General features: G+C 56.2%; 56 protein-coding genes and 2 pseudogenes (1 of these 58 cut by a window edge). 37 read left to right on the top strand and 21 right to left on the bottom strand.

Annotated features, from left to right (window positions below; translation table 11 throughout):
- Positions 1 to 179 precede the first annotated feature (179 nt).
- Entirely contained in the window at positions 180 to 1073 is an 894-nt protein-coding gene (locus G7064_RS18505) for a glycosyltransferase (protein WP_166074748.1), read from the bottom strand.
- Entirely contained in the window at positions 1070 to 2113 is a 1044-nt protein-coding gene (locus G7064_RS18500; RefSeq protein ID WP_240935580.1) for a YbhN family protein, read from the bottom strand. Before G7064_RS18500 ends, G7064_RS18505 begins: the two co-directional genes overlap by 4 nt.
- Before the next feature lie 94 nt (positions 2114 to 2207).
- Here G7064_RS18500 and ruvC point away from each other — a divergent pair, with 94 nt between their 5' ends.
- Positions 2208 to 2828, top strand: coding sequence for a crossover junction endodeoxyribonuclease RuvC (gene ruvC, locus G7064_RS18495; protein WP_133273466.1), 621 nt, complete (start codon positions 2208 to 2210; stop codon positions 2826 to 2828).
- A gap of 17 nt (positions 2829 to 2845) precedes the next feature.
- On the top strand, positions 2846 to 3061 hold the full coding sequence (locus G7064_RS18490; RefSeq protein ID WP_166074746.1) for a KTSC domain-containing protein: 216 nt from the start codon (positions 2846 to 2848) through the stop codon (positions 3059 to 3061).
- Positions 3062 to 3069: 8 nt separating this feature from the next.
- Here the strand turns inward: G7064_RS18490 and G7064_RS18485 are convergent, their stop codons facing one another.
- A complete protein-coding gene (locus tag G7064_RS18485; RefSeq protein ID WP_166074745.1) occupies positions 3070 to 3870 on the bottom strand; it encodes a PhzF family phenazine biosynthesis protein in 801 nt (266 codons plus the stop codon).
- 259 nt (positions 3871 to 4129) lie between these two features.
- Here G7064_RS18485 and G7064_RS18480 point away from each other — a divergent pair, with 259 nt between their 5' ends.
- Positions 4130 to 5656: a T9SS type A sorting domain-containing protein gene (locus G7064_RS18480; RefSeq protein WP_166074744.1), complete on the top strand. Its 1527-nt coding sequence runs from the start codon at positions 4130 to 4132 to the stop codon at positions 5654 to 5656.
- Positions 5657 to 5699: 43 nt separating this feature from the next.
- On the opposite strand, the gene G7064_RS18475 is transcribed toward G7064_RS18480, so the two are convergent.
- A complete protein-coding gene (locus G7064_RS18475) occupies positions 5700 to 6482 on the bottom strand; it encodes a spore photoproduct lyase family protein (protein WP_240935579.1) in 783 nt (260 codons plus the stop codon).
- Entirely contained in the window at positions 6479 to 6826 is a 348-nt protein-coding gene (locus tag G7064_RS22530) for a spore photoproduct lyase family protein (protein ID WP_240935578.1), read from the bottom strand. The genes G7064_RS18475 and G7064_RS22530 overlap by 4 nt, the downstream gene beginning before the upstream one ends.
- Before the next feature lie 162 nt (positions 6827 to 6988).
- Between G7064_RS22530 and G7064_RS18470 the strand changes: the two genes are divergently transcribed.
- Positions 6989 to 7960, top strand: a complete 972-nt coding sequence (locus tag G7064_RS18470) for a hypothetical protein (RefSeq protein WP_166074743.1) — start codon at positions 6989 to 6991, stop codon at positions 7958 to 7960.
- On the opposite strand, the gene G7064_RS18465 is transcribed toward G7064_RS18470, so the two are convergent.
- Positions 7957 to 8772, bottom strand: coding sequence for a class I SAM-dependent methyltransferase (locus tag G7064_RS18465; RefSeq protein WP_166074742.1), 816 nt, complete (start codon positions 8770 to 8772; stop codon positions 7957 to 7959). The genes G7064_RS18470 and G7064_RS18465 overlap by 4 nt on opposite strands.
- A 194-nt stretch (positions 8773 to 8966) precedes the next feature.
- Here G7064_RS18465 and pncA point away from each other — a divergent pair, with 194 nt between their 5' ends.
- The 5 genes from pncA (at position 8967) to G7064_RS18440 (ending at position 13793) form a co-directional block, all read left to right on the top strand.
- On the top strand, positions 8967 to 9608 hold the full coding sequence (gene pncA / locus G7064_RS18460) for a bifunctional nicotinamidase/pyrazinamidase (RefSeq protein ID WP_166074741.1): 642 nt from the start codon (positions 8967 to 8969) through the stop codon (positions 9606 to 9608).
- Complete coding sequence (locus G7064_RS18455; protein ID WP_166074740.1) at positions 9605 to 10123, top strand: 2'-5' RNA ligase family protein; 519 nt, start codon at positions 9605 to 9607, stop codon at positions 10121 to 10123. Before pncA ends, G7064_RS18455 begins: the two co-directional genes overlap by 4 nt.
- Positions 10124 to 10167: 44 nt before the next feature.
- A complete protein-coding gene (locus G7064_RS18450) occupies positions 10168 to 11280 on the top strand; it encodes a mechanosensitive ion channel family protein (protein ID WP_166074739.1) in 1113 nt (370 codons plus the stop codon).
- Positions 11281 to 11409: 129 nt separating this feature from the next.
- Positions 11410 to 12933 carry a malate:quinone oxidoreductase gene (locus G7064_RS18445; protein ID WP_166074738.1) on the top strand — a complete coding sequence of 508 codons (1524 nt, stop codon included), beginning with the start codon at positions 11410 to 11412 and terminating at the stop codon, positions 12931 to 12933.
- Between the two features lie 269 nt (positions 12934 to 13202).
- Entirely contained in the window at positions 13203 to 13793 is a 591-nt protein-coding gene (locus tag G7064_RS18440; RefSeq protein WP_166074737.1) for a GNAT family N-acetyltransferase, read from the top strand.
- Here G7064_RS18440 and G7064_RS18435 read toward each other — a convergent pair.
- From G7064_RS18435 to G7064_RS18410, 6 genes are all read right to left on the bottom strand, one after another.
- Complete coding sequence (locus G7064_RS18435; protein ID WP_166074736.1) at positions 13753 to 14946, bottom strand: DUF1624 domain-containing protein; 1194 nt, start codon at positions 14944 to 14946, stop codon at positions 13753 to 13755. The genes G7064_RS18440 and G7064_RS18435 overlap by 41 nt on opposite strands.
- Positions 14947 to 14971: 25 nt before the next feature.
- Positions 14972 to 15793 (bottom strand): serine aminopeptidase domain-containing protein, encoded by an 822-nt coding sequence (locus G7064_RS18430; protein ID WP_240935577.1) that lies wholly within the window; start codon positions 15791 to 15793, stop codon positions 14972 to 14974.
- 40 nt (positions 15794 to 15833) lie between these two features.
- Positions 15834 to 16757 carry a citrulline utilization hydrolase CtlX gene (gene ctlX / locus G7064_RS18425; RefSeq protein WP_166074735.1) on the bottom strand — a complete coding sequence of 308 codons (924 nt, stop codon included), beginning with the start codon at positions 16755 to 16757 and terminating at the stop codon, positions 15834 to 15836.
- A 67-nt stretch (positions 16758 to 16824) separates the two neighbouring features.
- On the bottom strand, positions 16825 to 17331 hold the full coding sequence (locus G7064_RS18420; RefSeq protein WP_240935576.1) for a class I SAM-dependent methyltransferase: 507 nt from the start codon (positions 17329 to 17331) through the stop codon (positions 16825 to 16827).
- A 371-nt stretch (positions 17332 to 17702) separates the two neighbouring features.
- Complete coding sequence (locus tag G7064_RS18415; RefSeq protein ID WP_166074734.1) at positions 17703 to 18371, bottom strand: hypothetical protein; 669 nt, start codon at positions 18369 to 18371, stop codon at positions 17703 to 17705.
- A 283-nt stretch (positions 18372 to 18654) separates the two neighbouring features.
- The gene (locus tag G7064_RS18410) at positions 18655 to 19593 is read right to left on the bottom strand and encodes an NmrA family NAD(P)-binding protein (protein WP_166074732.1); all 939 of its coding nucleotides are present in this window, start codon (positions 19591 to 19593) and stop codon (positions 18655 to 18657) included.
- 234 nt (positions 19594 to 19827) lie between these two features.
- Between G7064_RS18410 and G7064_RS18405 the strand changes: the two genes are divergently transcribed.
- Positions 19828 to 20844: an MBL fold metallo-hydrolase gene (locus G7064_RS18405; RefSeq protein ID WP_166074731.1), complete on the top strand. Its 1017-nt coding sequence runs from the start codon at positions 19828 to 19830 to the stop codon at positions 20842 to 20844.
- A gap of 58 nt (positions 20845 to 20902) precedes the next feature.
- Here G7064_RS18405 and G7064_RS18400 read toward each other — a convergent pair whose 3' ends face one another.
- The 4 genes from G7064_RS18400 to G7064_RS18385 all read right to left on the bottom strand — a co-directional run bounded on the left by G7064_RS18400 (position 20903) and on the right by G7064_RS18385 (position 24959).
- Positions 20903 to 21709 (bottom strand): DUF4097 family beta strand repeat-containing protein, encoded by an 807-nt coding sequence (locus tag G7064_RS18400; protein WP_166074730.1) that lies wholly within the window; start codon positions 21707 to 21709, stop codon positions 20903 to 20905.
- Positions 21710 to 21799: 90 nt separating this feature from the next.
- A complete protein-coding gene (locus G7064_RS18395) occupies positions 21800 to 22561 on the bottom strand; it encodes a LytR/AlgR family response regulator transcription factor (RefSeq protein ID WP_166074729.1) in 762 nt (253 codons plus the stop codon).
- A 21-nt stretch (positions 22562 to 22582) separates the two neighbouring features.
- Complete coding sequence (locus G7064_RS18390; RefSeq protein ID WP_166074728.1) at positions 22583 to 23752, bottom strand: sensor histidine kinase; 1170 nt, start codon at positions 23750 to 23752, stop codon at positions 22583 to 22585.
- Positions 23753 to 23822: 70 nt separating this feature from the next.
- Complete coding sequence (locus G7064_RS18385) at positions 23823 to 24959, bottom strand: TlpA disulfide reductase family protein (RefSeq protein ID WP_166074727.1); 1137 nt, start codon at positions 24957 to 24959, stop codon at positions 23823 to 23825.
- A gap of 241 nt (positions 24960 to 25200) precedes the next feature.
- On the opposite strand from G7064_RS18385, the gene G7064_RS18380 reads away from it, so the two are divergent.
- The 18 genes and pseudogenes from G7064_RS18380 to G7064_RS18300 all read left to right on the top strand — a co-directional run bounded on the left by G7064_RS18380 (position 25201) and on the right by G7064_RS18300 (position 40479).
- Complete coding sequence (locus G7064_RS18380; protein WP_133273487.1) at positions 25201 to 25935, top strand: YebC/PmpR family DNA-binding transcriptional regulator; 735 nt, start codon at positions 25201 to 25203, stop codon at positions 25933 to 25935.
- A 120-nt stretch (positions 25936 to 26055) separates the two neighbouring features.
- The gene (locus G7064_RS18375; protein WP_166074726.1) at positions 26056 to 26643 is read left to right on the top strand and encodes a hypothetical protein; all 588 of its coding nucleotides are present in this window, start codon (positions 26056 to 26058) and stop codon (positions 26641 to 26643) included.
- 226 nt (positions 26644 to 26869) lie between these two features.
- The gene (locus G7064_RS18370) at positions 26870 to 27937 is read left to right on the top strand and encodes a proline iminopeptidase-family hydrolase (protein WP_166074725.1); all 1068 of its coding nucleotides are present in this window, start codon (positions 26870 to 26872) and stop codon (positions 27935 to 27937) included.
- A gap of 144 nt (positions 27938 to 28081) precedes the next feature.
- Entirely contained in the window at positions 28082 to 28477 is a 396-nt protein-coding gene (yiaA, locus tag G7064_RS18365; protein ID WP_133273488.1) for an inner membrane protein YiaA, read from the top strand.
- 108 nt (positions 28478 to 28585) lie between these two features.
- Positions 28586 to 29644: a 23S rRNA pseudouridine(2604) synthase RluF gene (rluF, locus tag G7064_RS18360; RefSeq protein WP_166074724.1), complete on the top strand. Its 1059-nt coding sequence runs from the start codon at positions 28586 to 28588 to the stop codon at positions 29642 to 29644.
- Positions 29645 to 29832: 188 nt separating this feature from the next.
- Entirely contained in the window at positions 29833 to 30384 is a 552-nt protein-coding gene (locus tag G7064_RS18355; RefSeq protein ID WP_166074723.1) for a sugar O-acetyltransferase, read from the top strand.
- Positions 30385 to 30495: 111 nt separating this feature from the next.
- On the top strand, positions 30496 to 30996 hold the full coding sequence (locus G7064_RS18350; RefSeq protein WP_166074722.1) for an RDD family protein: 501 nt from the start codon (positions 30496 to 30498) through the stop codon (positions 30994 to 30996).
- A gap of 36 nt (positions 30997 to 31032) precedes the next feature.
- Entirely contained in the window at positions 31033 to 31488 is a 456-nt protein-coding gene (locus G7064_RS18345) for a DUF1569 domain-containing protein (protein ID WP_166074721.1), read from the top strand.
- Positions 31489 to 31695: 207 nt separating this feature from the next.
- Positions 31696 to 32690: pseudogene (gene bioB / locus G7064_RS18340) on the top strand (biotin synthase BioB).
- Between the two features lie 170 nt (positions 32691 to 32860).
- Complete coding sequence (locus tag G7064_RS22525; RefSeq protein WP_240935574.1) at positions 32861 to 33112, top strand: hypothetical protein; 252 nt, start codon at positions 32861 to 32863, stop codon at positions 33110 to 33112.
- 2 nt (positions 33113 to 33114) lie between these two features.
- Positions 33115 to 34017 (top strand): annotated as a pseudogene (locus G7064_RS18335) (aminotransferase class I/II-fold pyridoxal phosphate-dependent enzyme); the annotation flags it as partial.
- A 4-nt stretch (positions 34018 to 34021) separates the two neighbouring features.
- Positions 34022 to 34648 (top strand): dethiobiotin synthase, encoded by a 627-nt coding sequence (gene bioD, locus G7064_RS18330; RefSeq protein WP_166074720.1) that lies wholly within the window; start codon positions 34022 to 34024, stop codon positions 34646 to 34648.
- Between the two features lie 52 nt (positions 34649 to 34700).
- A complete protein-coding gene (bioA, locus tag G7064_RS18325) occupies positions 34701 to 35990 on the top strand; it encodes an adenosylmethionine--8-amino-7-oxononanoate transaminase (protein ID WP_166074719.1) in 1290 nt (429 codons plus the stop codon).
- A gap of 75 nt (positions 35991 to 36065) precedes the next feature.
- Complete coding sequence (locus G7064_RS18320; RefSeq protein ID WP_166074718.1) at positions 36066 to 36524, top strand: hypothetical protein; 459 nt, start codon at positions 36066 to 36068, stop codon at positions 36522 to 36524.
- A gap of 47 nt (positions 36525 to 36571) precedes the next feature.
- Entirely contained in the window at positions 36572 to 37273 is a 702-nt protein-coding gene (locus G7064_RS18315; protein WP_240935572.1) for a beta-ketoacyl synthase N-terminal-like domain-containing protein, read from the top strand.
- A 333-nt stretch (positions 37274 to 37606) separates the two neighbouring features.
- Positions 37607 to 38866: a M20/M25/M40 family metallo-hydrolase gene (locus G7064_RS18310; RefSeq protein WP_166074716.1), complete on the top strand. Its 1260-nt coding sequence runs from the start codon at positions 37607 to 37609 to the stop codon at positions 38864 to 38866.
- A 140-nt stretch (positions 38867 to 39006) separates the two neighbouring features.
- Positions 39007 to 39456 (top strand): GNAT family N-acetyltransferase, encoded by a 450-nt coding sequence (locus tag G7064_RS18305; protein ID WP_166074715.1) that lies wholly within the window; start codon positions 39007 to 39009, stop codon positions 39454 to 39456.
- Between the two features lie 48 nt (positions 39457 to 39504).
- Positions 39505 to 40479: an MBL fold metallo-hydrolase gene (locus G7064_RS18300; RefSeq protein ID WP_166074714.1), complete on the top strand. Its 975-nt coding sequence runs from the start codon at positions 39505 to 39507 to the stop codon at positions 40477 to 40479.
- Between the two features lie 111 nt (positions 40480 to 40590).
- Here G7064_RS18300 and G7064_RS18295 read toward each other — a convergent pair whose 3' ends face one another.
- Entirely contained in the window at positions 40591 to 41001 is a 411-nt protein-coding gene (locus G7064_RS18295) for a hypothetical protein (RefSeq protein WP_166074712.1), read from the bottom strand.
- 126 nt (positions 41002 to 41127) lie between these two features.
- Here G7064_RS18295 and G7064_RS18290 point away from each other — a divergent pair, with 126 nt between their 5' ends.
- From G7064_RS18290 to G7064_RS18265, 6 genes are all read left to right on the top strand, one after another.
- On the top strand, positions 41128 to 41448 hold the full coding sequence (locus G7064_RS18290; protein ID WP_166074711.1) for an antibiotic biosynthesis monooxygenase family protein: 321 nt from the start codon (positions 41128 to 41130) through the stop codon (positions 41446 to 41448).
- Between the two features lie 108 nt (positions 41449 to 41556).
- Positions 41557 to 42951, top strand: a complete 1395-nt coding sequence (locus G7064_RS18285) for an alpha-amylase family glycosyl hydrolase (RefSeq protein WP_166074710.1) — start codon at positions 41557 to 41559, stop codon at positions 42949 to 42951.
- A gap of 72 nt (positions 42952 to 43023) precedes the next feature.
- Complete coding sequence (locus G7064_RS18280) at positions 43024 to 45162, top strand: glycoside hydrolase family 97 protein (RefSeq protein WP_166074709.1); 2139 nt, start codon at positions 43024 to 43026, stop codon at positions 45160 to 45162.
- Positions 45163 to 45194: 32 nt separating this feature from the next.
- A complete protein-coding gene (locus tag G7064_RS18275) occupies positions 45195 to 45806 on the top strand; it encodes a hypothetical protein (RefSeq protein WP_166074708.1) in 612 nt (203 codons plus the stop codon).
- Between the two features lie 235 nt (positions 45807 to 46041).
- Complete coding sequence (locus tag G7064_RS18270) at positions 46042 to 46629, top strand: NAD(P)H-dependent oxidoreductase (RefSeq protein WP_166074707.1); 588 nt, start codon at positions 46042 to 46044, stop codon at positions 46627 to 46629.
- Between the two features lie 11 nt (positions 46630 to 46640).
- On the top strand, positions 46641 to 48557 hold the full coding sequence (locus G7064_RS18265) for a monovalent cation:proton antiporter-2 (CPA2) family protein (protein ID WP_166074706.1): 1917 nt from the start codon (positions 46641 to 46643) through the stop codon (positions 48555 to 48557).
- 105 nt (positions 48558 to 48662) lie between these two features.
- On the opposite strand, the gene G7064_RS18260 is transcribed toward G7064_RS18265, so the two are convergent.
- Entirely contained in the window at positions 48663 to 49538 is an 876-nt protein-coding gene (locus G7064_RS18260; protein WP_166074705.1) for a DUF2911 domain-containing protein, read from the bottom strand.
- A gap of 225 nt (positions 49539 to 49763) precedes the next feature.
- Here G7064_RS18260 and G7064_RS18255 point away from each other — a divergent pair, with 225 nt between their 5' ends.
- Together G7064_RS18255 and lysA are read left to right on the top strand one after the other, a co-directional pair.
- Entirely contained in the window at positions 49764 to 51083 is a 1320-nt protein-coding gene (locus tag G7064_RS18255; RefSeq protein ID WP_166074704.1) for an aspartate kinase, read from the top strand.
- A gap of 226 nt (positions 51084 to 51309) precedes the next feature.
- The gene (gene lysA / locus G7064_RS18250; protein WP_166074703.1) at positions 51310 to 52452 is read left to right on the top strand and encodes a diaminopimelate decarboxylase; all 1143 of its coding nucleotides are present in this window, start codon (positions 51310 to 51312) and stop codon (positions 52450 to 52452) included.
- A 135-nt stretch (positions 52453 to 52587) separates the two neighbouring features.
- Here the strand turns inward: lysA and G7064_RS18245 are convergent, their stop codons facing one another.
- The gene (locus tag G7064_RS18245) at positions 52588 to 54213 is read right to left on the bottom strand and encodes an ArnT family glycosyltransferase (protein ID WP_166074702.1); all 1626 of its coding nucleotides are present in this window, start codon (positions 54211 to 54213) and stop codon (positions 52588 to 52590) included.
- Between the two features lie 153 nt (positions 54214 to 54366).
- On the opposite strand from G7064_RS18245, the gene G7064_RS18240 reads away from it, so the two are divergent.
- On the top strand, positions 54367 to 55860 hold the full coding sequence (locus tag G7064_RS18240) for an SDR family oxidoreductase (RefSeq protein ID WP_166074701.1): 1494 nt from the start codon (positions 54367 to 54369) through the stop codon (positions 55858 to 55860).
- Positions 55861 to 55932: 72 nt separating this feature from the next.
- On the opposite strand, the gene G7064_RS18235 is transcribed toward G7064_RS18240, so the two are convergent.
- Both G7064_RS18235 and G7064_RS18230 read right to left on the bottom strand, forming a co-directional pair.
- A complete protein-coding gene (locus G7064_RS18235) occupies positions 55933 to 56157 on the bottom strand; it encodes a DUF2905 domain-containing protein (RefSeq protein WP_166074700.1) in 225 nt (74 codons plus the stop codon).
- Positions 56158 to 56206: 49 nt separating this feature from the next.
- Positions 56207 to 56347, bottom strand: partial view of a DNA topoisomerase gene (locus G7064_RS18230; RefSeq protein WP_317172861.1) — the 3' portion only. Its footprint extends 1518 nt past the window's final position; the window shows 141 of its 1659 coding nt (coding positions 1519–1659); its start codon lies beyond the right edge, outside the window; its stop codon occupies positions 56207 to 56209.

Here is a 56347-nt window from a genome sequence, read left to right as displayed (position 1 = left end):
CTGGAGCAGCCCAATGTAGCTCAGCCATCGCTGCTGGCCGAAAAAACCTAGCACTGGAGCTAAGAACCAAGCATCGGCGCCGAGCTTTAATGCCCAGGCAGCTAAGGTCCAGGGCCACACTTGCGGATACATAACAACCAACAACAAGCTTACGAATAAGCTCACGTTGGCCCCAAGTACTAGCAAAGCCAGGCGCTGGGGGCTTTTTGCTGATAGTGCCGCCACTTGCTGGCCCACCGTACCCGCTGCGCCAGCAGGGTGCGGAGTGTGGGCGGTGCGGCGGTGCGTACAATGGCGCGCGGGGTTTTCAAAAACCGGATGCTGCCGGGAAAAGCAGCGTGCAGCTTATGCAGTAGAAATTCGTCGTCGCCGCTGGCTACGTGCTCGTTGCCGCTGAAGCCCTGCACAGCAGCAAAGGCCTCGCGACGGTAAGCCAAATTGGCCCCGTTGCACATGGTAGGCTGGCCCTGACCGATGGTGGCCGCTCCTACCCCTACCAGGCCCGCGAATTCAAGCCCCATTAGGTTGCTAAGCAAGGAGTTATCACCTGTAAGAAGCACCGGCCCACTGACGAACTTTACAGATGCATCCGTCTGAATAAGGGCAGCATAGCTACCAAGCCAGTCAGGACCCACGCGGCAGTCGGCATCGGTGCAGACTACCCACGGGGCGCGGGCAACGTTCAGGGCAGCTTGCAAGGCAGCTTTTTTGCCAGTTGGTGCGCCGGGCTGGTCTTGCAGCCTTATAAGACGGAGCACAAATGAACTGTGTTGAGCTGCGCCCTCCACGACGGCCGCCGTGTTGTCGGTAGAGTTATCATCTACCACAATGACCTCGAATTGGGTACCGGGCAGGCTTTGTTGGGTTATGTCGTGCAGCAGCAATGGTAACATCAGCCCTTCGTTGCGAGCAGCCACTAAGACGGAAAACAAGGGCACATCGGCGGTGTGGATTGGCAGTTGGCTCTCCTGCTTCGGGAGTATCGGCAGTTGCTGCCAGCTTCGGCGCAGCCGCACCATCAGGACGGCATAAAGCGCCGGCAGAACCAAGAAAAAAGCCCCCCAGCCGTTCATAGAGCAGGCGCGGACCGCTGGGGGGCTTTTTTCTTGCGAAAGACTTTCAGCCGGAGTACAAACAACAATCCGGCGGCACTAGGCAGGGCAATATTGAGCACCCATAAGCTCAGGCTGGCGCTCAATACCGGCAGCGCTTCCTGCCCCAGCAAGCCAAATAAATGGGTAGCCGACAGCTCCCGCACGCCTACGTCGGCCAGGGCATTCAGGGAAGGCACCAGAGATTTCAGCAAAAAAGTGCTGCTAATAGCCGCCAGTGCGGGGCCCACGTTGGGCCGGGCCCCGTACGCAACCAGCAGCAACCCGAATTGCAGGCAGAAAACCGCGTAGCGCAGCCCCGAGATGGCCAGCACCGCGTGCAGCGCCCGCGCCCGATAGGTGAGCATCACGGCCAGAAAAGGCTGCAAACGCCGCAGAGGACGCACCAACCCCAAAGCCGTCAGCAGAAGCCGCGAGTGGTAAAGGGGCAGCAGCACAGCGGCGTTAATTAGTAATGCAGCCACCACTAAGCCCAGGCCAGTAGCTGGATAATCAGCGACATAAAACGTCAGCAAAAAGTACAGCAAGCCCAGCGTACCGGCCAAGATTGTAACCACCAACTGGCAGTAGCGCCCCAAAAAAACGGCCCCCAGCGCATCTAGTCGCCGACTTTTCAGTTCCATAATCCGGCCGGCATAGTCGCCTACACGATTCGGTGTTACGAAGCCCAATGTCAGTCCCACCAGCACCGCCCGGAAGCTGCGCCGATAAGAAACCGGCTCCAGATGTCGGGCCAAACGCCACCATTTCCAGGCCTCCAACCCCCAATTGACGGGCACCAACGCAAGGGCCAGCAGCACCGGCCCGCGCCCTGCGCCGCTCAGCGCCGACGTCAGTAGTCCCCGCCAGGCCGCGGCCGTATCGGGGGTGGTGAACACGGAATGGTAGAGCAAGCCCAGAGTCAGGGCCGTGATGAGTAGCTTGCCTAGCACCACCAGCACCCGGCGGCGAGTGGCGCGTTCCAGCTTTTGGGCGTAGTTTTGTAGAAGGTGGTTGGGCAAAGCGAGTAGCACGCATTCAGTTGAAGGCGGCAAGTTACCGATGGAAATCCAAGGATAGGCTTGTGCCCCGCTACCGCCTACCTTCAGCCGCCAAATGATTCTGCCTGTCTCTCCCACCGATCTGCTGCCCAAAATTATCATGGGCGTCGACCCTGGTACCAATATTATGGGCTACGCCCTGATTGAGGTGCAGGGCCAGCGCGTGAAGGTGCTGCAATACGACGTAATTGATATGCAGAAGATGGGCTCGAATCATGCCTTGAAGCTGAAGAAAATATTCGAGCGAATGCTGGAGCTGATCGATGAGTTTCTGCCCGATGAGCTGGCCATCGAAGCCCCATTCTACGGCGTAAATGTGCAGAGTATGCTCAAGCTGGGTCGGGCGCAGGGCATGGCCATTGCCGCCTGCCTCTCCCGCCAGATTCCGTATGTGGAGTACGCGCCCACCAAAGTAAAACAGTCGGTAACGGGTACGGGCACAGCCACAAAAGAGCAGGTGGCCCACATGCTGCGCCAAACGCTGACGCTGCCTCCCATTGCGGAAGCCTCCAAGTTTCTGGACGCCACCGACGCGCTGGCCGTAGCGCTTTGCCACCACTATCAGAAAGGCAATAATCTGAAAGCGGGGGGCAAAAGCTGGGGCAAGTTCTTGGCCGACAACCCCGACAAGTTGGCCACGGTAGCCCGCAAGAAGCCGGCAGCCAAAACCAAGTAGCTCAGCTTATTACATCTATGAAGCGTCAGCCTGTTCGTTCCACCTCCCTCAAAGCCATTGGCTACGACCCAGCTACTCTGACACTGGAAATTGAGTATCGCAACGGTCGACTGGTGCGCTACACGGGCGCCAGCGCAGCGGTATATCAGGCGCTACTGACGGTGCCGGGCAAAGCGCTTTTTGTGGAACAGGTGGTGGAGAAAAGCGGCTACACCCGCGAGCAAGTGAAGTAAGCTCAGGCTTAGCCTATCTCAATCTCGCCCTTCAAATACGTCACGGCATAGCCGCTGATGAGCACCCGGTCGCCGCGCAGCTCGCACCATAAGTCGCCACCGCGGGGCGACACCTGCCGGGCGCGCAGCTCCGTTTTGCCCAGCTTTTCGGCCCAGTACGGGATAAGCGTCGTGTGGGCCGAGCCTGTTACCGGATCTTCGGGGACGCCCACGCGGGGACCAAAAAAGCGCGAGACAAAGTCAATGTCGCCACTGCCGGGCGCCGTCACGATGACGGCCCGGTACGGCACCTCGGCCAAATGCGCTTGGTTGGGATGGATAGCGCGTATTTCCGCTTCGGAATTAAACAAAGCCACCAGATCAGGGCCAGCCAGCAGTTTTAGAGGCGTAGCTCCCAGCCCGTCAATCAGGCCATCGGGCGCGGTGGCTAACGGCTGAGGCGGACGGCTGGGAAAGTCCAGCGTGAGGCGGCCGTTGTCCTGTAGACTCACGTGCAAGGGTCCACTTTTGGAGTGAAACGTGATTTCCTGGCCCTTAAAGTTCAGGTGGCGCAGCAGCACGTGGGCCGACGCCAGCGTGGCGTGTCCGCACAGTTCGACCTCCACCGCCGGCGTAAACCAGCGGATTTCGAAGTGGCCTTCCGCACCTGCCCGGGGGACAAAAAAAGCCGTTTCGGCGAGGTTATTTTCCGCCGCAATGGCCTGCATAGTGTCGGCGGGCAGCCACTCTGTAAGCGGACACACGGCGGCTGGATTGCCAGCGAAAATGCGGTCAGTGAAAGCGTCTATTTGGTAGAGAGGCAGCAACATAGCAGATAGTGGGGGGCAAAAGTGGGGAACGCGTACGCCGCTGAGCGAATAGCACAAATCAAAAGTAGAAGGAATGGCCAGCTTAGAAAAAAATTCGTAAAATTAGGTACGTGGGCCTGCGCCTACCATAAAGTGCTTCTTCACGAAGCTGAACAGTACTTACGCACTACTATTCAGTTCCCGTTGGGCTCCAGCGCCGCCCTTATCCTACTCTGCTCATCCCCCGGCATGCTACACGAACAACTACTCTGTTTTCGCCATGAAAAACGTGCTACTAGCCCTGAGCTTGTTGGCGCTTACGCCACCACTATCAGCTCAGATATCCCCTAACAGCTTCGCAGTCACCTCCCTCGGTCCGGCTGCCCAGCGCAATCCATCGGTGCTCCGGCGCATTCTCCCCGATGGGCAAACGCAGATAGTAGGTACGCTAGGGGCGTCCGATGGTACAACTATCTTCGACGCGCTCGGCCACAACTCGACTGACCCGAGCAGCGCTTTTGCCATGAACGCGATTCTGGCAACACCGCTTTCCGCCCCCAGCTTGTACCGCATTGACCTTGAAAGCGGCCTTACAACTACCCTGGGGGGCATTTCCGGTCCCCAGACTTCTTCTTTCCTAGATCAAGCAGCGACGCTAAACTTCATTGGGGCCGGGGGCGACAATGCCAATTATTTCGTGGCTGGCTTAGTAGTCACCATCCGGCCCGTGATAACTATTTTCCCCCCTTCCATTCGCTTAGTGGTTGATAATCCACGCTTGTATGTCGGCGAGATAAATCTCAACGGCCCCGATCCGACGGAGCCTGTTTGGCGCTTGGCCGATATAAGCGACCCCGCCACGGCCGCCATCATAGAGAACTACGTGGAGGCCATCAACGATAATATTACGAACCCAGACCTCAGTGGAGGCCCTCGGGACTGGGTATTTGTGCGGGAAAATGGGCAGCCAACACTGAAAAGCTACCTCGGGGTGGAGGGTCAGTTTCTGACGGTAAGCAACATACGTAGCTCGCCGGTGGTACGCGTAACTACGCCTACTGTACCGCTTCCCGTTCGGGCGGAGCTTGGTGCCATGTTCTCGGGCGAAAACAACACGCTTTTCGCTATCAACACGGATGGCGGGCCGAATGCCGGGGAGATGTATCAGGTTGATGCAACCACCGGGAACTACCTGAATGTGACGCTCAATTCCGGCTTAGGCTTGTTCCGCGGCGACGCCAGCACGTTGTTGGCTAATCGCCCTTTGCCCGTCACGCTTACCAACTTTGATGCTCGCCCCGAACGCGCCAGCGTAGCATTGCGCTGGGCCACGGCCACCGAAATCGGCACCGATAATTTCCGCGTGGAGCGCAGCACCGATAACGGCCAAGCCTGGGCAGCCATCGGCTCGGTAAAAGCCGCAAACGCCCCCCAGGGCCGCACCTACTCTTTCGTGGACGAAGCCCCGCAAACGGGCCCCAATTATTACCGGCTCGCCATTGTAGACCTCGATGGCAGCATCGCATTCTCGCCCATCAAGGCAGTCGATTTTCAGCCGGCGCAGCAGGCTATCAGCGTTTATCCTAATCCGGCCCAAGATCAATTTTCTGTAGAGCTACCGCAATTAGCCGCGCCCGGTAGCACCCTGAAAGTACAGAACAGCCTGGGTCAGCAAGTCTGGACGCAATCCTTGGAAGGGCAACGTACCGTGCGCGTAAACACCCACAACTGGGCCGCGGGCGTCTACCACGTCAAGGTTTCAACCACCGGACGATCCGAAATGCAGAAGCTGGTCATTCAACCATAAAAAAAGCCCCCCCAAAACGCCTGGGGGGCTTTTTTTATAGAAATCAGGTCCAGTACAGCACGGGGGCGTGCGGAAAGCGCTGCTGCCATTCCTGGTAAAAGAACTGCTTGAGCGTGCGCATGTCCTCGGGTTGATACACATATTTCACGCCCCCAAATTTGTTGCGCTTCTGGGCGCGCGTGCTCTCATCCAAGTCCAGCGACATATTCGGGTACCATTGCTGGAGCACATCCTTGGAGCCGGGCGTGAAGCGGTGACTGATAAACTCAGCGGTAAGGTCGCAGTCGAAATCGAGCGTGGCGGCCAGGCGGTCGAGCAGATGGCGGTAATGGTCGCGCCAGTCGGGAATAGGCATAATGGGCGCCACTACGGCCCCTACGCGGTAGCCGCCGCCACCCTGCTCGGGTGGCAAGGCCAGCTGACGCAATGCCCGTAAACGCGCTTCCAAAGAAGCCGTGCCGCCCTCTAAGCGGCGCGTTACGGGCTCCGCATTCAAGCTAACGCGGGCGCGTACTTGCCCGTTGTGAGGCAAATCCAGCAACGATTCAACCTGGTCATACTTGGTCACGAAGCGAAGCTGCGCTCCCTCACGGGTACCGAAGTAGCGAATACACTCGGCTAAGCTGCCGGTTAGATGCTCAATGCCCAGCACATCGGTGTAGCAGCTCACCTCGAAGGTTGTGAGCTTGCCGGCCTGCTCATACTGAGCCGTATTTTGCAGCATCTGCGGCAGATTGGCGTAGGCCCGCACCACCGGCGGACCTTGCAGACTACCAGCCAGATAGCAGTACTGGCAGTGCGCCGGGCAGCCTTCGGCCAGGTTCATCTGCCAGTCGGCGGAAGGCGGAATGGGTTGCAGACGGAAGGCGCTCGGGGGGCTTTTACCACAGCCAAGGTATTCTTGGCGTTGCGGTAGGTTTCGCGCTCATCGGCACCGCGCAGGCCGGTCAAGCGGTTGCTTTTCAGAATTTCGATGGGCAGACCAGCGGCGCTGATACGCTCGTACATCTGCTGGCCAAACTCTTCTTCTAGCGCATCAGGGGTAAAGAGCACACGCTTGGGCAGCCACACCCGCGCCGAACGCGTGAGAATAGCAGGCTGCGAAGCAGGTGTTTCCGTGAGTACAGGTAAGGAGTCGAACAAGGTAAGCTGGGGGGCATTTTCGAGCATCAGGAGCTGGTTTTGGCTTGCTCTTGACAACGTTTCCTGGGCCGTTTTAGGTCCTTCAAGGGTGAATTAAGCAACTAGCCAACATACTTGTTCGCGGTTGTTTATCAGTCACTTACAACATTATCTTTTGGCAGCGGTTGAATATTTTTTACATTACCTGTGATGGTCACGATATTCCGCAGCGTATGCTTCTTACTGCTGAGCTGCTGGGCTCTGAGCGCCTGCGAGAAAAGCACAGACCCGGCCGCCGTCATTCCATCCACTCAGAATCCGTTGGTTGCATTTCAGATGCGCAACGGGGTAACCCCCGAATTTTTCACTTACAACCCGCGCCGTATTCCGCGCTACGTGTCCAAGCGCGGCAGCGCTATTGAGCTTGGGGCCGAAGCGTTTGTAACGCTGGGCGGACTACAGCTTTCCGACGCGCCGGTTCGCCTGGAGTTTCGGGAGGTGCTGGACAAAAAGGATATGCTGCTCAGTGGCATTCCCAGCGGCACCGATGAGCTTATTCTGGAGTCTGGGGGGCAATTTTACCTGCAAGCCACCCAGGATAACCGCCCACTGGAGCTGGTTCCGCGGGTTCGTATCGGGCTGGCCAGTCGTAGTCCGGCCCGGCTGAGCCGGCTGACGGATATGCGGTTGTTTTCCGTCAAAGGGCCGCTCCTCCCCGATCCATTTACCTGGCAGCTATCCACCGACCAGCAATCGACTGTGCAATTAGGTATACGATTGACGCCCGATTCGCCTGATTATCTGCTGGCCGTGCTCAACCATGAGCTGTTTAATCAAAGCATGGGCTGGGTGAGCTACCAGCGCCAACTCTACACCGGCACGGCCACTACTACGCTTCAGGTGACCGTGGACGCCGCCGCTCAAGAGCCGCAACAGACGCTGGTCTACCTGGTTTTCGCCGATTATAACGCTGTAGCCCAGTTTCATGCTACCGGCCCAAACAGCTTCAGCCTAGCCAACGTCCCGACGGGTACCGAAGCTACGGTGGTGGTATTGCGGGGGGCGGGGGGCAAATTCTATCTGGGTCAGCAAACCGCTATTATTCAGGCAGGGCAGCGCTTCAGTCCAGCTCTCACGGAGATGAGCGAAACATCGGTCGTAGCCGAACTGAGCAAGTTTTAGGGCTGATTTTCTGCTGCCTTAGTGGCTACCACCGAGTACATCATGGGCAGCTTATCGGCTAAGTGCTGGATACGATACTTGCGCTCGGCTATCTCTTCCATGTGCGCAAAGCATTTGTAAGGCGAATAATCGTACTCGGCGAAATGCTTAATAGCGAGACCATTGTGCAATAGGCTACCCAATACTTCGCCCAAATCGTGATTCCAGGAAACAGAGGTTTGCTCCAGCGGAGCATCGCGGTCAGCGTAAGTGCCGGTTTCGACTTCTGTGATGGTTTCCCGGTTGAAATACGAGTATTGCACGCGGGTGAAATCATTGTCGAACATCCAGACCACCGGATGAAACTCGACCAGTACCAATTTGCCCCCCGGCTTCAGGAAATGGCTAACCACGCCGGCCCAGCGCTCCAGATCGGGTAGCCAGCCCAGCACGCCGTACGTAGTAAAAACGATATCAAACTGCCCGTCCAGGTTATTTGGCAGCTCGTACACGTCGCTGCACACAAACTCAGCCGGCAACGCCAGCTGCGCCGCCAGCTCGCGGGCTTTGGCAATGGCTTGGTCGGCCAAATCAACGCCGGTTACGTGGGCACCCAAGCGGCTCAGCGACAGCGAATCTTGCCCGAAATGACATTGCAGGTGCAGAATTGATTTACCCCGCACATCACCCAACAAACCTAATTCTACGTCATTCAACGACGATTTGCCCCCCAGAAAACTCTCCACGTCATAAAACTCGGACTGCACGTGGTAGTCGGTTTTTGCGTTCCAGAGCTGGCGGTTCAGCTCGGTATAGTTTGCGGGCGTTTCCATGATTTCGCTGTTGTTTGATCAGTTTTATCGTAATGGTAAAAATTCGACCGTCATGCTGAGGCGGAGCCGAAGCATCTCGCTCGCGGTAGTGAGAGTACTACTCCCGTGTCAGCACGCGAGATGCTTCGCTTTCGCTCGGCATGACGACCATGTAAATAGTCGCCTAATTCTTACTTCTAAGGTCTAAATATTACATGAAAGCCTTATTACTCATTGATGTTCAGAACGATTTTGTGCCCGGCGGCGCGCTGGCAGTGCCTGAAGGCGACGAAATCGTAGCGCTCTTGAATTGGCTCCAGCCCCATTTCGAGCTAGTAGTAGCCACGCAGGACTGGCACCCCGCCAACCATAAAAGTTTTGCCGCGAACCATGCAGGCCGCCAGTCTTTTGAGGAAATCGAGCTGCATGGGCTGGCGCAAGTGCTGTGGCCTGCGCACTGCGTGCAGAGTACGCCCGGTGCCGAGTTGCACCCCGAGCTTCACACGAATCAGGTTGAGGCTATTTTCCGCAAAGGCACCGACCCAGAAATTGACAGCTACAGCGGATTTTACGACAACGGCCACCGCAAAGCTACCGGCCTAGCCGCGTACCTGTTTGGGCGCGGTATCACCTCGGTATATGTGGCCGGCTTAGCCGCCGACTACTGCGTGTATTTCACCGCGAAAGACGCGCTACAGGAAGGATTTGAGACGTTTTTGATAGAAGATGCCACGCGCCCGATAAATCAGGAGGGTTTTGAGCGAGCTAAAGCCGACCTGGAAAACCTGGGGGGCAAAATTATCAGCAGCGCCGAGTTGCTGTCACCTGAAAAAGCCCCCCAGCCCGCCCAAGCATGACCGACGCCGATGCTCCCCTCATTCTGACTCTGGCGCTCGATGCCGAGTCGTTTGCTTTTTTTAACGGCCTGCGCCAACAGTATTTCCCCCCCGAACGCAACTTTCTGGCGGCCCACGTCACGCTGTTTCACCACCTGCCCGGCGCCCGGCGCTCCGATTTACAAGCGCAACTAGCCACCCTGTGCCAGCAACACGCCCCGCTAACGTTGCAGGTTACGGACCTGCGGTTCATGGGCCGCGGCGTAGCTTATACACTTGAAAATGATGCCCTGCAGGCTTTGCACCGCGAGTTGCAGCTGGCGTGGCAGCCCGCCCTCACGCCCCAGGATCAGCAGAAGCTGCGGCCCCACGTAACGGTGCAGAACAAAGTAGACCCGGCGCAGGCGCGCGCCCTGTACGAGCAGCTCAAAGCCGACTTTGTGCCTTTTGAGGCTACGGGCACGGGTTTGCAGTTGTGGGCGTATCGGGGCGGGCCTTGGGAGGCTATTCAAACCTTTGATTTTCAGCAACGTTAGGTTGCCATTTAGTTGAGCAACCACTTGGCGCCAGCCTCCTGATTATGAAAGACATGTCCTGGGAAATATCTTTTCAATGGCGCGAGATCCTAACCACGCTGGGTATTGTAGCGGGCGGCCTCGCGGGTGGACTCATCTTAAAGTATCTGTTCTTTGGGGTGCTGAACAGGTACGCTAAGCGGCCCGATACTCCGCTACTTATTCGGTCTATTGTCAGGCATCTGAATCAGCCGAGCGCCTTCTTTTTCCCGGTGCTGGTGCTCTCCTTTATGCTGCCGTTGGTGCCGCTCACGGCCCGCCCCTTCGAAGTGCTGCGCCGGGTAGTGGAAACCAGCCTAATTGCCTCTTTCGCCTGGGGCCTAGTGAAGACCGTGAATGTAGTAGAGGACCTGGTGCTGCAGCATTATCGTCTCGACGAAGAGAATAATTTTCGGGTGCGCAAGCTGTTTACCCAGCTTCAGTTTGTGCGCAAGGTAGTAGTGTCGCTCATCGTGTTTGTGGCCGTGGCACTGGTGCTGATGAGCTTTGCCACGGTACGCAGAATCGGGACGGGCCTGCTGACTTCAGCGGGCATTGCCAGCCTTATTGTCGGCTTTGCGGCCCAGCGCTCCATCAGCAACTTGCTGGCTGGCTTTCAGTTAGCCTTTACCCAGCCTATCCGCCTTGACGATGTGCTGGTGGTGGAAGGCGAATGGGGTAAGGTGGAGGAAATCACGTTTACCTATGTGGTGGTGCGCATCTGGGACGAGCGCCGGTTGGTGCTGCCGCTCACTTATTTCATTGAGAAGCCCTTCCAAAACTGGACCCGCAACACCTCGCAGCTCATCGGCACCGTGTTCGTCTACACCGATTACAGCATTCCTGTGGATGCGGTGCGTGAAGAGCTGAAGAGAATTGTGACGGATCATCCCCTCTGGGATAAGCGAGTGTGCGTGTTGCAGGTCACCGATTCGAAGGAGCGCACCATGGAGCTGCGGGCATTGGTCAGCGCCGGCGACGCCGGCCGTGCCTTCGATCTGCGCTGCCATGTTCGGGAAAAGCTGGTAGCCTTCATTCAGCAGAACTATCCCGGCTCTCTGCCCAAAACCCGCTCCGTAGTCGATACCGATGATCGGTTGCTGTCCACTGCTTCCGATATCTCAAGCGAGAATGCTTAGAAAAAGCCCCCCAGCCTTCGCACAAGGCATTTGAGCAATCTAACATTCAATCAAGAGGCACTCTTAGCAGGCAGTCTGCTACTTTTCTTTCCTTCCCTCGTACGCTGTGAGGACGATCATTTTATACCGATGAACATAGATACTTCTTCCTCCGACCCCACCACCGATGTTGTGTTGATTGGGGCCGGCATTATGAGCGCTACTCTGGGCATTATGCTCAAGGAGTTGGACCCCAACCTGACGATAACCGTAATTGAGCGCCTTGATGTAGCCGCCGCTGAAAGCTCCGACGCGTGGAATAATGCCGGCACCGGCCACTCGGCCTTTTGCGAGCTGAACTACACGCCCCAGCGCGCCGATGGCTCCGTAGACATCAGCAAGGCCATCGGCATCGCCGAGTCGTTTGAGGTGTCGAAGCAATTCTGGGCCTTTCTGGCCGAGCAATACCACGTCGAAGGCATCCAACGATTCATCAATCATATTCCACACATGAGTTTTGTGTGGGGCAACGAAAACGTTGATTTTCTGCGCAAGCGCCACGCGGCGCTGGTTCAGTCGCCGCTGTTTCAGGGCATGGAATACTCCGAAAACCCGGACCAGCTCCGCGAGTGGATGCCCTTGGTGATGGAAGGCCGCGACCCCAGCCAGAAAGTAGCCGCCACCCGCATGGACCTAGGCACCGACGTAAACTTTGGCTCCCTCACTCGCGGCATGTTCACGCTCATGCAGGAGAAGCCGGGCGTTGCGTTCCACTTTGGCCACGAGGTAGATAAGATACGGCGCAAGGACGACGGCACGTGGCGGGTGAGGGCCCAAAATCGTGCTACCGGCGAAAAGCTGAAGCTCCGCGCCAAATTCGTGTTTATTGGGGCGGGCGGCGGCTCTTTGCCCCTACTACTAGCCTCGGGCATTCCGGAAAGCAAAGGCTTTGGCGGTTTCCCCGTGAGTGGGCAGTGGCTGAAGTGCGTGAACCCGGCCGTAATAGAGCAGCATCAGGCCAAAGTGTACGGCAAAGCCAGCGTCGGCTCGCCGCCCATGTCGGTGCCCCACCTCGATACGCGCGTGATCAACGGGCAGCGCGAGCTGCTATTTGGCCCCTATGCCGGCTTCAGTACCAAGTTTCTGAAGTTTGGATCCTTCCTCGATTTGCCGGGCTCCATCAAGGCCACCAACTTGAAGCCTATGCTCATCGCGGGGGCCAAAAACCTGCCCCTCACTCGTTACCTCATCAACCAGGTACGGCAGTCGCCGCAGGACCGGCTGGCGGCGTTGCGCGAGTATTTGCCCACCGCCCGGAATGAAGACTGGAAACTGGAAATAGCGGGTCAGCGCGTGCAGGTTATTAAAAAGGACGAGAAGCAGGGCGGTGTGCTGGAGTTCGGCACTGAGATGGTCAGTGCCGCTGACGGCTCCATTGCGGCTTTGCTGGGCGCATCGCCCGGCGCCTCTACGGCCGTCAGCATTATGATCAGCCTCATTCAAAAGTGCTTCCCCGCGCAGGCTACCTCGCCGGAGTGGCAGGCACGATTCCGCGAGATGATTCCCACCTTCGGGCAGTCGTTGGCCGACAATCCAGAGCTAGTGGAGCAAACCCGTACCCATACCAGCGCCGTGCTGGAGTTGAGCGTAGATGCTCCGCTCGGCAGTAAATAAGTTGATGTGCCGCAAAAAAAGCCCCCCAGTCTCGGCTGGGGGGCTTTTTTTTGTGCGTAGCCGAACGAATATGGGCAGGTTTTGGTATCTCTGATAGCTTAGCTTCAGTGCTGCCGGATGCGCAGGTATGGACCCTGGTTTTTCCTGATTAGGAAGCTAAGCAAGCAGAACCGTACATTAGTTTTCTTTTTTGCGAACTCCATCTACGCTTAGTAGTTGACAGTTCTCAATTGCCCACCTGTGCTTCCCACCTACCCGGAGTTTTTCTGATGATTAAGCTTGAATATTTTACCCCCGCCGATTTCAAACAACTTATTCAGTGGATTGATAATGAGCAGCTTCTCAAAGAATGGAGCGGCTCCCTATTTTCGTTTCCCCTCACCGAAGCGAGTCTCACTTGGTACATCGAAGGTGCCAATGATCTGACCGACCCGGATGCGTTTATCTACAAGGCTATCGACACCGAAACCGGCGAAACCGTGGGGCATATTTCCTTGGGAAGTTTCAGCGAGACGAATAAAGCCGCTCGCATCACACGCGTACTCATTGGCAACACCGCTGCCCGCGGCCGCGGCTACTGCCAGGGCATGGTGAAGGCCGTGCTGCGCATCGGCTTCGAGGAGTTGGGTTTGCACCGCATCAGCTTGGGCGTGTACGATTTCAACGAAGCGGCTATTGGCTGCTACAAGAAAGCCGGCCTCAAAATCGAAGGCGTTATGCGCGACGTGGTGCGCTACAAGGATGGTTATTGGTCGCTAGTTGAAATGGCCATGCTGGAAGACGAGTGGCATCTGGCTAATAAGGGTACCGAAGCCGAGACTATACGTACGACAGCCACCAGTACGAGTGCCGCTGCTTAAAGTCCTGATACCACCGGCACGGCAGATACAGTAGCAGCACTATTACCGCCCACACTACATAAGCTCGCAGCAAGCTCGGGTGGTAGTCGGTGGGCCACTGTGCGGGGGGCGTAAAGGACAAATTTATAGGCTTACCGAAATCTATTATCGACCAAAGCAGGGCCCCGAAGCTGATGAGAAATAGGTGCGGGATGTAGTAGAAAAACGGTACCTGGCCAAAGGTGCGCAGCCATCGGCTGAACCTATTTGTAGCCGTTTCAACGCTAGAGAGCAAGAGCAGAGAAATGCCAAGCGTGAGACACAGAAATAGCAGGGAAGGCGGGTATTTCGTGATATTAATAAATGACAGGACGCTGTAAATCAGTCCGCGTGGCTGGGGGCTCCAGGGCGTGGGGTCGCCGTACCAATTGGTGGCCCGCAAGGCTACAAACAGCACCAGCAGGGCCGCCCCGGCCAAGCGCAACAGGCGGTTGCGTTCAGGAAGCGGCAGCTTAAACCACGGCCCAATCAGATATCCGGCCAGCATCACACCCAGCCACGGCCCAAATGAATAGGCGACCAAAACAGGAGGCAAGGGCGGTGCGTTAAAGACAAACGGTCCATTATGCAGCAACGCCAGGGCCACATTATCGGCGGTGACGGGCTGAATGTTGGGCAGCATATTGTGCCCGGCTATAATGACAAATGCCAGTACCGCTAACGCCCAGCGCGGCAGCCAGATCAGGCCGGCCAGCGCCACCATGCTCCAGCCAATCACCCAGATTACCTGCAATAGCACCATCGAATAGCCCCAGAACAGCATAAAGCTGATTAACACTACTTCCAGCAGCGCCAGCCAGAGACCGCGCGTGAGCAAGTGCCAGCTCACCCGCATCTTGTCAGATTGCCTCTGCTGATACAACCAGATACTCGTACCCGACAGAAACACGAAAGTTGGTGCGCAGAAATGCGTTATGAAGCGCGTAAAAAACAGCAACACGGTCGTCTGGGCCACATCCTCCGGTCGAATGGTGGTGGGGCTCCAAAAGTCACGGACATGGTCGAGGGCCATAATAACCATCACCAGCCCCCGCACGATGTCAATTGCCTGCACCCGCGATACGGTCGCACGTGTAGCCATGGGCACGGCATATTCAGTGGAAACCTGTTGCATAGAGATGGCGGGTTTAGCAAGCTGACTACTTCGTTTTCAGGAAGTTATTAATCGCCTGATTTATCTCCTGCTTTTTTTCGTCGGTGGCACCATCCCAGATATCATTATGGGTCATGTTTTCCATTTTGACGATCTGAATATCGAATTTTTTCTGTTCGGCGGCCGTCGGCAGCACGCCGTCATCGGCCACCTGGTCGCTGGAGCGAATAGTTAGGATATGCGGGCGGCGGGTGCGGGGAAGCGGCATGCGGCGGTTATCCAGCGTAACCACATCGCGCACCAGTTTCGGGTATTTTTGGGCAAACAACGCAGCCATATCACCGCCGTTGGAATGGCCTATTAACAGCAAGCTTTTAAAGTCCAGCTCAGGATTGGTCTTTTTGAGGGTTTGCAGCACGAATAGCATGTTTTGCACACCTCGCTCCCAATAAGGCCGCCGCACCTGCTGCGGATTGCCGGTGGTAGGCATGGGCGCTTCCTTGGGCAACTCGTGCTGAATACTTACCACAAAGTAGCCCTGCGCCACCAGGTTATACGCGACAAATTTATAGCTCGTATTTGGGTTGCCATAGCCATGATTCAGCAGGGCCAGCTTGAGCTTTCGCCGCTTTTCTGGGCTCCGCTTTGCCCCCGAGCCCGGCTCATATATGGCTACTGGCACAGCCCGGTTGCGGGCTTCATCGAATAGCGCCAACTGGTAGCTTTTCACCTCCCCTTTGGCTGTTTCGGTTACCTGCTGCGGTGCTGGTGTCGGATGCCCTGTTTTCTGACTGCTGTCGGCGCAGCTATTTACTAGTAGCGTAAGACTAAGAACTGCGGCTATTCTTATCGGCATATAGGGTTTCATCACACGCTGACTGTTGACTTATAGAATCGAAAAAAGCCCCCTAGACGAAGGGCAGAAACACTTCTGCCAGCATACAGCGGGCACTGCCGCCGCCAATGGTTTCGATAGTAGGAATGGGCAGCGGCACCAGCTTGCAGTAGCGGCTGAGGATTTGGCGCTGGTCATTGGTCAGTGCATCGTGGGCGCTCTGCGACATAATCAATAGCTCAGGGCCAGCAGCGGCGGGTTGTAGCGTGAGCATGTTGCCGGCAAAATGGGCCACCTGCGCCAGCGATATAGCCACAATTTCGTGCTCCGTGGAGACCAACGAGTCTGAAACTGCTGCCTGCTCGGCGGGGTCGGTTATGCTTTCCAGACAGATGACCGCAAATTTGCCCCCCACGCACAGCATCACGTTGGTGTGATAGATGGCGTGGCCTTGCGCATCGGTAGCGCGGAAAGCCACCGGGCGGTAGCCTAATAGGCTGGTTACTTGCTGAAACAAATTCGCATCGGTGCGGGGCGAAAGGCCGGCGTAGGCCACGCGGTGTTCATGGTCGAAAATGATACTGCCGGTGCCTTCCAGAAAGCGGCCCTCCTGCTCGTGAAATGACAGGTCGATGACTTCTTGAATCGTGAATTGGCTACCCAACGAGTCCAGAATATCCGGCCGCCGCTCGGCCCGGCGATTAGGCGCGTGCATAGGGTACAGCACCACCCGGCCATCGGGGTGTAGGGTGAGCCAATTGTTTGGAAACACGGCATCGGGCTTGGGCGGTGCGGGCGTATCGTCGAACACCAGCACGCGCACGCCATGTGCTCGCAGTTTGGTCACGGCCGCATCGAACTCAGCAAATGCTTGCTGCTGAATTGCCTCCTGCTCCAGCCCGGCTATGGTCTGCTGAAAATGATTAGACGCCGCCGTCTCGGTATTGAAACCAAACTGAACGGGCCGAACGAGAAAAACGGTAGAAGCAGACTGCATAGGCGGGACTGGGGGGGGGGGTTCACACAAAGAAAGTCATTCCGGCCACGCCAGCAGCGCGCATATTCTACGGTTTTTGCACCCGCCCGATTACGGCAAACAATGGGTCGCTGCGGTGGGGCTGCGGGCTGCGGTCGAGTAGCTCAATCTGGTGCCAGTGGCCAGCAGCCAGCAGGTACTGCTTCACAAGGGCCAGATGGCCACGGTCGTCGAGGGCGTGCCAGGCGGCTACGGCTTTGGTGGGGAAGCAGCGGTTGGAAAAAGTAATGACCACGGGCGCCTCCGGCCGAAGCACCCGGGCTAGGTCGCGCAACACTTCCACGGGCCGCGTCAGGTAATCCACGGATACGCAAATGGCGGCGCCATCAAACTCATTTTCCTCGAAGGGAAGCATCGGCTCTGTATTCAGATCCTGCACCACGTAGCTTGCCAGTCGCGGATTAGCGCGCAACTCCTGCTCATTCATGCCCAAGCCTACCACGCGTTGATAGGCTACCTCGGGGGGCAAATGGCTCACCCAGCTACTCATCAAATCCAGCAGCGTGCCGTTGGACGGGAAATACTCGCGGTACAACTGCGTTACGGCTGCAATTGCGCCCTCGTCGATGTGCGTTACGAAGCGGGGCTACTGGTAAAACTGCGCATCGGGAGTTTCATCGGTGCGGCGGAAAGCGGCATCAGGAAAAAGTGAATCAGAAGCCATAGAAGGCAGGAATTGTTATATAGAAGGGTTCGTCTACCCATTTAGGTGGTCATGCAGAGCGCCGCGAAGCATCTCGCTCGCAGTAGTAGGATTAGTAACCTGATGTCAGCACGCGAGATGCTTCGCGGCGCTCTGCATCACGGTCAATGGTATAATACAACCACTGTTTGGTGTGACGGTTATTTACAACCAGACGGCGTTAATATGGGCGCCTTTACATCCACTCTTTCACCAAATACCCCCTACCGAATAGTCAAATCTTCCTTCCGAATCCAGCCGGTTGTTTTCACCTTTTCCCAGTTGATGAACGTGGCGAAAACTGCCGCTTCGGACGAGTCGCTGAGCGTCATTTTATCGCCTCGAATGCAGAAGGCACGGCGGCGCTGGGTCAGGTCGGGCGAGTCGTAGAAGTAGGTTGTATCCACGCGCACGGTACCGGTGGTGGCAACCTGCCGTACAGCACCAGCAGAAGTGCTTTTTGGTGGCGAAGCTGCTACGGGTTTTTTAGATTGGGTAGGTGCGGGCTCTGGTGCAGGGCGACTGATTGAAGTAGCGCGTGGAGGCGTGGACTTTGCCACGGTTTTGCTAAGCTGCACCTCCGTTTTTTTCAGCCAGCCCGCCACCGGGTCGCCGTCGGAATTGAAATAGCGGGTTTTAATAAAATTGCCACTCTCCCCTTCTGCATACACAATATCCCCCCGCAACACGTACTTACCGGTGGAGCTATTTACATCAGGATTGGAATGAAAATAGGCTCTGGCGGGCAGAACCTTAAAGGCCCCGGACAGAGGTTTAGTACTCGCTTGTACAGGCGGCTCCTGTGTTTCATCCGCCGGAATTACAGACCCTGAGCGAGGCGATATTTCCTTCGGAGCATCCGGAACGGAGACGGCAGGTGGTGGCAGCTTCATGCTAGCCATTGGTGCTTCAGAACTTCGTTGGGCGCTGCTTTTCTTCGAGAGCCAATAAGTTGAGCTCGCCACAACTAGGAATAGCGCAGCCAGCAGTAAGTAAGTCCGGCCTGTGCGTGGGCGACGGGCCACGACGCGCGGGCTTGCATAAAAATGTCCCGATTGTGCTTGGTTGTTCATGCTACGGATAGGTGAAGGCTAGATACCGGCTCCGTACTGTTTACGTAGTTTTTTTGCTTCGGGAAGCTTTTTGGCAGCTGCCAGCCGAAGAATTATCTGGGGCTTAAGCAGGTGTCAGTTCCCGATCTGCCAGTACCTCGCGCACGGGGGTCCAGCGAATATCGGGGTAGCGGGCATTGTCCAGGGGTTCCAGCTTCGGTAGGCCACTGAACATGTTGTGCAGGTACTGCATGCCTTGCCAGGGCGGAAATACGTCGTCGCTCGTGGGCATGAGGGCTTTGGTCACCTTAATCATCGTTCCAAAAGCGCCCAGGCCACCTACCCGGAACAACCAAAATTGCTCGCCCGTAACGGCGCTGGCTACTGCCTGCAAGCCGCGGATAGTGGCCACTTCGCCGGCCACGCGCAAAAACCGGGGCGTGGTGTCATCGAGGGCCGCGGCGGCGGTGAATGCGGCAGTGTCTTCGGTGGTAGTGAAGTCCAGCGCCTGATCTGCGTTGCCCCAATAAACGACCCGCTTAAACTTAAACAGGATAACCGGCGCCTGTCCCGTCAGCAAATCGGTGAACATGCCGTTGAGAATGGAGGTAGCCCGAATAGGTGCCTTGTCGAGCCGCTCGGCGAACTCCCGGCGCAGATCGAGGTTGCGGTTGGAGCCCGGAGCCAGCTTGGTGTAGTCAATGCAATAATCAGAAGGGATGAAGCGCGGAACGCCGGCCGCCACAGCCGCTTCGAGCAGGCGCGTCTGCATCTCCACAATTACCTCCCGCAGTCCCGACACAGCCGAGACCACGCAGCTCGCGCCGACGCACGCTTTCGTTAGGTCCGCTACCTTGTTAAAATCAACTTCGATAACAGCGGCACCCTGCTCGCGCAAGGCCGCCACGGCGGGGGCGGCGCTGCCGGCCCGAACCAGCGCCCGCACATTTGCCCCCCGCAGCAGCAAGTGCTTCGCAATTCGCCCCCCAAGGTCGCCGGTAGCGCCGGCAAGCACTATTATTTTTTGAGTGCGGGTGGTATTCTCGGTCGTTGATTCTGCCAAAATGAGGGGATAAACTGGGTAGAGAAAATGCTAAAGCGGCCTGATGGGCTGGTGCCGGGGTTCGGCCAGATCAAACCTGATCGGCTAGGGCTGCTAATACAGGCACCCATACCGGAAGGTTATTGACAGCCAGGAAAATAAGACTGGCATGCGCACAAAAAAGCCCCCCACCATCGACCATAGGGTCGGTATCTGCGTACGCTTCAGGATAAAAACTCACTAAACCCGGAACCGATGAAACAAGTAGCTGCTGGCGTCAACCAGCTTCTCATTCAGCGCTTTGTCAATGTATACTTTGTGGAGGCCGGCGCCCCCGGCGAGTGGGTACTGGTGGATACTGGACTGCCGGGCTCGGCCAAAACAATCATCGCGGCAGCTGACGAGCTATTTTATCCCGGCACGCATCCTGAAGCCATTATTCTGACCCACGGCCACATGGATCACGCCGGCTCAGCTCAGGAGCTAGCCGACCATTGGCACGTGCCCATTCTGGCGCATCGACTGGAAATGCCTTTTCTGACGGGCAAAGCCGTGTACCCGCCTGCCGACCCGACGGTGGGGGGCTCTTTGGCCTTTGTCAGCCGTTTTTTCCCTCCCCAAACCTTTAATCTGACCGGGATTCAGCCCCTGCCCGAGGGCGAGGAGGTACCGTATATGGCCGGCTGGCAATGCCTGCACGTGCCGGGGCACGCACCGGGTCAGGTAGCGTTTTTCCGGGCTGAGGACAAAACGCTTCTCGGCGCCGATGCCTTTGCCACAACCGTCCACGACTCGGTGCCGTCGATCCTGCTGGGCATTCCCAAAATCAGTCGGGCTGGTACGCCCTTCAATTTTGATTGGGAAGCCACGCATGCCTCGGTTGTAAAGCTTTCAAATCTGGAGCCTCAGGCAATCGGCTGCGGTCATGGCCCGGCAGTACACGGCCCGCACGTGGCCAATGAGCTACGGGAGCTTGCGCTGCACTTCCCGGTGCCGCCCAAAGGCCGCTACGTAGACAATCCGGCCCGCACGGATGAGAATGGCGTTGAATTTATTCCCCCTGCCCTACCTGATACGTTGCCAGCCCGCGCCGCTATGCTGGGGGGCGGAATAGCCCTGGCAACGCTGGCAGCGGTATTGCTCAGCAAACGTGATAGCAAGAAGGGAAAAGGCAAAAAGCAGAAACGCAAACTAAAAGGTTACCGACCAGCCCCTGAAGCGATTCAGGAGCAGCCATTTCCTGATTATCCGTATAAAGAGAAGTACTACTAACCACACAGCAACGGCGGGCCTTAGGTCCGCCGTTGCTGTGTGTAGTGCTCGGCCGTGCTTACTTCCCGGTCCGATCTATTTTAACGCCCCCGTTGGTAGTCACGGCCTTCACCGGCGCGCCACCCTTGCCGAGAGTGGCGGCAATTTCGCGGCCCAACATACCGTTTTTAGTGATGGGCAAATCTGCTTTTACGCCGCCTATGGAGGTACTAGTGGTAAGGCGGGCCGAGTAGTTTTGCGGTACCTCCCATTTGATGCCGCCATTGGTAGTGGCTATGTCGAGGCCGGTACCGTCCCACTTGTCACCCGTTAGTTTGATGTCGAGGCCGCCGTTGGTGGTGCGGCCTTTCACGTCGCCGCCTACGCCGGCCAACGATACGCCGCCGTTCTTAGTCTCAAAGACGATGGTGCCACGCACGTCTTGCAGGCGAATACCGCCGTTATCTGTATTGAGCGCCAGGCTGGTTTGCTGAGGAACAAATACCTCGTAGCTCACCGCCCACGTGTTGTCGCCGGGGGCTTCGGCCCGCAGGGTGTTATTGGCCGTGCTGATGCGGATGGTAGGAATCTGCTGCCGGGCGGCGGCTTCAGTATCGCCCCAGGCCTGCACCACGGCCCGGATACGCACATCGGGCCCCGACCAGCCGCGCACGGTAATGCCGCCATTCTGCCGCCCGTCGATGGTGAGCGTTTTGCCCCCCAGCGCGGGCATAGTAAGGTCGCGGGTTTCGCAGATGCGCTTCGTGCGTTCGCCGCTGGAGTTGTTGTATTTGCCTTCGCAGGTAGAAGTAAAGGTGGGAGCCGTTTGGGCGGCGGCTGTCAGAGCTGATAAGCTGAGCAGAAATGCGGTGAGCAAGCTTTTCATAGCAAGTGGAAAAGATTGGATTGACACGATTTCCCCATTGACAAGCCACGTTCCCGGAAGGCTGCATTTCGTACGACCTCCTTCATCCTTCTACCCTAGCAAGGGTCGAAGCACATCCGCGTGGCCCCTACTCACGCGCACCGTGCGCCCGCCTTCCAGCGTGGCATAAAAGCCCCCCGAGCCGTCGCGCTCCAGTTCGCGCACCGCGTCCAGCGCTACCAGCACCGACCGATGAATTCGCACAAACTTCTGCGGATCAAGGCGCTGCGCCAGCTGGCTGATTCCCAAATTGCTCAGGTGCTGCTGGTCGGTTCGGGTATGGAGCGTGGCGTAGTCGCCAGCTGCTTCTACCCAGCGAATATCCTGCACGGGCACCGCTATCAGTCGCGCACCCTGCGGCACAAACAGCCGGGCCGGATACGTAGGCGCCACAGCGGCACTGGGGGGCATTTTTGTTTCCTCCAGACGCTGCAACAGGCGCGACAGCGCGGCATCGGAGGCGGGCGCCTGAGCCAACACCCGCTCCACCGCCTGCCGAAACCGGGAGCGGTCGTAGGGCTTCAGCAAATAATCGACCGCACCAGCTTCGAAGGCGCTGAGAGCGTATTGGTCGTAAGCAGTAGAGAAAATAACGCGCGGAATACTGTTTAGCTGAGTCAGCACCTCGAAGCCCGTGCAGCCTGGCATCTGAATATCCAGAAACAGCAGGTCGGGCTGATGCAGGCGAATGGCTTCCACGGCGCTCAGCCCGTCGGCGCACTCCCCCACAATGCTGATTTGGGGAAAGTCGGCGAGGTACTGACGGATGATGGTGCGGGCCGGGGCTTCGTCGTCGATGAGAAGAGTCGTCATAAAAAGAGTGCAGGTCTTCTCTTAAAAAGTGCTTTGTAGCGTAGGCTTGGCAGGAATTTTAATCGGTTCGGCCTCCTTCTGAGCGGGTATTGTCGCAAGTTGCGCAGCTGCTGGCAGCGGCAGCACAAAGCTGACTCGCATCCCGTGGGGGGCATTTTGGGTGATTTTTAACCCTGCCGACCCCAAAGCTAAAAGGCGGGCGTGGGTATTGCGCAGCCCTACCCGGGCACTGGGCATGAGCAGGTCAGACGGCACCTCCTTTATCCCAACGCCTGTATCGGCTACCTCCACGCGCAGCCCCGCGCTTACTCGGCTTACGTGTATCAGCACCATACCGCCCGCCACGCTCGGCGCGAGCCCGTGCCGCACCGCATTTTCTACCAACGGCTGAATCAGCATGGGCGGCAGCAGCTGCGTGTGCAGCGCTTCATCCACCTGAAACGCCACGCTTAGCCGCTCTCCAAACCGCGATTTTTCCAACTCCAGGTAGGAACGCAAAAAGCTAATCTCGTCGCCCAAAGGCAATTGCTCCTGCCGCGAAGCTTCCAGCGCAAACCGAAATGTGTGCGCCAGTCGGGCAATCAGCTCGCGCGTAGTTTCCAGCTCCGGCGGCACCGAGGCGCTGATGGAGTTGAGCGTATTGAAGAGAAAATGCGGATTAATCTGCGCTTTCAGGGCCGATACTTCGCTTTGGTGCGCCTGGACCTGTAGCTGCTGCTCGCGCTGGCTTTGCAGGCGCAGCTGCTGGGTATAGCGAGCCACGTGGAGCAACCCAAACTGCACACAGTAGAATAAGGCCGGAATATACATGTCCCACACCCGCCCGTTGCCACTGATGCCGCTTTCGCCCAGCCAGCCCAATAATGCGTAGTAGCTCACAAACCAGCCCGTAACCCACAATGGCCCTGCTACCAGGTGTACCAGCAGCTTAGTTGACCAGGCTGCTTTATCAAGAGGGGTGCGGAAAAATAGCCACCACACGGGCAGGGTCCAGAGGGCTTTCAGCGGATAGTCAAGCAGGAGTACGCGGCGCAGGTATGAGGGAAAAGCACCCGGATCAAACTCCTGCGAAGCGTAGGCAATGGTAGCCGCATAGAACACGGCGAACACCAGATAAAAGGCTAGAATTGCCACCACGCTTCCTCGGCTGAAACGGGCGGGGGGCAAAGTAGCGATTGGCGAATAAGTCATTAGTAACCTGATAAATAGGCAAGGTCAACTTACGATTTTTTTGGACTCAGCACCCATTTTCCCAGCTTATTTAGGGCAGCAGGGCCGCTAGCTTGGCGGTCAATTCCTCCTTCGGCATCGACTTGCCCAGTATGCGCCCCTGTGGGTCGAGCAGTAGAGTGAGCGGAATGGCCTGGGCCGCGTAGGCTGCTACGGCGGCACTTTTGAAGCCCCGCATATCAGACACTTGCACCCAGGGCAGATTATCAGTCGCAATGGCTTTGAGCCATCTTTCCTGCGACTCATCGAGCGAGACGCCGTACACCTCAAACCCTTTGCTTTTGTACTGCTGATAGAGCTGCACCAAATGCGGATTCTGAGCCCGGCACGGCTTGCACCAGGAAGCCCAAAAATCAATCAGCACGTAGCGCCCCCGCAACGACGATAAGGCAACGGGCTGGCCATCGGGTGCAGGCAGTATCAGTTCGGGCGCCACCTGGCCCACAGCGGTAGCTGCTAGGGCTTTGCGGCGGGCCAGCAGTTCCTGAGTATAGGGCGAAGCAGGCTGCGTTTGGTTAAATACGGAGGTCATCGAATCGACGAAGGCTTCATTTTGCGGCCCACCAACCAGACTCAGAACAGCGTACGGCGCCACGGCCGACGCCGGGTGTTGGCGCACTAGCTCGATGGTGCTAGCAGTCAGTTCAGCAGAGGCCGCTTCCCAGCGGGCGGGCGTCCAGTCCTGTAGCCGGATAAGTTCGGCGGTGCGGGCCGCACGGCGCGCCTGAGCCGTTACCAGTTGTTGCAGCACGGCCGCTTGCGCCGAGCCACTCACCTGTGCTGTACCCAGCAGGTTGGTGGCATCGGCTGTCATTCGCAGCGTAGTTTCGTTATCAAGAAACACGGGCATGGCCTCACCCAATGCACTCACAACCAGCCAGTACACGGCCGGCGCCGGCAATTTGCCCCCCAGCCGAAAGCGCCCCTGCGTATCGACCACGGCCGAATCTACACGGAGGCTTTGGGCATTGGTGAGGTACACCTTCTGGCCCGCCGGCGCATTGAGCAGCGCCCCATTCATTTCGTAGCCAACGGCAACGGCTTCAGCCGGTAGTTGAGTGGGCGCTGAAGTTCGTTGGCAGGCAAGCAGGCTCAGCAACACTAGCAGCGACGCAATTCTCCGGCGCGAAACGAGCGTGGGGGGCTTTTTTTTCGACAGCAATAGCATAGCGAAATCAGGTTAATGGCAGCAGAAACAGTCAAACTTAACCGCCCTGATCTCCTTACTCGGGCAGTTTTCGACTATCAGCAGCAATAGCAGCTAAGTGGCAGCCGCTGCCGCTGAGTGGAAGCTAAATGCACGCAGTTTCCGCAGGCTTGCAATTTGCCCCCCGCCGGGCTTTCCGCTAACTTGCGCCCATTCGGCGCCCCACCCTCGCGCGCCGTCGCACTAAGCATCAATCACTACTATGGGAAGAGCATTTGAATTTCGCAAAGGCCGCAAAATGAAGCGCTGGGACCGCATGTCCAAAGATTTCACCCGCATCGGCCGCGAAATCGTGATGGCCGTGAAGGAAAGCGGCCCCAACCCCGACACCAACTCCCGCCTGCGCGCGGCCATGCAGAACGCCAAGGGCGTAAACATGCCCAAAGACCGCGTGGAAGCCGCCATCAAGCGGGCCAGCAGCAAGGAAGAGAAAGACTATCAGGAGGTTGTATATGAAGGCTACGCACCCCACGGCGTGGCCATTGTGGTAGAAACCGCCACCGACAACCCTGTGCGTACCGTGGCCAACGTGCGCATGTATTTCAACCGCGGCAACGGCGCCCTCGGCACTGCGGGTTCCTCCGATTTTACCTTCACCCGCAAAGGCGTATTCAAGCTAGCCGCCGAGGGCCTCGACCGAGACGAGTTAGAGCTAGAGCTCATCGACTTCGGCGCCGAAGACATCTATGAAGACCAAGAGGAAGACGAGCATGGCAATGTGAAAGAGTTGATTGTGGTAGAAACCGCCTTCACCGACTTCGGTCAGATGCAAAAAGCCCTGGAAGAACGCCACCTCAACGTAGTCGGCGCTCAATTGCAACGTATTCCCAATACCACCGTCACGCTGGAAGGCGACGAGCTGGAGGAAGTAATGAACCTGATTGAGAAGTTTGAGGAGGATGACGACGTGCAGGCCGTGTACCACACGCTGGGCTAAGCTTCACCTGCTGCTTAAGCTGCTGTAGAAACGCGGGTCGCTCTGATGAGAGTGACCCGCGTTTTGTTTTTATTCGGTCAACTCCATCTTCAAATATCCTGCTCTCTACCCCCTTCTAGAATGAATTTTGAATTCGGTGAAATCATCAATCCGTACTTAGAGAAGGCAGACTTTGATCAAGCAATCCAACTTGCCGAAGCTAAGCTCGCTGCGATATCTGCTACGCCATTTCATGCTGTTATTGGCAAATCTTTCTTTGCTCAAGCTCCAAGCCTCTGTTCATGGATTAATAATTTTTACAAAGCCAGTACGGAAGCATTCCCAGTTTGCGCGCTCTATTTTGAGCTGACCGAATTTGATATCAATACTGACGAATGGAGTATTGATGGGCTTGCATATCCGGAAGATGGTGGACTCGAAGACACAGAATGGTTAGCAGAGTCCAGCGAGGTAGCAGTAAGCGAAAGCGCGTTTGTTTTAGAAGGTTGGGAAAGCTTGCAGGAAGCTTTTGAAGATGATAAAATCGATTCGGATGATGAGCAAAACGCTCGCGACTGGTGCGAGCAGCTTATTATTGCCCGGTATATGCAGTTGGTTCGTGCTGCTCACCAGCATGCAAAAGAGCAGGCATTCGCGTGGTCTTCAATCCCAGTTTACTGTACCGAGCATGGCTATGACTTTATCGTTAGATCAAGCAACAAAGGCTAATAGTTTCGCTCCGTCATCGACATACTTCTATGATCTTTCGTTACGGTAAATTTCAGATTAAATCTACCGCTCTCTCTCAAGCGAATATACTTGTCTAAACCCGGGCCGCTCCAAGTTGGGGCGGCTTGTTGTGTTTTGGGAAGAGCCCGAATTATCATTAGGTTTAGCCGTATCGCAGAGCGCTTGATACGCCCTTCGTAACTCACCTTTCCAACCAACGCCACCTATGCTACATCTGAAGAGAATAACGAGTGCTTGCCTGCTTTTCACTGGCCTCTTCAGCGCGGCCTGCTCTACGCCGGCCAAGGAGCAAGAAACAGCAGCGGCAGCGGCTAATAGCTACTTCCAAAGTCAGGAAACAGGCGTGCAGGACGGCGGTGTGCAGGTGATTCCAATTACCACGCCCAAAGGCAAGTTTAACGTCTGGACCAAGCGAGTCGGCAATAACCCGAAGATAAAGCTGCTGCTGCTTAATGGCGGCCCCGGCGCCACCCACGAGTATTTCGAGTGCATGGAAAGCTTTCTGCCGGCCGAAGGCATTGAGTTTATCTACTACGATCAGCTCGGCTGCGGCAACTCCGACAACCCTAAAGACACCGCCATGTGGAGCCTGCCGCGCTACGTGGAGGAAGTAGAGCAAGTGCGCCAAGCCCTGAATCTGAATAAAGACAACTTCTACCTGCTGGGCCACTCCTGGGGGGGCATTTTGGCCGCCGAATACGCCCTCAAATACCAGGATAATCTGAAAGGTCTCATCATTTCCAACATGATGATGAGCGTGCCCGAATACGGCAAATACGCCGACAACGTGTTGGCCAAGCAGATGAAGCCCGAGGTGTTGAAAGAAATCCGGGATATTGAAGCCCGCAATGATTTTCAGAACCCACGGTACATGGAGCTGCTAATGCCCAACTTCTACGTGGAGCACATCCTGCGCCTGCCGCTAGATCAGTGGCCTGAGCCTGTGAATCGCTCTTTTGCGAAGATGAATCAGTCGCTCTACGTGACCATGCAGGGCCCCAGCGAGTTTGGCGTGTCGGGTAAGCTGCTCAACTGGGACCGGACGAAAGACCTACCCAAGCTCACCGTACCGGTGCTATCCATAGGGGGCAAACACGATACGATGGACCCCGAGCATATGCGCCGTATTGCTACTCAGGTGCAGAATGGCACCGCTCTCATTTGCCCCAACGGCAGCCACATGAGCTTCTACGACGACCAGCAAACGTACATGACCGGCCTGATAAAATTTATAAAGGGCGTGGATAAGGGAGAGAAAAAGGTGGCGCTGTAGCTATAGGCTCTTGCTAGATAGCACGATGCAGGCCATTTGGGTTTATTGTGTATGTATTAACTTATAGCTAGGTTTGAATGGCCATGTTTTGACTTGTGCTGGCCGCGGCGTTTGGTTTATTCCTTCTCTCTATTATTGAATAACATGCAAAAGCCCTCAAACGCGTTTATTGCGGCTTCCTGGATAGCCTTGCTGGCGGGCGTCGTTGCGTACAATGTTGGCCTATGGAATGCCAATATGCAGCTCAACGAAAAAGGCTATTATTTCACCGTATTGATGTACGGGCTGTTTTCGGTTATCTCCCTGCAGAAATCGGTGCGCGATCAATTGGAGGGAATACCCGTGACCAACCTGTATTATGGTCTGAGCTGGTTTTCTACGCTGCTTACAATTACGCTCCTCATTATTGGGTTATGGAATGCTACGCTGACCTTAAGCGAGAAGGGATTTTATGCGATGTCGTTTTTGCTGAGCTTGTTTGCGGCCATTGCCGTGCAGAAGAATACCCGCGACAGCCGTGACACTGGCGCACAGCTGTAAATCCCCAACTCTGTCAGGCACGACTTCCCCCATTTTCCTTCCCCGTATCTTTGCGACCCGCCGACACCTTCGGCGGGTCGTTTTTTTCTGGCCTTCAACTTTGCCCCCATGTCTACCCGTCTCAACAAATACATCAGCGAAAGCGGCGTCTGCTCCCGGCGCGAAGCCGACAAGTTCATTGAGCAGGGCAGCGTGTTTGTGAACGGCAAGCGGGCCAGCATCGGCGACCAAGTGACCGAGAAAGACCGGGTAGTGGTGAACGGTAGCCTCATTGAGCCCCGCGCCCCCGAAGACGCCATTTACATTGCCTTCAATAAGCCCCCCGGCATCACCAGCACCACCGAAACCAGCGTTAAGGACAACATCATCCGCTACATTAAGCATAGCGAGCGGATTTTCCCTATCGGCCGCCTGGATAAAGATTCGCAGGGCTTGATTCTGCTGACCAGCAACGGCGACATCGTCAACAAGATTCTGCGGGCCGGCAACAAGCACGAGAAGGAGTACATCGTGATGGTAGACAAGCCCATTAGCGAGAGCTTTATCGAAGGCATGCGTGGCGGGGTGCCCATTATGGGCATCATGACCCAGAAATGCGAGGTAAAGAAGGAAACCAACTACATCTTCCGCATCACGCTCATTCAGGGAATGAACCGCCAGATCAGGAAGATGTGCGAGCATTTCGGCTACGAAGTGGTGCAGCTAGAGCGCATTCGGGTAATGAACATCACGCTCAAAGGCCTCGGCGTAGGCGACTGGCGCGAACTGACTGAGAAGGAGTTGGAAGGCATCATGAAAATGACTGAAAGCTCATCGGGCACCAAAGAAGCCTCGCTGCCGAAGCGTCGCGTGGGTCCGCCCACTACGGCCTGGAATAGTCGCACAACTCGCTTCAGTGAGGGAGAAAGCGAAGAGCGGCCGGCCCGCAAATCAGCTGGCGCTGGTGCCAAGTCTTCGGCTCGGCCCGCCGCTGCTGGCGCTAAACCTGGGCGCAAACCTGTCTCAGGCAAACCGAAGGTAACGGGCGCCGGAGCAGCTTTTGGTGCAGAAAAGCCCCCCAGAAAGTCAACGCGCCCCAGCGGTCCTGGCTCGAAGCATAAGCCGGCAGCGAAAACGCTTAATCGCGCACCGAAAGGCAACGCTGGGCGTCGGGGCAGCAGCCGGTAAGGGAGTTACGGTATAGTAAGTAGTATATACAAGTAAGCTTTAAAAGGTAGTTAATTGTCTCACAGCAAGAAACGTCATGCCGAGCGCAGCGAAGTATCTCGCTCGTATTCGTTGTTTAGCTTGGCAACATCAGCAGGCAAGATGCTCTGCTCTGCATGACGTTCTTTGCTATCCACATATACTGACTCATGCCTACTGCTCTTGAGCAAATGCTTGCTGGCGAACTGTATCTGGCCAACGACCCGGAACTGGTAGCTGCCCGCCAGCGCGCCAAAGCCCTATGTCACCGCTACAATCAGCAGCCTTTGGAGCTTGACCGCGCCGTGCTGGCCCAGCTATTTGGTTACGAAACAGATGCTTACATCGAGGCTCCCCTGCGCTGCGATTATGGCTTTAATATTCAGCTGGGCCGAAATTTCTACGCCAACTACAACCTCACCATTCTGGATTGCGCGCCGGTACGCATCGGCGATAATGTGTTTGTGGCACCCAATGTGGTGCTGAGCACGGCGGGCCATCCGGTGGAGGCGGGTCCACGCGTGGCCGGTTGGGAATTTGCCCGCCCTATTACCATCGGCGATAATGTGTGGCTGGGCGCAGGCGTCATCGTGTTGCCCGGCGTAACGATTGGCGACGGAACAACCATCGGAGCCGGCAGTGTGGTGACGCGGGACATTCCAGCTAATTCGGTGGCTGTGGGTAATCCGTGTCGCGTGATTCGGTCAGTCGTATCTTCATAAGTTACAAAAACCACTCAAGAAATTGGGGAGCTTTTTGCAGAGGGCTAAGCTATCAGATCGGTCTATTCATTAAGAATAAACCTTTAGCTCACGCTCTACCAATAACTTATAGTGGAACAACTTATTGATAACCAACGAACAGGATTCCGAAGAGTGGTGGCTCTCCTATTCGACGCAATTGTAATTGCAGTGCCCTTCCTATTTATATCTACCAACACGGAAATCAATGAAGAAACCTCTTCAATCTTTAGTGATGCCAGGGTTGTACTGCCGATTCTGTATTCTGTTTTTATGAACTATAGATACGGGCAAACGCTCGGCAAAATGGTCGCGGGTATTAGAGTATCCACTATGGATAAAACAAATACCTTAACGCTGCGCCAAGCTATTCTAAGGGATAGTATTTGGATCGGGTTTGCGGCGCTCAGTCTATCAGGTATAAGTGATAGTCTGCCGATGAGCTTTGCTTTGTGTCTTTCTTTCGCATTTCTATTGTGGCCACTTGCCGATATCATCACAATGCTAGCAAACCCTCAACGTCGAGCTGCGCATGATTTTATAGCAGGTACTGTCGTAGTGAAGGTCACGGCAGATGATAGGGTAATAGCTTAAAATCGGTTATCTTATTCTTTCAGTTATTTAAAACCCATGTCTGCCAGCTTCCTCGACCCTCCTGCCCATAATGCTCTAGTGGCTCGGATCCAGGCTTTAACGCCTGCTAGTCAGCGGCGGTGGGGGCAAATGACCGTGGGGCAAATGCTGGTGCATTGCGCCGATCAGCTACGGGTAAGTCGGGGGGAGAAAGCCATTACTTCCTTGCGGATACCAGGCTTTCTGAAACCCTTGGTAAAGTGGTTTTTTGTCACGCGCCTGAAACGGTTTAAGCCGAACATGCAAACGATGAAGGAGCTGGATGCAAACGCTGGCATGACGCCACCCACCACCTTTGAGGCCGACCGCCAAACGCTGCTCGATCTGCTCGATCCGGCGAAGTATAGTTTGTCTGGGGTGGAGCATCCGGTATTTGGGCATTTGTCGCGTAAGGAGTTTGGGGAGGTTACGTGGAAGCACCTCGATCATCATTTGCGCCAGTTTGGCGTGTAGCGGCTTGCTTCTACTTTGCTGTTGCGCTGAGCGATACAGCTGCGGTTGAGGCCGTACTTTAAATTAGTAGCGCTTGGCTAATGCTGCTTCAGCTGCTTAAACATCATCTCAACCCACTTTCCTCCTTATCTTGCAGTCCGCCTAAGCCGCCATTATGGTGCTGAGCGGACTATTTTTTGCCCCCCGCAACCCTCAACCACCCCCTTCATGCTCCGCACTGACTGGACCCTCGACGAAGTAAAAGCTCTGTATCACCAGCCCGTGCTGGAACTCGTGACCCAGGCCGCGGCCGTGCACCAGGCCAACCAATCGACCGGGGAAGTACAGGTATGTACCCTGCTATCGGTAAAAACCGGCGGCTGCCCCGAAGATTGTTCTTACTGCCCTCAGGCTGCCCGCTACCACACTGGTGTAGAAGTACACGCATTGCTGAAAGATGAAGTGGTGCTGGACGCCGCGCGACGCGCTAAGGACTCGGGCAGCACGCGCTTTTGCATGGGCGCCGCCTGGCGCGAAGTGCGCGACAACCGCGACTTCGACCGCGTGCTGGGCATGGTAACGCAGGTAAACGATATGGGCCTAGAGGTATGCTGCACGCTCGGCATGATCAATGAATACCAGGCTGAGCGCCTGAAGCAAGCTGGCCTCTACGCCTACAATCACAATCTCGACACCAGCGCCGAGCACTACTCTGAAATCATTACCACGCGCACCTACGACGACCGCCTGAATACGCTTGAAAACGTGCGCCAAGCGGGTATTTCGGTGTGCTCGGGGGCATTATTGGCCTCGGCGAAACCGATGAAGACCGCATTGCTATGCTGCATACACTGGCCACGCTGCCTGCTCATCCCGAGTCGGTGCCGGTAAATGCGCTGGTGCCCGTAGCTGGCACGCCCTTGGCCGATCAGCCTCGCGTGAGCGTATGGGAGATGCTGCGCATGATTGCTACCGCCCGCATTCTGATGCCCCGCACGATGGTACGTCTATCGGCAGGTCGGCAGGAAATGCCAGTGAGTGAGCAGGCGCTATGCTTTTTATCGGGCGCTAACTCTATCTTCTCAGGAGAGAAACTATTGACTACCCCGAACCCCGATTTTGACGCCGACAAGCAAATGTTCGCGACGCTGGGTCTGAAGCCGCGCAAGTCGTTCAAAGACATGCCGCAGGGCGCTACGGTGTTGGCAAAAGCTACGGTATAGAATTTCAGGTAGGCAGCTTGTTCTGAAGGGGCCTCACCCCCTAGCCCCCTCTCCTAGGGGAGAGGAGGGACTAGCTTTTAGTTTCTCTAAAATATTAATTTTTAGAGTTAGTTCCCCTTATCCCCCAGGAGAGGGGCTAGGGGTGAGGCCCGTCGTTGAATTCTAGCAAAATGCCCCCCACTCCCCTTCTTCAGCGCCTTGCCCAACAGTTAGCCCAGCGCGAAGCGGCTGGCACCCGCCGTCGCCTCACGGTAGCTGAGCCGGGCCGGATAGATTTTAGCTCCAACGATTACCTTGGTTTGGCTCAAAGCGGCGCTTTGCAGGCAGCACTACAGCAAGCAGTAACTGAAAAAAGCCCCCAGCCGCCGGCAGCACCGGCTCACGCCTACTCACGGGCAACTCGGCGGCGGCTGAAGCGCTAGAAGCGCAGCTAGCCGACTTTCACCGGGCGGAAGCAACCTTACTCTTCAACTCCGGCTACGCTGCCAACCTGGGATTCTTCGCCGCCGTGCCCCGGCGCGGCGACACCATTTTCTACGACGAGGCCAGCCACGCCTCCGTGAAGGATGGCATCCGGGGCAGCTTCGCCACGGCCTACAGCTTTCGTCACAATGATTTAGGTGACTTAGAAAGGCGACTAAATAGAGCGACGGGGGCCGTTTTTGTAGCCGTGGAGGCCCTGTATTCTATGGATGGCGACCAGGCACCGCTGCGGGAGCTGGCAGCATTTTGCCAGCAGCGCGGCTTGTATATGGTGGTGGATGAGGCGCATACCAATGGAATTTATGGGCCGCGGGGAGAAGGTTTGGTGGTCGAATTAGGGCTTGAAGAGCGGATATTTGCCCGCATCCTCACCTTTGGTAAAGCGCTAGGCAGTCAGGGAGCCTGTATTGCTGGCCCTTATGTGCTGCGCGACTATCTACTGAATTTCAGTCGGCCGTTTATTTATACCACGGCGCTGCCTCCGCTGGCTGTTGCTACGTTGGCCGTTGCCTACCACTTATTGCCTGCTATGCAGCAGGAGCGGCAGCGGCTTTTTGCCCTTTCCGAATTGCTGAAAACAAGGCTGAATGCAGTGTCTGGGCTACAAGTGCCAGCAGCCAGCCACGTTATTCATCCGGTATTTTTCCCGCAGCACGCGGGACCGGCGCACGTGAAAGCAGTCGCTCAAGCCGCGCAAGCGCAGGGCTTTGATGTGCGCGCCATTTTGCCCCCCACCGTGCCCGCTGGCACCGAGCGCCTGCGGCTGATTGTGCACAGCTATAATACAGAAGCGGAAATTGAGGAGCTGGGGGACATTTTGAGCAAAGCAATAATCCAACGATAGCCTAATGATACATGAGCGCTTATTCGTCACCGGCATTGGCACCGACGTAGGCAAAACCGTGGTGGCTGCCATCCTTACCGAAGCCCTGCAAGCCGACTATTGGAAGCCCGTGCAGGCTGGCCTCACTCCCACCACCGATACAGCCGAAGTGCGCCAGTTGGTCACCAACCTGGTTTCCCGGTTTCATCCCGAAGCTTACCGTTTGCAGTTGCCGGCCTCGCCCCACGCGGCGGCAGCAGCCGAAAATATTCGCATACAGCCCGAGCGCTTCACGTTGCCTCATACTACCAATAGTCTGATTGTGGAGGGCGCTGGGGGGCTTTTTGTGCCGTTGGCGCCGGGCTTTCTGCTGGTCGATCTGCTGGCCCAACTGCAACTACCAACGGTAGTCGTTTCCCGGAATTATCTGGGCAGTATCAACCATACGCTGCTCACGCTGGAGGCCCTGCAACGCCGCGGACTGCCCATTCGCGGACTGGTGTTTAATGGTGAAGCAACGCCGGCCACAGAGGAGTTTATTCTTCAGCACTCCGGCGTTCCGGCACTGCCGCGCCTGCGGCCGGAGCCGGTCATCAACGCGGCCGTGATAAGTAGCTACGCGCAGGAGTTTCGGGCCTTTTTTGAGAAGTAGCTGTTCAACGATTAGCCTTACCCCCCTCGCCCCCCTCCCTTACCTTTGCTCCATGTCAACCTTAGCCGCCCGCGACCACGCCGTACTTTGGCACCCGTATACGCAAATGCAGACCGCGGCCCTGCCTATTCCCATTGTGCGCGGTGAGGGTGCCTGGCTCTATACCGAAGACGGCACCGCTTACCTCGATGGCATTTCTTCCTGGTGGGTGAATCTGCACGGTCACGCGCACCCACGCATTGCGGCCCGCGTAGCCCAGCAGCTCCAGACCCTGGAGCACGTGCTGTTTGCCGGCTTCACACATCCGCCCGCCGTGGAGCTAGCAGAGGGCCTATTGGAAATTTTGCCCCCCAACCAGCGGCGCATCTTCTATTCCGACAACGGCTCTACGGCCGTAGAAGTAGCCCTAAAAATGGCGTTGCAGTACCATCATAACCTTGGCCAGCCACGCCGTACCATTGTGGCTTTCCGCGACAGTTACCACGGCGACACGTTCGGGGCCATGGCGGTGAGCAGCCGGGGGGCTTTTACGGCACCTTTTGCGCCTTTGCTTTTTGACGTAGCCTTTATCGATGTACCCGTGCCCGGTCGTGAGGTTGAAGCTCTTGCGCAGCTGGAAGCGGTGGCCGCCCAAGGCGACGTAGCGGCGTTTATCTTTGAGCCGTTGCTGCTGGGCACGGCTGGCATGCTTACGTACTCGGCCGAGGCGCTGGATGAATTGCTTGGCTCCTGCCACCGCCACGGCATTCTGGCTATTGCCGATGAAGTAATGACGGGCTTTGGGCGCACCGGCCAGCTTTTCGCCTGCGACTACCTAGCCGAGCGCCCCGATATGGTTTGCTTGTCGAAGGGCCTCACGGGCGGCACGATGGCGCTGGGCGTCACGAGCTGCGCAGGGCCGGTGTATGACGCGTTTTTGAGCGATGACAAGCTTAAAACGTTTTTTCATGGCCACTCCTATACAGCCAATCCGGTGGCGTGCGCGGCCGGTCTGGCCAGTCTGGAGTTATTGCGCGACCCAGCCTGCGCGGCGAATATTGCACGTATGGCAACCGCGCATCAGGTGTTTCAGGCAGAAATAACTGGCCAGCCGGGCGTGCGCGACGTGCGCTTACTGGGCACAGTGCTGGCCGTAGAGTTTGAGGAAGCCGCTACCACCTCCTACTTCAGCAGCCTCCGCGACGAGCTATACGAACTGGCCCTGCAGCGCCGCGTAATACTGCGGCCCTTGGGCAACATCATCTACCTCATGCCACCGTACTGCACCACCGATGCGGAGTTAAGCCTGCTTTACGATACGGTACGCGCCATGCGCGAGCTAGTAGTTGGTCGTAATCAGTAGAGTTGGGCCAAGTCATGTCTCAATGCACTAGCACTAGTGGCGTAGCTTGCGGCCCGATTGCGTTTAGTTTAATCCATGTCTGACGACAACCTGATTCTGATTCGTGGCCGGGGCAGCGTATCCGCGCTGGGGCTGGGGGGCAATTTTGTGGCTTCCGCCCCGATTTCCGCTTTTTCAAGCCGCCATACTGGTCCTCACACGTTGCCCGTAGCCACCGTGCCCGCCGATGCGGAAGCGGCAATAAATAGCTTGCGTCACGCGCACGCCCCATTTCGTCAGCTCGACCGAACCGTATTGCTCGCCCTGCTCGCCGCCCGGCAGGCCGCAGCTGAGGCAGGTTGGTCAGCACCTCAAGCGGATAGCCTGGGGGTCAGCATTGGTTCTTCGCGGGGTGCCACTGCCCGAACAGAGCAGTTTCACGCCGATTTTCTGGCCGATGGGGTTGTAGCCGCAGCCACCTCGCCACTCACGACGCTGGGCAACGTAGCGAGTTGGGTGGCCTACGATGCGGGCGCAATCGGCGGGCGGCCCTAAGCCACTCCAGCACCTGTAGCAGTGCTTTCCAAGCGTTGGGCAATGCAGTGGCCTGGTTGCGCGCCGGCCTCGCCGATCGGTTTCTGGCCGGTGGCACTGAAGCCCCCCTCACCGATTTTACCTTGGCTCAGATGCATGCGTTGGGTATTTACTCCAGTTTTGCCCCCCAAGAGTGGCCCTGCCGCCCCGGTGCCGGTGCACCCTCCACATTTGTATTGGGCGAAGGAGCGGCAGTTTTTGCCCTGGAAAGAGTCAGTCGCGCAGCACTTGCGGCAGAACAAACCACGACTGCTTCAACACCCCAGCTTCAGCTCGAAAGCGTAGGATTCGGCTTCGAGGCTATTCCAAGCAAGACCGGCCTTTCACCCGATGGCCAGCACTTCCAAACGGCCATGCGCCAAGCGTTACGGCAGGCAAATTGCCCCCCAGACTCCGTAGACGCATTAGTGCTGCACAGCCCCGGCACACCAGCAGGTGATGCAGCCGAGCGCCGGGCAGTAGCAGCAGTTTTTGAGGTGGAAAACGCGCCCCTGCTTGTTTCCAACAAATGGCTGGTGGGTCATACGCTCGGCGCTTCCGCTGCTCTGAGTCTGGAGTTTGCTTTGCAAATTCTCACTTACCAAACCTGGCCTGCACCGCCGTTCAGCACCTACATGGCACCCGCTCCTACTCGGCCAATCCGGCGCGTGCTGGTGAATGCAGCAGGCTTTGGCGGCAATGCGGCCAGCGCGCTGGTATCGTTAGTGTAGGTGAGCTAGTTTAACTACGAGGACCGCCGTCATGCAGAGCGTAGCGCAGCATCTCGCGTGCTGACGAGAGGTTACTTACCTCACTACCGCGAGCGAGTTGCTTCGGCTCCGCCTCTGCATGACGCGGTTTTTCAGGCATTATTTAACAATTCCGGCTTACCCCGTATTTTACATCACCAAACCACGTGTTCATTGCGCCTTCGCTCACTCAACCACCCAAATACCTTTCATGAAATTCCTTCGCTCTACCCTTCTGCTCGCTGCGGCTGTCAGCTTCACCAGCCTGCGCGCCCAAAATGCCCCCCGTCTACCCCCGACCCGGCTATCAAGCAAATGGTGGAAGCCATTTCAGCCAAAACGTTGGAGGAAGATATTCGCAAGATGGTATCCTTTGGCACCCGCCACACGCTGAGCGACACCAAGAGCAAAAAGCGCGGTATCGGGGCGGCGCGCAATTGGGTGGAATCCGAGTTTAAGAAATACGCCAAAGCCAGCGGCGGCCGCATGAAAGTGGAGCAGGATACCTTCACGGTGAAGCCCGACGGCCGCCGCATCGATAAGCCTGTGGTGATGGCCAACGTAATGGCCACGCTCCCAGGCACCGACCCCAACGACAAGCGCATTATCATCGTGAGTGGCCACCTCGACTCGCGCGTAACCGATGTGATGAACGCCACCGCCGATGCCCCCGGCGCCAACGACGACGCTTCCGGCGTGGCTCTGGTAATGGAAATGGCCCGCGTAATGGCTTCTAAGCAGTTCCCCTGCACCCTTATTTTCGTGGCCGTTCAGGGCGAAGAGCAGGGCCTGTATGGCTCGACGCATATGGCCAAGCGCGCCAAAGCGGAAGGCTGGAACATCGTGGGGATGCTCAACAACGACATCGTAGGCAATTCCACCGGCTTCGACCCCGAGATTAAAGACCCCAAGCACGTGCGCATTTTCAGCGAAGGAGTGCCCGCCAACGAAACGCCCGAGGAAGCCCGCGTGCGTCGCCAACTAAGCAGCGAAAACGATTCACCTAGTCGTCAGCTAGCCCGCTACATCAAAACGGCCTGCGAGCAATATTTACCGGACTTCGGTGTGCTTATCGAGTATCGCCCCGACCGTTTCCTGCGCGGCGGCGACCATACCCCCTTCAACCAGCAGGGCTTTACGGCCGTGCGCTTCACAGAGGTTAACGAGAATTTCAACCACCAGCACCAAGATCTGCGTACCGAAAACGGCATCGAGTACGGCGACAAGCCCGAGTTCGTGGATTATGAGTACCTGCGTAAGAATACCGGCGTAAACCTCGCCACCATGGCCAGCCTGGCTTGGGCGCCCCCAGCGCCGCAAAACGTAGGTGTGCTCACCGCCAAGCTCACCAACCGTACAGAACTAAAGTGGGACGCGCCTGCTGCCGGCGAAAAACCAGCCGGCTACTACGTGCTCATGCGCGAAACCAGCAGCCCCGTGTGGCAGCAAAAGTTCTTCGTCACCGGCACCACCGCCGATTTGCCCCACAGCAAAGACAACTTCATTTTCGCCGTGGCTTCCGTGGATGCCGAAGGCCACGAGAGCCTGCCCGTTACGCCGAAAGTAGTGCGCTAAGCAGTTGGCTTAAAGGCCGCTTCTTTACGCTATTCTCGGCTTTCATAATGATGACGAAAAAGCCCCCCAGACTTGTGTTGGGGGGCTTTTTTTACTTACGCTACTTATGACTAAACCACGCAACTCATTACCTTAACGACATGCTCTACCGCGAAGCCCAAGTTGCCGATATTCCGCAGTACATGGCCGTGCGCATGGCCGTTAAAGAAAATCAGCTTTCCAACCCTGATCGGGTCACGGAACAAGACAACATCGACTACCTCACACGGCGCGGCAAAGGCTGGGTTTGCGAGGCAGACGGCCAGATTGTGGGCTTCGCTATTGCCGACCTGCAAGACCATAGCATCTGGGCCCTTTTTGTGCACCCCAACTACGAGCGGCAAGGCATCGGCCGGCAGCTACAGACGATAATGCTGGACTGGTATTTCAACCAAACGCAGCATCCCGTTTGGCTAAGCACAAGTCCGGGAACGCGGGCCGAAGAATTTTACCGGCAATCTGGCTGGCGCGAAACTGGCCGAACAGCGAGCGGGGAAACTCGTTTTGAGCTGACGTCGGATGAATGGCGTAGGCAGACGAATCAGGTTTAGATTTCGCGTTAATAGCCTAAGCAGCTGGATCTATAGTTACCTTGTACTATGGAGACGACACAGTTATTCCAACGATGCTTACTGCTCTTCATGCTCCTGCTGGGGCCTAGCGTATTCGCGCAGCGGGCCGCCTCCCCGCCTACCTTCAACATTGTGCCGCTGGGCGTGAAGGGCGGGCTGGATGAGGGCAATCTTTCGGCGTATCTGGTTGCGCCGGCAGGATCTGCTTCCTACGTGTGCCTAGATGCGGGCACCGTATACAGTGGCGTGGAAAAGGCCGTAGCACGCAAGGTATTCGCGGCGCCGGCGGGCGCAGTAATCCGCAACAATATCAAGGCCTACCTCATTTCCCACGCCCACCTCGACCACGTAGCCGGTTTGCTCCTGAATGCTACCGACGACTCCCCCAAAAGCATTTACGGCCTGAGCGAATGCCTTAAAACCATTCAGAACGATTATTTCAACTGGCGCACTTGGCCCAATTTCGGCAGCAGCGGCAATCCGCCGGCTCTGGGCAAATACCAGTTGCGGCCCCTTGCTCCCAATCAGGTAAAAGCCATCGAAAACACCGCCTTAAGCGTCCAGACGTTTGTGCTGAGTCATGGCAAGCCCTATCAAAGCGCCGCCTTTTTAATCCGCAATCAGGATAATTATCTGCTTTACCTCGGCGACACGGGTGCCGACGCCATCGAAAAAGCCCCCCAGCTGCGCAACTTATGGCAAGTCATTCAGCCACTGGTGAAAGCTGGCCAGCTCAAGGCTATTTTCATCGAAGCCTCCTACGCCAATGCCCAACCTCCGGCACAGTTGTTTGGACACCTTACTCCGGCTTTGCTCATGCAGGAAATGACCGCTCTTAGTCAGCTAACTGGCGCGGCGGCACTGCGCGGCCTACCGGTCGTTATTACCCATATGAAGCCCACGGCCGGCAATGAAGCGACCATCAAAAAGCAGCTCACCGAAGCGAATTCGTTGCAGCTGAAACTCATCTTTCCAGAGCAGGGAAAGTTGCTACAGTTTTAGCCTAGGGTATGGCAGTATGTTCTAAGCAGTTCGACTTGCTTAAAACTTATTGGGAATTTAGAATTTATGGAGAATTTGGCTTTATAGCGTAATGCTCCCACAACATTATTGTTAGCCGGCGAACAAAGAAAGGCCTAAGCTAAATTCTAAAGCATGTCCTTCTACTTGCTGGAGTGATGCTTTCAGTGCGTCAGAGACAAATACACTTGGATCCTGCTCCCCGTAGCGATAAATGACGAGGCCAAGCGGGGAAGCGTGGATGATTTCGTTGCGCGAAACGCTGTGCTGAATGGTAGCTTCGAGGTAGTTGTGCCACACTAGCTTTCGCACTTCGTCGGTGATGGTGACAGAAGTAAGTTGCAACTGAGGGCCAGTGCTACGCAGGACTTCTTCGTACTTACGGTCGATAAGAATGTAATCATAATTAGTCAGCATATCTGCTGGCTCACCGTATTCAATCACCCGGAATTTATGAGCACCAGTTCGCCACAGGCGCAATCCCGATGGCGTATTGGGAGACACGTTCCAAAGCATATATACCTACAGTGACTAATTGATGTAGAGGGCGAAAGTAGCCTTTCCTATGTATTCTTACTGTTGTCGACTTCTCAAATTCCCAACATGCTCTTAACGACATTTATCTAAGCTATGACTAAAATTAGCGCAGTAATTACCCGCATTTGGCACGGCGTTACCCACGCTCACCACGCCGAGGAATACCTGCGGTATCTGGAAGCATCCGGCCTTGCCGACTACAAGAAAACACCCGGCAACTTAGGGGTACAGGTTCTCCGCAGCTTGGAAGGCGAAGTGTGCCATTTCTGGACTGTAACCCGTTGGGACAGCTACGACAGCATCAAACAATTTGCCGGCGACGACTACGAGAAAGCGCGCTACTACCCCGACGATGCTCGCTACTTGCTGGAGTTTGAGTCAAATGTTATTCACTGTGAGACCTTTGACTTTTAAGCCCTAAAGTGGACTACGCGTGTGCTTTATTTGTAGCAAGCATTGCAACCTAACTGAAGCGCCCGCAATACGCTATTCGTGCTTCGCGGCCCTTATCAACTGACCATTATGCGTACTCAAAAACTCGTGCGGAAGCTGGCCTTCTTGTGCTGGTCTGTGCTGCTCATTTCCTGCAGTAAAGGCACAACGATCAGCCCTACAGTTCCGGTTATTCCGTCCGCTACTTCCGATCCGGCTCAGTACGGCACACCCTTCACGGAAGTGCCCGATGCTGCAAATGCTACGGTGTATCAGGTGAACATGCGGGCGTTTAGTGCGCAAGGCAATTTCAAGGGCGTAATAGCTCGTCTCGACTCTATCAAAGCACTGGGGGCCAATGTGGTGTATTTGATGCCTATTTATCCTGTTGGTAAGCTAAAGGCTTTTGACTCGCCTTATGCGATACAGGACTACATGGCGGTGAATCCTGAACTCGGGACGCTGGCCGACTTGCGCGCCCTCGTGGACGGCGCCCACGCTCGCCGCATGGCCGTTGTGCTCGATTGGGTAGCCAACCACACCGCCTGGGACCACCCTTGGATAACGGCCCACAAAGACTGGTACCAGCAGGACGCAGCCGGCAACATCAAAAACCCGCCCTTGGGCTGGACCGATGTAGCCCAACTAAACTTTGCCAATGCGTCGATGAAGGCGGCCATGATTCAAGCCATGCGATACTGGGTTTTCCAGGCCAACATTGATGGCTACCGTATCGATTATGCCGACGGCCCGACTTATGAGTTTCTTACCGAAGCCGTCAGCAGCCTCAACTCCATCAGCACGCACAAGCTGCTCCTGATTGCCGAAGGATCTAATAAGACGTACTATTTCCAGGCTGGTTTTCCGCTCCGCTACGGGTTCGATTTCTTGAACACCATGAAGGATATTTTCGCCAAGCGGTCCAGCGTCAAGCTCCTCGACAATCTCAATGAGGCCAATTATGCCAACGCTCCGGCCGGCGCCCGCATGTTGCGCTACACCTCCAACCACGACATTAACAGCTCGGAAGGCACGCCGCAGGAGCTATTCAATGGCCAGCAAGGCGCCATGGCCGCCTTTGTGGTGGCCGCTTACATGCGCGGCACGCCCATGATTTACAACGGACAGGAGGTAGGGTTTCCCACCCGATTGCCTTTCATGGGAGCGCGCCGCACGATTGATTGGTCGCTTAACCCAGCCGTGACCAAAGAGTACAAAAGCATCCTCCGCTTCCGTAACACCAGCGACGCCGTGCGCAACGGGGCACTGACCTCCTACAGCAGCGACGATGTGTGCGCGTTTACGAAAATTGTTGGCAATGAGAAGGTTATGGTGCTAGTCAATCTTCGCAATACTGCTATTAACTATCAGGTACCCACCAGTCTCGTCAACTCGCCTTGGCTCAATGCCTTGAGTGGGCAGCCTTTGACCATGACCACTCAGCTTAACTTGCAGCCTTATCAATACCTGATTTTGCGCAACTAACTTCACTTATTCAGTAGCAATCATACCAGTCAAGTTCGCAATTCAACTTAAGCGGATGCGATAATGTAGCTCATGAAAAAAACCGCCCTTCTGCTGCTAACTGCATGTCTGAGCATCCCGGCTCTGGCCCAAACGCTTCACTCTCCAGCCAACAAGCTCACGCTAAACTTCCAGCTCAGCCCCACAGGTGAGCCCACGTATCAGCTCCGATTCGGTGCGAAGCCTGTTATAAAGCCCAGCCGCTTGGCGGTTTTGCTTCAAAACCAGCCGGGCTTTGATAAAGGCTTTGCCATTGCCAAAATCGACTCGTCGGCGACGGATGAGACATGGGCGCCGGTGTGGGGTGAGGTGAAACAGATCCGCAACCGCTACAAGGAGCTGGCCGTGACGTTGCAGCAGGCCGCCGCGAAGAATCGGCAGCTGGTGGTGCGCTTCCGTTTGTATGATGATGGGCTGGGGTTCCGCTACGAGTTTCCGGCTCAGCCGGGCTTCACTTACTTCACTGTGCAGGAGGAAAACACCGAGTTTAACCTCACCGGCGACCACAAAACCTTCTGGATTCCGGGCGACTACGACTCCAACGAGTACACCTACAGCACCACCCGCCTGAGCGAGGTAAACACCACGCCTATTGAAGCTATTCAGCTAAAATCTGCCCCCCAGCGCGTGCAGACGCCGCTGATGATGAAGACCCAGGACGGGCTGTACGTGAATATTCACGAGGCGGCGCTGGTAAATTACCCGGCCATGATGCTGAACGTGGACACCAAGACCTTCGGTCTTACCAGTCAGCTGGTGCCTTCGGCCACCGGCGCTAAGGCATATCTGCAAGCGCCCGAGCACACGCCCTGGCGCACCATTGTGGTCAGCGACAAAGCGCCCGAAGTGCTGGCCTCCAAGCTGATTCTGAACCTGAACGAGCCCAGCAAAATCACGGATACGGGCTGGATCAAGCCCCAGAAGTTAGTGGGCGTGTGGTGGGAAATGCACGTGAACAAAGCCAGCTGGAACTACGCCGACACAAGCAACATCAAGCTGGCTACGACTAATTGGAACGCACTGAAACCCAACGGCCGCCACGGTGCTAACACGGCTAATGTGAAGCGCTACATCGACTTTGCCGCTAAGCACGGTTTGCAAAGCGTGCTAGTAGAAGGCTGGAATGTGGGCTGGGAAGACTGGGCCAATAACTGGAAGGAGGAAGTATTCGACTTCGTGACGCCCTACCCCGACTTCGACGTGCAGGAGTTGCAGCGCTACGCCGCCAGCAAGGGCGTGAAGCTGATGATGCACCACGAAACCAGCAGCTCCGTGACCAACTACGAGCGCCGCCAGGAAACCGCGTTGCGCTTCATGAAAGAGCACGGCTACGACGCTGTGAAAACCGGCTACGTGGGCCGTATTATTCCGCGCGGCGAGCACCACGATGGGCAATGGATGGTGAACCACTACAACCGCACCGCCGCCAACATGGCCCAGCAGCAGATTATGGTGGATATGCACGAGTCGGTGCGGCTGACGGGCTTGCACCGCACCTACCCCAACTGGCTGGCGTCGGAAGCGGCGCGCGGCAACGAGTTCAATGCCTGGAGCACGGGCAATCCGCCTGAGCACGAAACCATTCTGCCCTTCACCCGCCTCATGGGCGGCCCCATGGACTACACGCCGGGCATCTTCCAGATTAAGCTGGAAACCTGGAACTCTACGGCCAACAAAGGCCGCCAGGTACACACCACGCTAGCCAAGCAGTTGGCCCTCTACGTGACGATGTACAGCCCTGTGCAAATGGCCGCCGACCTGCCCGAAGCCTACGAGCAGCACCTCGACGCGTTCCAGTTCATCAAGGACGTGCCCGTGGATTGGGACGACACCCGCATTCTGGCTGCCGAGCCCGGCGACTACATCATCACGGCCCGCAAAGCCAAGGGCAAAGACGAGTGGTACCTGGGCGCCATCACCGACGAGCAGGTCCGCCGCCATACCGTGAAGCTGGACTTTTTGCCCCCCAAGGCCCGCTACACCGCCACCATCTACGCCGACGCCAAGGATGCCGACTGGGAAAAGAACCCCATGGCCTACCAAATCCGGCAAGTGCTAGTGGACAGCCGTACTCAACTGCCGCTGCAATTGGCTCCCGGTGGCGGCACGGCCATCAGCCTGAAACCCGCGACGCGGGAGGAGCTGCGGAAGCTGAAGGGACGAAAGTTGTAGAATATTTCAAAAATCAGTTTAGCTCGAAATGAATGGCATATTACATCAGAGTTTTAGGAAAGACAGATCCTGATATCAAATTAGAATCTCTAGTTCAGGCGCTTAACGAAAATGACCTTTCGGCCAAATTTAGCTTAGATAGAAGTGAGAAACCAGACAATTGGACACTACTCAATGTTGCCGACGGGCATGGTAAAGAATTGATGCAAATTGAACGTAATCCTATAATACCTGGTGAGTTAGGACAAGAGGAACTGGATGAATTTAAGGAGAAAATTAAATCTCATAATCCTGCTACTGCTGCTAAATGGCTAATAAATTATTTCGATTCTGTGAAAGTAATTTATGCTTTTCAGCTCTTAAATAGTGTCGAAGATGACAACGACTGGGAAATTGTCAATGCCATAAGAATGGCAATCTGGACAGCTACTGGAGGGATCTTGCAAGCTGATGCTGAAGGATTTTCTAATGAAAGCGGCTGCCAAATTCTGTGGCAGTTTAATGATGATGCCGAAGGTGAATATAATATGGCAGTTCTAAATGGAGATACTTGGGTCAATTTTATAATGAATTTAGAGGACACAAAACAAAGATTTGAGTTTTGGGAAGGGCAAGTGCCAAAGGGTGCAAAATTGCTTGATTAGGTTATAGCGCTTAGTCATGGCGGAACGATCCCATTTTCAAACATCTTTTACTCTCAAGTAACTGTTAAAAAAGCCCCCCGACCTTGCATCTGGGGGGCTTTTTTATATGCTACAAATTCAGACTCTTCAGTTGCTCCAAGCTTAGTTAGATCGGCTGCCTTTAGTGTTATTGTGCCCTCTTGTCGTGAATCTTATAACTTGCTTCGATACTTATGTTACTTCTTATCTCTAGCTCATGGCTCGTATCCTGATACAGTTTGCGCATCCGGCTTTGGAGAAATCTAGAGTGAACCGGCGGCTGATTGCGGCGGTGGAGTCGCTGGACTTTGTGACGGTCAATGATTTGTACGAGCAGTACCCTGATTTTGACATCGATGTACATCGGGAGCAAGAATTGCTTTTGGCCCACGACTATATCGTGTTGCATCACCCATTTTACTGGTATAGCTCACCGGCCATGATTAAGCAGTGGGAAGACTTGGTGCTGGAACATGGCTGGGCCTACGGGCGCACCGGCAACGCTTTGGCTGGCAAGCAGATGCTGAATGCTATTACCACTGGCGGCAAGCAGGAAGCTTATCAGGAAACGGGCTCCAACCGCTATACTATCCAGCAGCTGCTAGCCCCTTTCGAGCAGACGGCCCGGCTGTGCAAGATGCAATATCTGCCCCCCTTTGTGGTGCACGGCTCCCTGCGCATCACCGATGCGGAGATTGATGCCGCAGCCCTTCGCTACCGCGAGTTGCTGACGTTGCTGGCCACGGGTCAAGTCACTGAATACGCTACTTTACAGACGCCGGTTCTTACGGATTTGGCTAACTAAATCACAGCTTTATGAGTCAGTCTGTATTGCTGCAAGCGTTGGTGTATCTGGCGGCTGCGGTGCTGTTTGTACCGTTGGCGAAGCGCTTCGGGTTGGGTTCGGTGCTGGGGTATCTGCTGGCTGGGATGGTCATTGGGCCGGCTGTGCTGGGACTGGTTGGCGAGGAGGGCCAGGACGTGATGCACGTGGCGGAGTTTGGCGTCGTGATTATGCTGTTTCTGGTGGGTCTGGAGTTGGAGCCGGCTTTGCTCTGGAAGCTCCGCACGCCTATTCTCGGGCTCGGTGGTCTGCAAGTGGTGGTGACGTCGCTGGCTTTGGCCGGACTAGCTATGGTGGCGGGCATAGCGTGGAAACCTGCTCTGGCGCTGGGCCTTATTCTGGCTATGTCGTCGACGGCTATTGTGTTGCAGACTTACAAAGAGCAAAACCAGTTAGGTACGCCGGCCGGACAAGGCACGTTCTCTGTGCTGCTGTTCCAGGATATTGCCGTCATCCCGATTCTGGCCATTTTGCCTCTGCTGGCTATGCAGCCCGCCGCGGCTGGCGAGGCGGCTGCCGCTGACCATAACTTGTTGGCCTCGGCCCCAGGCTGGTTGCGTGCTTTGGCATTGGTGCTGGCAGTAGTTGGTGTAGTAGTGCTGGGCAAGTACGGTATGCGGCCGATATTCCGCTTGGTGGCTCGTAGCGGCTTGCGCGAAGTATTTATTGCTACAGCGTTGCTGCTGGTGGGCGGCGTGGCTCTGCTGATGGAGCTAGTGGGTTTGAGTCCGGCGCTGGGGGCCTTTGTGGCGGGTGTGGTGCTAGCGACCAGCGAGTACAAGCACGAAATTGAGAGCGACATCGACCCCTTCAAAGGCTTGTTGCTGGGCCTGTTTTTTATGTCGGTGGGCGCGGCCATTGACTTTGGGCTAATCCGTGAAAATCCGTTGCTGATAGCAGGGGCCGTGCTGGCGATTATGCTGGTCAAGACGGCGGTACTGCTGGTCTTGGGGCAACGCTTCACTGGCAACCGGGCCCAGAACGTAACCCTGGCGTTGGGGCTAAGTCAGATTGGGGAGTTTGCTTTCGTGCTGCTTTCCTTTACCAATCAAAATGGCATTCTGGATCAGCGCATTACCAGCATTGCTACGGCCGTGGTGGCTATCAGCATGGCCCTTACACCCCTGGTTTTCTTGCTTAACGAACGGGTCATTCAGCCCCGGCTGGGGCCACCGGCCGCGCCGGAGCGGGAGGCGGATGCCATTGAGGAGAAGAACCCCGTCATCATTGCCGGCTTTGGGCGGTACGGCAACATTGTGGGGCGTTTTTTACGCGCCAATGACATTGGCACCACCGTGCTGGATTTTGACGCAGACCGCGTAGAAACGCTGCGCCAACTGGGCCTGCGCGTGTACTACGGCGATGCGTCCCGCTACGATTTGCTGCACGCGGCCGGCGCTAGTCAAGCCAAAGTCATCATTATTGCCCTCGATTCGTCGGAGCGGGCGCTGGAGCTGGTGGAACTGGTGCGGCGCCACTTTCCCCACCTGCGCATCCTGGTTCGGGCCCACGACCGCCCCGACGCCTACGGATTTATTGAAGCTGGCCTGACCGACGTGTACCGCGAAACGGTAGACAGTTCCTTGCGACTGGGTGTAGACGCCTTACGCCTGCTGGGCGTGCGCGCCTACCATGCCCAACGAGCTGCCCGCACTTTCCTGCGCCACGATGAGCTGGCCATGCGCGAGTTGGCCGCCGTGCACAAAGACCGGAAAACCTACTTCAGCACCGCCCGCCAGCGTATTCAGGAACTGGAACAGCTGCTCCACTTCGACGCCGCCAACGAGAACCTGCGGGAAGTAGATGAAGGCTGGGATAACGAATCCTTGCGCCAGGAAGCACCGCCCGCGCCATCGGCTCCCACTGCGCCTCAAACGCCTGTAGTCTAGCGGTGAACCGCAGTTCGCAATGCCTGACAATACAAAAAGCCCCCAGAAGATTTCTGGGGGGCTTTTTGTTCATTAGGAATTCGTCGCAGTGATGTTCAGGTCACCTTATTTCTTGGCCCCAATATCGGCTAGGAGCTGCTGGTTTAGACGAATGTATTCCTCTTTGATTGACGGCGTTTTCTCTGTTTTTACTAGTTCCAATGATTGCTTGGCGGCTGCGGTGGCTTCGTCGGGGCGCTTGGCTTTGTGCAGCACTCGAGCCTTCCAATAGTAGGCGTAATAGCTGGGTTGCTGTTTGATGGATGCATCCAGCCAAGTGAGGGCTTTGTTAAGGTCTTTATTATTGTTGTAGTAATACTGCGCGGCCGTGATGTAAGGCTTTTTCTCCCCCTGCATAGCCTGCGCGATTTGGGCTTCTACTTGCGCATCGGAGTCGGCGGTGAGGGGCACGCTTACCTGGGTTTTATCCCAGCGCAAGGTGAGGTCGGCGGCCGATGGCTTTAGGTTTTCCAGCGTCAGGCTCATGGTTTCGGCCGGGTCGCGCAGGGCAGTAGGAACGGCTTTTACGCGCACCACGTCCATCTCGGGCTTGTAAGTGTAGGCGCCCCACTGCGCCGTATCACGGTTCAAGATTAGGGTCCATTCCTTGGCGCCCGGAATACTGAACAACGCATAAGTGCCCGCTGGCACGGTTTGGCCGCCAAATTTCACTTCTTCTCCGAAGCGAATTTTGGTGTTGGTATTAGCGCCCGTGCGCCACACCTGGCCATAAGGCTCCAGTTTGCCAAAAATCTCCCGGCCTTTTTTGGAGGGACGCGAATAGCTTAGTTCTACGAAGGAAACTGAGAAATCATGATGAATACGCACGGCCGGGCTGGCCACCGGAATACGGAGCGCCTGCTGGGCCTGAACAGAAGTGTTGGACCCAAGCACACAGGCTACACTGAGGAAAGGAATAGTAAGGAGAACACGCGGTTTCATGAGCAGAGCGTTTAGGGTTGGGATTAGGTTAAATATAGTAACCATTGAATTGAAAGAGTTGCGTAAGCTCAGTCAGTTGACCAACCAAAAGCTGGGCTCCTGCATCGTGTAAGGTTTGGCTGTGTCTATTGCCTTCAGATCTGTAAAAAAGCCCCCCAGGCAACCTATCATTTCACATCTTGATGCTTGGGCCGTACCTTGGGGCTCCTACGCTCAATATTTTTCATGAGAATTCTCAAGTTTGGCGGTACGTCCGTCGGGTCGGCGGCGCGGATGCATTCTGTGGCCGACCTAATTCAAAGTTCTGAGCCGCGTATCGTGGTACTGTCGGCTATGTCGGGTACTACCAATTCGTTGGTTGCTATTGCAAAGCTGCTGTTTGAAGGGGAAATCCAGGCCGCTACGTCTCAGACCGAGATTCTGCGCCAGCATTACTTGATGGTAGCGCGTGAACTGCTACCCGAGCCAGCCGTGGCCGACGAAGCTATCGGTCATATAAGTTCGTGCTTCAAAACGATCTTCAACCTGATGCGTCAGCCCCTCTCGACCTCGGGCGAGCGGGTGATTCTGGCGCAGGGTGAGCTGCTGAGCACGTTGCTGTTTCACCGCTACCTGACGGCGGTACGCGGCCAGGATGCCGTATTGCTCCCCGCCCTGGAGTTTATGCGCCTCGATGCCAACGACGAGCCCGACGACGCCTATATTCGGGAGCATCTGGCCCACCAATTAGCCCCCCACGCCGGTCAAAAGCTGTTTATCACGCAAGGCTACATTTGTCGCAATGCCAAAGGCGACATTGACAACCTTAAGCGCGGCGGCTCTGACTACTCCGCTTCGCTTATCGGAGCAGCGGCCGACGCCGACGAAATTCAGATTTGGACGGACATCGACGGCTTGCACAACAATGACCCGCGTGTAGTGGAAGGTACCTACCCTATTCGCGAGCTATCGTTTGATGAGGCGGCCGAGCTAGCTTATTTCGGCGCTAAAATTCTGCATCCCAGCTCTGTGCTGCCGGCGCGCCAGTACAATATTCCGGTGCGGCTGCTCAACACGATGCAGCCCGAAGCACCCGGCACACTTATTTCCAGCACAACCGGGTCAGAAGCCATTAAAGCGGTGGCCGCGAAAGATGGCTTGGTGGCTATCAAAATCAAGTCGAGCCGTATGCTGCTGGCGCACGGTTTTCTGCGCAGCGTGTTCGAGGTATTTGAGCGCTATCGCACGCCCATCGATATGATTACGACCTCAGAAGTGGCCGTATCGCTGACCATCGACGACGCTACTCACTTAGCCGAAATCTTGGCCGAACTGCGTGATTTTGGCAGCGTGGAGATTGATGAAAACCAAACCATCATCTGCCTCGTGGGCAACCTTATTCAGGAAAACCACGGCTCAGCGCGGCTGGTGTTCAATGCGTTAGGCGATATTCCGCTCCGGATGATTTCCTATGGCGGCTCCCCGAATAATATCAGCTTACTGGTGCATACTGCGGATAAAACGCGGACACTGAAGGCGCTGAACGCGGGGTTGTTTCAGCGGTAATCAGGATGTCACCTATTTATGTACTAGAGAGTTAGAGAGCTAGTTCCCCTCCTCAGCTGAGGAGGGGTTAGGGGTGGATGGCAATCGTTCAACAGTTACTAACTCTAGTTTTTACTTCTAGTCTTGTTCTGACGTCTTCAACCACCCTTAGCCCCTCCTCAGCTGAGGAAGGGAACTAGCTCTCTAGCTCTAATTAGGGCTGACTTTTCGGTTTACTGTTTTCACAATGTCTTTTTCTCTTTCCGGCGAGCTTCTCTCCCGCCCTACGCCTTTCTATCATTACGACTTAAGCTTGCTGACGCGCACGCTAGAAGCAGTGCAACAGGCGGCGCGTCCGCGGGAATTTCATGTGCATTATGCGCTGAAAGCCAATGCCAATGAGCCCATTCTGCGGCTCATACAGGCGCACGGCCTCGGGGCCGACTGCGTGAGCGCCAACGAAGTACAGCGCGCCCTCGACACCGGATTTGCCCCCCAAGACATTGTATTTGCGGGTGTAGGCAAAACGGACGCGGAAATCAAGCGGGCGCTGGCGGCGGATATCTGGTGCTTCAATGCGGAATCGGCGCAGGAGCTGGAGGTGCTGAATGAGCTGGCTGGGGGGCAAAATCGGCGAGCGCGGGTGGCCTTGCGCGTGAATCCGAACGTGGACGCGCAAACCCACCACTACATTACGACCGGACTGGAAGCCAATAAATTTGGTATCGGACTCGCCGATTTGCCAGCCGTGGTGGAGCATCTAGCAACGATGTCCAATCTGGAACTGGTAGGGCTGCACGCGCATATAGGCTCACAAATCACTGATTTGGCTGTATTTGCCGAGCTCAGTCAAAAGCTAAACGAGTTGCAAACCTGGCTCGAAGAGCAAGGTCACCACTTGCCTCATCTCAACGTGGGCGGCGGCTTGGGCATCGACTACAACGACCCCGATACGAACCCTATTCCCGATTTTGAGGCGTACTTCCGCACCTTTGAACAGCACCTGATTCGGCGGCCGGGCCAGCAGGTGCATGTGGAGTTGGGCCGCGCCATTGTAGCCCAAAGTGGCACGCTGGTAAGTCGGGTTTTGTACGTTAAAAAGAGTCAGCAAACGCAGTTCGCGATTCTCGATGCGGGCCTCACCGAGCTTATTCGGCCAGCTTTATACGGGAGTCATCATCATATTCAAAACCTCAGCAGCCAGGGCGAAATTCAGCCGTATGACGTAGTGGGCCCAATCTGTGAGTCATCGGATACCTTTGGTCGTGCCGTGCCTCTGCCCGAAACGAAGCGCGGCGACTTGGTGGCGCTGCGTTCGGCGGGCGCCTACGGCGAGGTCATGAGCTCAGCCTACAACCTGCGGGAGAAGGCTGAGGCGATATACGTTTAAATGGAAGCAGCCTATAAGTGAAGAAAGCCTCTCAGAAATTCTCTGGGGGGCTTTTTTTGGTTGGTAGCAGAGAGGAGCCAGCCGTTCCGAAGCTTGACCATCTCATTAAACGCTAGGCCGAGCAGCAGCTTTTCTCTAATACCAAACGGTCCATTTTCCCAGCTTTTCGTGCTGCTTGAAATACGGCCGCAGCCACTGCCGCTCGGGGCTCAGTTCGCCTTTCACAAGAAGCACCGGACGTTGCCGGAGCATCCAAGTAAGAGATGGGAGTTGGGTAGAATCGGCGAGGTAAATCAGGTTTTGCTGCCACCGTTTATCAGTTTCAAACTGCGTTTCGCGGTTGAGGTTGTGGTTGCCGTCATTCAACGAAACAGGTAGTTTGCCCAGCTCAAATGCCAGCGATGGTAATAGCTCATTGTACACCAGTAGCGGCCGTTCTGTAAGCTTGCGTTGGCGCAGCAAATCCGCCAACGGACGCGTGCCGTTGGCGGCCAGTTCATTCTGGTGCAGAATGGGTTTTGCGGCCAGCAGCAGCGTGAGCGTGAATATTGCAGTTGCGGCCAGCAAACGGGGCGCAACGCGCACCTGCTCCCAAAGTGTGAGCGTAATTACCAGCACCACCACGCCAGCCGCTGGTACAGCAGCCATAAACGGCCGCAAGGTGAAGGGCGAATTAAAGGCCGCGGCCAGCACGGGTGCCAAACATAGCACGCCAAGTAGAACACCAAAAAAAGCCACAATGCCCACGTACCAGCGAAACAGTTGCGCCTCAGTGCAGCGCCCCAAGTAATAAACCGTCAGCAGGGCCATGCCGGGGAAGATTGGCAGCACATACAGGAGCAGCTTAGAGCTAGACAGCGAGAAAAACACCAACGGAATCAGTACCCAGAAAATGAGCACGTTGCGCCAAATTTGCGGCACTTCAGCCCAACGAATACGTACCACTTGCGCTAGTAACGCCACCGACCATGGCAAGCTGGTAGCGGGTGCCAGCACCAGGTAAAACCACCACGGCTTCGCCCGATTAAACGTGTTAGCATTGGCAAAGCGCTCAACGGTATGCTCAAATAAGAAGTAGCGAATGAAAGCGGGATTCTCGGCCACCAAGTACAAATACCAGCTGAGCCCCACCAGCACGAACAGCCCAAACCCTAGCAGGTGATGCACGGTGAAAGGGCGACGGGCCTGTTTCCGCTCGGAATTCTGCTTGAAGTAATGACTGATAATAGCCATCAGCGGCAGGATGAAACCTACCGGGCCTTTGGTCAGAAAAGCCAGGCCCAAACCTAGCCAGAACAGGTACAGCCATCGAATTTGCCCCCCAGCATAGTAGCGCAGTATGCCGTAGGTAGCCGCCGACTCCAATGTGGCCAGATAGGCATCGGTCGTCACGTTGAGGGCAGAAATAAGTACTACAGGCAACGAACCATACACAATGGCTGCCGCCAGGGCGCGGGCCCGGTCGCCTTTAAATAACAGCTCGCCCAGCTTATACATAAGCAGCACTTGCAGCAGCACAGCTAGCACCGGCAAAATGCGCACCCCGGCCGCGTGGGGGCCAAAAATAGTCAGGCTGGCGGCGGTGAGCCAATACGTAAAAGGAGGTTTATGGAAGTGCTGAATGCCCAACAGGCGCGGGTGGAGCCAGTCGCCGGTGACCAGCATCTCACGGCCAATTTCGGCGTAGCGCGCCTCACTGCTTTCCAGTGGCCCCCAACTCCCAATCCCCACCAAAAAAGCCCCCCGAGTACGAACAGCCAAAGCCAAAGCCAGAAACGAGAGGTAAGGGGAGCAGCCATAGAAATTGGATGTGGAAAGCGGCTGCAATGTTAGCCAAAATGTGGGGTAAGACCGGCTTTACAACTAACGAGTAACTCAGCGGTTCTCCTTTTGTCTCACCTTATGCTCCTGCCCATGAAAATTCTGCTCACTGGCGCCAATGGCTACATTGGCCAGCGCCTGCTGCCGCTGCTGGTGGAGGCTGGCCATAGCGTAGTGTGTCTGGTGCGCGACGCGCGGCGGTTTACGCCACCCGAGCGCCTGCGGACGCAAATCACGGTGGCGCAGGGCGATTTGCTCCAGCCAACGTCTTTGCAGGAATTGCCGCTTGATATTGATGTGGCGTATTACCTGGTGCATTCCATGAGCGGCGGCGACCAGGATTTTGTGTTAGCGGAACGTCAATCGGCGGAGCATTTTACCCAGTATATCAATCGTACGTCGGCGCGGCAGGTTATTTACCTCAGCGGTATTGCCAATGACCGGGGACTTTCGGCGCACCTTCGCTCGCGTCGGGCGGTGGAAAAGGTGCTTCAGAAAGCTGAAAAGGCGGCGCTTACGGTGCTTCGAGCTAGTATTATTATTGGGTCGGGATCGGCGTCGTTCGAGATAATCCGAGATTTGGTGGAGAAGCTGCCGGTGATGATAACGCCGCGCTGGCTCAACTCCCGCTGCCAGCCTATCGGGGTGCGCGACGTGATGTTTTACCTGACCGCCGTACTTGACAATCCCGCTTGCCTGGGGCAAAGCTTTGATATTGGTGGACCTGATGTATTGACTTACAAGCAGATGCTGCTGGGCCTGGCCGAAGTGCGCGGCTACCGCCGCTACATCATGACGGTGCCAGTTCTCACGCCGCGCTTGTCGTCGCTGTGGCTATTTCTGGTGACCAGCACCACCTTTTCGCTGGCGCAAAGCCTAGTAGACAGCTTGCGCAATGACACGATTGTGGCTACCAAGCGCAGCATTTCGCAAGTAATAAAGCACGAGTGCATGGGCTACGCCGAAGCGTTGAAGCTGGCTTTTACTCGCATTGAGCAGAACGAAGTTATCAGCAGTTGGACCGATGCGCTGAGCAGTGGCGTGATGGAGCGCAACTACATGGACTTCGTGCAGATCCCGCAGAACGGCATGCTCTTCGACCGACAGGAAATGGCCTTTACCCGCGACCCCGACGAGGTGCTGCAAAATGTGTGGAGCATCGGCGGTGAAAGAGGCTGGTACAAAGTAGATTGGCTCTGGCGTGTGCGCGGTCTGCTGGATAAGTTTGCGGGCGGCGTGGGGCTACGCCGGGGCCGCCGCTCCCCCACCGACCTGCGCGCCGGCGACCAGCTAGACTTCTGGCGCGTACTCGTCGCCGACCGCCCCGGCCGCCGTTTGTTGCTCTACGCGGAGATGAAGTTGCCCGGCGAAGCTTGGCTCCAGTTTCGAATCGTGCCTGATGAAGCCACCGGTGGCCACCGACTAGAACAGCTTGCCGCATTCCGGCCACGTGGCCTCGCCGGGCGGCTCTATTGGTATTCGCTGGTGCCCTTTCACTTCATCATCTTCAAGGGCATGGTCGAGAATATTGTGCAGTACGGTGCCGCACCGGGTATGCCCATAGTTGCTGAGCCAGCGCGCGGTTGAGTCTTGGGCTTCTCCGAATTACAGGCCGTCATGTCTGAGCGTTGCCTCTGTACGACGGCCTTTTTGGTTCATTCAACTGCCCAACCGCCGCACGAGCCACATAATTAGGCTCAACAGTACGCTAATTAGCAGCATCGATACGAAGGGCATATAAAGCCGGAAGCCGGGGCGCTCCACGCGCACGTCGCCGGGCAAGCGGCCAAACCAGTTGAACCAACTGCCGCCGCCAAGCCACAAAAAGCCCCCCAGTAGCGCCAATCCAAGGCCGAGAAGTACGAGCAGTTTACCGATGGGCATGAGCAGGAATACTTGATTGCGACGCTAGAGGTTGCTAGTGTTGAGTTGCTTACTTCTTCTCAAACACAAACTCCACCTTATCACCGGCTAATTGTAGGGCGGCTTCAAACTTCTGGCCGGTACGCTGAGAGGTGAAGCCACGAATAACGCCTGTTTTGCCCCGCCGCAGGAGCTGCGCTATTTGTGCCTC

Source organism: Hymenobacter sp. HDW8 (assembly GCF_011305775.1).
Lineage (GTDB): Bacteria > Bacteroidota > Bacteroidia > Cytophagales > Hymenobacteraceae > Hymenobacter > Hymenobacter radiodurans.
The sequence above is the reverse complement of the archived record's forward strand: the minus strand, read 5'-3'. Positions and strand labels throughout refer to the sequence as shown.

Bases quoted from the DNA above. Each gene is read 5' to 3' on its own strand.
- pncA (WP_166074741.1), top strand. From the start codon at position 8,967: ATGAAAGCCTTATTACTCATTGATGTTCAGAACGATTTTGTGCCCGGC.
- G7064_RS18435 (WP_166074736.1), bottom strand. From the start codon at position 14,946: ATGCAACAGGTTTCCACTGAATATGCCGTGCCCATGGCTACACGTGCG.
- G7064_RS18490 (WP_166074746.1), top strand. From the start codon at position 2,846: ATGAAGCGTCAGCCTGTTCGTTCCACCTCCCTCAAAGCCATTGGCTAC.
- G7064_RS18260 (WP_166074705.1), bottom strand. From the start codon at position 49,538: ATGAAACCGCGTGTTCTCCTTACTATTCCTTTCCTCAGTGTAGCCTGT.
- G7064_RS18480 (WP_166074744.1), top strand. From the start codon at position 4,130: ATGAAAAACGTGCTACTAGCCCTGAGCTTGTTGGCGCTTACGCCACCA.
- G7064_RS18275 (WP_166074708.1), top strand. From the start codon at position 45,195: ATGGCATATTACATCAGAGTTTTAGGAAAGACAGATCCTGATATCAAA.
- G7064_RS18465 (WP_166074742.1), bottom strand. From the start codon at position 8,772: ATGGAAACGCCCGCAAACTATACCGAGCTGAACCGCCAGCTCTGGAAC.
- G7064_RS18355 (WP_166074723.1), top strand. From the start codon at position 29,833: ATGCCTACTGCTCTTGAGCAAATGCTTGCTGGCGAACTGTATCTGGCC.
- G7064_RS18390 (WP_166074728.1), bottom strand. From the start codon at position 23,752: ATGACTTATTCGCCAATCGCTACTTTGCCCCCCGCCCGTTTCAGCCGA.
- G7064_RS18440 (WP_166074737.1), top strand. From the start codon at position 13,203: ATGATTAAGCTTGAATATTTTACCCCCGCCGATTTCAAACAACTTATT.
- yiaA (WP_133273488.1), top strand. From the start codon at position 28,082: ATGCAAAAGCCCTCAAACGCGTTTATTGCGGCTTCCTGGATAGCCTTG.
- ctlX (WP_166074735.1), bottom strand. From the start codon at position 16,757: ATGCAGTCTGCTTCTACCGTTTTTCTCGTTCGGCCCGTTCAGTTTGGT.
- G7064_RS18415 (WP_166074734.1), bottom strand. From the start codon at position 18,371: ATGAAGCTGCCACCACCTGCCGTCTCCGTTCCGGATGCTCCGAAGGAA.
- G7064_RS18310 (WP_166074716.1), top strand. From the start codon at position 37,607: ATGGTGGAAGCCATTTCAGCCAAAACGTTGGAGGAAGATATTCGCAAG.
- G7064_RS18290 (WP_166074711.1), top strand. From the start codon at position 41,128: ATGACTAAAATTAGCGCAGTAATTACCCGCATTTGGCACGGCGTTACC.
- G7064_RS18375 (WP_166074726.1), top strand. From the start codon at position 26,056: ATGAATTTTGAATTCGGTGAAATCATCAATCCGTACTTAGAGAAGGCA.
- G7064_RS18485 (WP_166074745.1), bottom strand. From the start codon at position 3,870: ATGTTGCTGCCTCTCTACCAAATAGACGCTTTCACTGACCGCATTTTC.
- G7064_RS18270 (WP_166074707.1), top strand. From the start codon at position 46,042: ATGGCTCGTATCCTGATACAGTTTGCGCATCCGGCTTTGGAGAAATCT.
- G7064_RS18400 (WP_166074730.1), bottom strand. From the start codon at position 21,709: ATGAAAAGCTTGCTCACCGCATTTCTGCTCAGCTTATCAGCTCTGACA.
- G7064_RS18380 (WP_133273487.1), top strand. From the start codon at position 25,201: ATGGGAAGAGCATTTGAATTTCGCAAAGGCCGCAAAATGAAGCGCTGG.
- G7064_RS18470 (WP_166074743.1), top strand. From the start codon at position 6,989: ATGGTCACGATATTCCGCAGCGTATGCTTCTTACTGCTGAGCTGCTGG.
- G7064_RS18430 (WP_240935577.1), bottom strand. From the start codon at position 15,793: ATGAAACCCTATATGCCGATAAGAATAGCCGCAGTTCTTAGTCTTACG.
- G7064_RS18395 (WP_166074729.1), bottom strand. From the start codon at position 22,561: ATGACGACTCTTCTCATCGACGACGAAGCCCCGGCCCGCACCATCATC.
- G7064_RS18320 (WP_166074718.1), top strand. From the start codon at position 36,066: ATGTCTGACGACAACCTGATTCTGATTCGTGGCCGGGGCAGCGTATCC.
- G7064_RS18385 (WP_166074727.1), bottom strand. From the start codon at position 24,959: ATGCTATTGCTGTCGAAAAAAAAGCCCCCCACGCTCGTTTCGCGCCGG.
- G7064_RS18455 (WP_166074740.1), top strand. From the start codon at position 9,605: ATGACCGACGCCGATGCTCCCCTCATTCTGACTCTGGCGCTCGATGCC.
- G7064_RS18445 (WP_166074738.1), top strand. From the start codon at position 11,410: ATGAACATAGATACTTCTTCCTCCGACCCCACCACCGATGTTGTGTTG.
- ruvC (WP_133273466.1), top strand. From the start codon at position 2,208: ATGATTCTGCCTGTCTCTCCCACCGATCTGCTGCCCAAAATTATCATG.
- G7064_RS18300 (WP_166074714.1), top strand. From the start codon at position 39,505: ATGGAGACGACACAGTTATTCCAACGATGCTTACTGCTCTTCATGCTC.
- G7064_RS18505 (WP_166074748.1), bottom strand. From the start codon at position 1,073: ATGAACGGCTGGGGGGCTTTTTTCTTGGTTCTGCCGGCGCTTTATGCC.
- rluF (WP_166074724.1), top strand. From the start codon at position 28,586: ATGTCTACCCGTCTCAACAAATACATCAGCGAAAGCGGCGTCTGCTCC.
- G7064_RS18255 (WP_166074704.1), top strand. From the start codon at position 49,764: ATGAGAATTCTCAAGTTTGGCGGTACGTCCGTCGGGTCGGCGGCGCGG.
- bioA (WP_166074719.1), top strand. From the start codon at position 34,701: ATGTCAACCTTAGCCGCCCGCGACCACGCCGTACTTTGGCACCCGTAT.
- G7064_RS18475 (WP_240935579.1), bottom strand. From the start codon at position 6,482: ATGAACCTGGCCGAAGGCTGCCCGGCGCACTGCCAGTACTGCTATCTG.
- G7064_RS18305 (WP_166074715.1), top strand. From the start codon at position 39,007: ATGCTCTACCGCGAAGCCCAAGTTGCCGATATTCCGCAGTACATGGCC.
- lysA (WP_166074703.1), top strand. From the start codon at position 51,310: ATGTCTTTTTCTCTTTCCGGCGAGCTTCTCTCCCGCCCTACGCCTTTC.
- G7064_RS18405 (WP_166074731.1), top strand. From the start codon at position 19,828: ATGAAACAAGTAGCTGCTGGCGTCAACCAGCTTCTCATTCAGCGCTTT.
- G7064_RS18450 (WP_166074739.1), top strand. From the start codon at position 10,168: ATGAAAGACATGTCCTGGGAAATATCTTTTCAATGGCGCGAGATCCTA.
- G7064_RS22530 (WP_240935578.1), bottom strand. From the start codon at position 6,826: ATGCTCGAAAATGCCCCCCAGCTTACCTTGTTCGACTCCTTACCTGTA.
- bioD (WP_166074720.1), top strand. From the start codon at position 34,022: ATGATACATGAGCGCTTATTCGTCACCGGCATTGGCACCGACGTAGGC.
- G7064_RS18265 (WP_166074706.1), top strand. From the start codon at position 46,641: ATGAGTCAGTCTGTATTGCTGCAAGCGTTGGTGTATCTGGCGGCTGCG.
- G7064_RS18235 (WP_166074700.1), bottom strand. From the start codon at position 56,157: ATGCCCATCGGTAAACTGCTCGTACTTCTCGGCCTTGGATTGGCGCTA.
- G7064_RS18345 (WP_166074721.1), top strand. From the start codon at position 31,033: ATGTCTGCCAGCTTCCTCGACCCTCCTGCCCATAATGCTCTAGTGGCT.
- G7064_RS18240 (WP_166074701.1), top strand. From the start codon at position 54,367: ATGAAAATTCTGCTCACTGGCGCCAATGGCTACATTGGCCAGCGCCTG.
- G7064_RS18285 (WP_166074710.1), top strand. From the start codon at position 41,557: ATGCGTACTCAAAAACTCGTGCGGAAGCTGGCCTTCTTGTGCTGGTCT.
- G7064_RS22525 (WP_240935574.1), top strand. From the start codon at position 32,861: ATGCCCCCCACTCCCCTTCTTCAGCGCCTTGCCCAACAGTTAGCCCAG.
- G7064_RS18280 (WP_166074709.1), top strand. From the start codon at position 43,024: ATGAAAAAAACCGCCCTTCTGCTGCTAACTGCATGTCTGAGCATCCCG.
- G7064_RS18370 (WP_166074725.1), top strand. From the start codon at position 26,870: ATGCTACATCTGAAGAGAATAACGAGTGCTTGCCTGCTTTTCACTGGC.